The organism is Paenibacillus sp. ALE2, assembly GCF_054113385.1.
Genome location: NZ_CM134213.1, coordinates 2,868,186 through 2,925,512, shown reverse-complemented (window position 1 = coordinate 2,925,512; position 57,327 = coordinate 2,868,186). Strand labels below are relative to the sequence as shown.

Below are 57,327 nucleotides of genomic sequence, written 5' to 3'. Positions count from 1 at the left end.
ATCATTGCCTTCATGATGAAAGATCGTATTTTTAGGAGAAGAGTATACCTGAAAATCCCCGGTTGCCTTCTCGGTTGCCGTTTTTCCTTTATTCCATTTGGGCGTCGCTACTCCGTTATAGCTTTGAATCATATTATCGGCAATCGGAAAATACAGTGCCTTGCTGTCAAAACGATCTGGGTCAGTCAGCTTTTCAGCCATTTGACTATAAGCCTTCGGCACTTGTACCGGCTTGTAGTACCCCTCAATGAACTGGGTACGCAAGGGAGCAAAATATACGCCCAGGCACAAAACGACGATAACAACCGCCAGCTTTTTATACACACGCTGTAGCGGCGATGATCCAAACCATTCCATACATTGAATGACGCCAAAGGTCAGCAACACACCGAAATTAAGGGAAAGCAGTCCAATAAATTTGTTAGGATCACGGAAAACCGAACCAATTACAGGGGTTTTCGTAACCAAAATAACAAACCACTTGGCAATGGACGGAAATGTCGTTCCAGTCGCTGCAACCATAAATAACAGCGTAAGGAGCGAGAAGATCAGAATGATCGGATTTTTATGTGAACGTGTCACCATCGCGTATCCGATCAATAGCAATAAGAATCCCCCACCTACATAAAACATCGCAGGCAGTGAGGAAAAGGAAAACATTGGCCACCAATAGCTCAGTAAATAACCCACATTATATAAACTGCTATTACGGCTGAACAGAGACAACGTATCCACGACGTTGATATTATGCTGAGACGCTTGAGCGTCCATCAACATGCTACCTACATACAGGGACAACCAGTAAAAACTAAGCAGTCCGAAAAACACACCAAAAATCATGCCTTTACGCAAAAAATTACTGTATAAGGGCTGTAAATAGGCGCGCCCGGCTTTACGATGAGTCCAGGTCAGTTTGAGCAGGAGCAACATGGTGAACAATCCCAAATAAATCATCCCGAAGAAAAAATAATGAATGGCCGCAGCACTAACAGTGAATACTGCAGCCAGCAGGAACAGGTCAATCCAGTTCCGCTGATACAACTTATGGGGATGATAGTTTTTAATTTGTTGAATTTGAAACTTGGGGTCCACCGCACTGAAAAAGAATCGCAGCATTAACGGAAACAAACTATACCCACAGAGCAAATAAATATGCTGGATGCGAAAAATAACCCACGGATTCAGTGCGTAAAACAACGAACCAACCATGATGGCAAAAATACGGGTTTTCGTAAAACTTGGTGAATAATACACGCTGACCAGTCGCTTGGCAAAGGCATACATCGAAAATGCCGAGACAAATAACAAGCCTGTGATAAACGACTTGAGCAAGACCGGGCCGCTTTCGTCAAATAATAGTGAAAGTCCATAGAAGGGCAAGATGTACAGGATACGTGGAGCATTGAACAAGGTCGAGGTAGACCATCGTTCGTTCCATACCCCGGTTATTTCCTCCAAATACCGATGAGAGGTGGCTCCAAAGGCAATGTCACTGAATACGATTTGTCCTAATCCATAGATGGGGGCAAGATATGCGACAATCGCAGCCAGCATCAATAGGATTGCCGCCATATCGTAGCGGTAGCGAAATATCCACTTTTTCATACTTGTCCCCCTCTCTTGAACCTCTTGTATCTGTTGGTTATCTTGGGCCTATCTATCTTCTCAAATGAACGATGGCCTGCAATCCCTGATCGGTGTTACGCAGCTTTAAGCGACCACCTATAGTCTTCAGATATGCATCCATGTGATACAGGCTGAACGTATGCTCCTGTGCGTTTTGGGAATAGTCCGGCTGGAAATAGCTCCAACGCATCTTGTCATCAATCCCGCCGCCTGTGTCTTCAATGATAATCATAATTTCAGCTTCTTCCAGCCGTGAGCTAACCTTAAGCATATGAGATTGCCGCTTGGACCGCAGACCCGTTCGGCTCCGTTCCTGATCCTCCAGTTGCTCTCCATCTTGGTTCATGGCCTGCACTGCATTTTCCAGCAGCCCCTGTATCGTTTTGTACAGCATGGGTGCTTGTGCTGCAATGGATGGAACTGGCTCTTGCCGCAAGATCACTTGAATGTGCTTCATATTCAGCGAACGGTTCGCCCATTTCAGCGATTCGGACAATACCTCATTCATATCGGTGAAGCTAATTCCACTATTATCATGCATTTTCTCTTCCAGCTCATCACGCAAACTACGGACGCCTGTCAGTAACTCTCCTAGTGAGGATTCCTGTCTGAGACGACCCTGAATGAAATTTTCATTCAGCTCGCGGAAATACTCCAGTTCCTCATGAGATGCTCCTTTTCCCTGACTGGACGACACTTCAAAGCGGTTGGCTAGATCTTGATAAAATCCCAACAGCTTTAAATCATCGCCGCCTGTGAGACGGCTAGTCTGTTCTTGCAGCTCTTGCAGTTGCTGCTCAATCGTCTGCATTAATGGCAAATAATACGTGTCCTGCTGCTGTCGCATATCTTCATCCCGCCGCTGGTCACGCACTTGATTGTTCACGATGGCATCTTTCACAATCCGTTTGCGGAACTGGATGAGCATGGCCCACAAAATAATGAGTATTAGAGCCATCACCATCCACAACTGTTTGCGAAAGGAGCTAATTCGCTGGGCAGTATCCTGACTGATATCCTTAACCGATATGTAAAGGGCCTCTTCCCCAATGCGGCTGAATCCTATTCCGTATTTCTCTCCACGATCTTCAACGATACCCGTATTGCCCTCCAGCAGCCTACGGGTTACACTCGTGATGTCCGTCCGGTTGATATCCGAAGTACTTCGGGAAGCTACGATCTTGAATTGACCGTTATAAAATAAAGTCTCATGCTGATTCACCGGCTTACTTTTAACAATTCCACTAAGCATTTCAGCGTCAACTGTACGCACCATAAAACCGCCCGTCTGCGCCCCTTGAATCCTGCACGCTATGTACTGGGCAGGCTGATGATCCTCAGTCACAAAAGAGCTGACCGCACAACCATTTTGCAGCCATTTAATCTGCTGGACCGCATTCCTCATCTCACGATTGTCACGTCCGACCATCACATGATACTGTTCATCCAGCACATAAAAAGACCCGCTCTCACGCTTAAACCCCTCAGTATATTGACGTGTTCCCTGATTCAGCATCTCTCTGCCCAGACTGGACGACAGCTCTTTTAGCTCAGCTTGCCATGCGGCATAATGCTCCGTTATGCTGCCAGACAGTTCCTGTACCTCATTCTGGAGCTGCTCGTTCTGAATTTCCGCCAAGTGACCGCTGAATTGCCGCATGACGAACCATTGTAGCACAGCGGCCAAGAACACTGTCACACACAAAACCATCAGGTACAGGATCAGCTTTTGCCAACTTGGTTTCAACAAAGCCCACTGCTTCATGCCCTGACCCCTCCATTTTGCTCAAGACGGCTCAAAATCGCTTGCATCAGGCATTCCAGCTCGTAGCTGACCAGCGGTAGCCGTGCGCACAGCAACCGGGGAGTGCGGCGCTGGAGTGCGGCAAACCTCGCAGCGGTTTCCGTTGCCCCGTCCGTTAGCAGGATCAACTCGCATGTTTTGGCGATATATAGACGATCCAAATCTTCTTCGCTGTATGCTCGCAGATCAACAACGTAAATATCATGACGATCGTCCATATGCTGAAGTGCACTGGAGACGGCCAGAGTCACCCCTGTATGTCGCGCAGCATGATACTGGTGAAGCAGACGCATTCCTTTTTCCCAGAGCGCGTGTTCAACCGAATCAAATCGTTCACAAAAAAGACGCAACGCCCGTTCTGTACTGACATCTTTTAAAAATGCCAAAACGCTGATATTATACATGTAGTTCCTCATTTCTTACTTCCTGATTGGAGTTGCGCAGTTCTTATGACACCCCAAAACATTCTATTTGTTGACGACAGCCCCATGGTGCTGTCCCTGCTAGAACGGACATTGACGCAAGAAACATTCACCTTACATACCGCTCACACGCCTAAAGAAGCCCTGCAAGTGCTGGAAAAGCACCCGATTGATGTGGTCGTCTCCGATCTGCTTATGCCTGGTTTGGACGGGATTACATTCCTTCGTATGATTAAGAAAGATTATCCACATATCGTACGCATCATTTTGTCTGGTCACCTGCATACGCAGTCCATTTTATCGGCCATTAATCAAGTCGGCGTGTTCCGTTTTTTGACGAAACCGCTGGAGCTGGATGATGATACGCTTAAAAAGATACTGTATGAGGCGCTTGATCAGGCTAGGCTCAATCGAAACAGCCTGTATGCAGACCAGAACGTCGCATCTGACCTATCGGAATTTATAAACAGCATTTTGAATGCTCCGTACCGACCGTATGTACTGCTGAATGATCAAGATATCGTAACCGCCGTACACATTGCACTTGCTGAGCTGTATCCTGTCGGCTGCTCACTGCGTCATCCTGCTGGCGAAGGTATTCAGTTAACTCCGCATTCATTATATATACCGTATGAGGAGCCGGAATCTTCCGATCCCGACCTGTACTCGCTGGATACGCTGACCCTCGGTCATTCATCGTTACGCCTTATCCGCCTTAGCGAAATCGCCTGAGTGACGGGTGCCGCCCTTTAACACGGCGGCTACCCCAATCACAGTCAGGCAGGTGTACATCCACAACATCCCCCCCGTTAGCAGCGGATGGCGGATGTAGTTTTTCACATTCCCCCATGTATACAACACCGGACGGAAGAAGTACCAACGTTCCAGTGCCTTTCGCAATCCGCCCTCCTCAGATGACATCGTACGATCCATCACCGAGAAGTAGTAGGCTTTTTTACGTAATACATCCTGCAAATATACCTGTTTTTCATCATGATATACCCGTGTAAAAACCGCCCGGCGAATGACTCCGCCAGACTCTATATAGCGTAAGGTTGGCTGTATTTCTTCAAAAGCAATTTGCTCCGCATTAAATCCGCCTGTCGATTCGTAAGCGCTCATTCGCCAGAAGCGTGCAGCTTCAATGGAGCGTTTTCCCAAGGTCTCTCCTGCGTTGTTAATTACATTCCGCTCGAAAACCTTTACTTTGGAGAAAAAATTATTTGCTTCCGAATATGCCTCCTCTGGAATAACCAAGGCGCCAATATCTTGATGATCGTCAAAAAAGTCGATGCTTTGCTGAATTAGATGTTCGGCTAAAATCATATCGGAATCCAATACAAATATGTATTCGGCACCCAAGCGCTTCGCTTCCTCAACCGCTTTGACTCTAGCAACTCCCCGCTCTCCATGAGGAAGCTCCAATACGGTAACGGGTACTGAGCTCCCTGCGGACAGCATACGAATCGTCTCAACCGTCCGATCACTGGAGCCATCATCGGCAATTACAATATGCAGATCCCTGTAATTTTGCCCCATACAGCTTCGCAAACAAGGCTCTATTGTACGTTCATTGTTGTACGTGGAGAAGAGAATGACCACTTTGTCCACTCTGTTCCGCCTCCTCTGTCCAATTCTCCATCAACTGCTCAAATGCGGCAGCTGTATGATCAAAATGAAATCTTAGCGCATATTGGTACGCTCGCTCACGGATGGCCATGTAATCTTCGCCACCCTCTGCCGCTCTTTCCATTTGTTCAGACAATCCTCGAATATCGCCGTGAAAGCATAAATATCCGCTTTTTCCGAAATCCGTCGCATCCACCAGACCGGGAGAATTGCTCACAATGCTGGGAGTTCCAACCGCAGCCGCTTCGGTAATCGTCAATCCCCAGCCTTCACGCAGGGAAGGGAATACGAGCGCATGGGCACGGCTCATCAGCTCCAGCTTATACTCTGCTGAAACAAATCCATAAAAGGTAATATCGGCTTGTGATTGTCCCTGTTCATCCGGTTCTCCGTATGTCAATCCATACCGTTCTATAATCGGCAATAATTGTTCTGTCACATAGGTTTTATCGGTTTTTCCGGCAATCCATAACATAGCCTTGGGGAACTTTTCCTTGAGCCGCCCAAAGGCTTCAACGACCAGATCAATGCCCTTATATTTAACAAAGCGTCCGGCATACATGAAGGTTGGGTTAGACTCCTTCGTCAAAAATTGTTCACGCGGCCAATGATCAAACTCAATGCCTTCCGGTAAAAGATGAACGCGATCTGGATGAAAGCCCAGCTTAAGCAGATCATACCGGGTAGACGGGGATACGGTGAGCGTTCGATCCTTCCGTGCCAGCTTAAGCATGAGGGGCTCCATATGAAATCCAATCATATTTAGCGGGAACCTGGCATTTTCATACCATATTTCCCTTGTTAGCTGATGTATGAAAAAAATTCGCTTGGATGCCTCCACCCAAAATCGGGTAAAGAACTGATGCGTATTCGCTTGATTAATTACATAGTCAATCTGCTGCCGATGACGACGGTAATAGCGCATCGCATAATAAATAACACTGTATATGTTTCCTTTTCGAATATAGGTAACACCGTCAATGACTTCATGCTCAGGCATCCCCTCAAATTGAGGTGAGAAATGAATGAACTGAAACCGACCTTGCTGTGAGCGTTTCAGCATTTCATGGGTGAAAATTTCTGCTCCCCCGCTTTTCGGAGAACGAATGTCACGCCAGGAAAGCAATAGAACTACGGTTTTATCGTCCTGCTCTAGTATGGTATTCATGGGGTGATTCCTCCCCTTATCTTTATTTTGAACAAATACATATAGGCATCTATCACAAAGTAGAGAGACATAGCTCCGTACACAATGAACTCTGACAACAAAAAATCGATCGGGTCTGTGTGAGCCATATGAAAGGCTACTAATAAAGCTGCGGCTCCCGCCATCAGACTGAACATAAAGGTGCGTCTGCCCACTAATACGTGCACATGCACAAAAAATAGCACGATGGAAAAAAGCCAATACACCCAGCCTCCCCATGGAATATAGGCCTCAGCCGCCTGGTAAGAGGCTCCAAATAATATGGGAATAGAGGGTGGGAATATATAAGTTGTGCCCACATATACACACAGCGCGGCTACAGCCATTAATCCAGCATAGATTACAATTAACTTGCCCAAAGCCTGGCGGTCATGCCCCTGCGCACCGATCTTTGGAATAAAGGCAGCAATCAAGCTGTACGAAACGTAATAGACCAACTGGCTGTACTTCAGCGCAATGGCATAGCTGCTGGCCTGCTCAGGAAAATAATGCTGTACATACAACATGTCGATGGATATACAAAACAGAATGAATAAATTCGTCATAAGGCTGTCGGTGAAATCCTGACCTAGTGACTTCCATAACCCAGCAGGGATATGTTCTCCTCTATATGTCAATAGGGACAAGCCTCGGGCCGAAACGATCCAGCCGTGAAGCAACGACAGCAGCATTCCCCCACAGCTCGCTAATAGTAAGGCTTCCAGCCTTAATCCCAGGGCTGCCAGGATAAAAAACAGGCATAGCTTCCCTAATACCTCAATGTAATAGTTCACATTGAGCGCCAGCATGCGTTCCCTCCCCTGTAAATCTCCACGGCACGAACTCACCAGAATATGCAATCCGATCAAGGCATACAGCATGAACAGCGGGCCGGACTCAACGCCCAATAGCGAACCCAGCAACGGATGAAAGGACAGTGAAATGATCATGGCAAGCAAAGTTAGCACTAGAGGTGCTTTTAGTAATAGAGAACCGAGCGGTAAGCTGCGTAGCGGAAGCTTCTGGTCAGCCTTGGATACCAGCTTGGCGGTTAACAGCTGGATGGATAAGCCCAATACGGACAACAGTGCAAAGAGGGCCAACAGCGCGTTCGCCTGACCATAGGCTTGTCCGGTAAGATACCAGCTCGCTGCAATGTGGAAGAAAAAATTGAATCCGTTAAGCAGCACATTAAAGAGGGGGAACATCAACGAACGCAATCGGTTGTTCACGTGGTTATCTCACCCGCCGATCCAGTCGCCAAATCTCAATGATAGAGCGCAAAAAACGAATGGAATCCTTCCAGACATGAATGTGCGAGCCATCTCGGTCAATGCATTTGACGGGTAGTTGCAGCACACGGAGCTGAAGTCGCTTGGCAATGAACATCATCTCCAGATCCAGCGCTAGTCCGAGTTGTTCCTTCAAATGTGGAAACATCCGCTTCACGGCAACCGAGCTCATCACTTTAAGACCCGTCTGGGAATCTACTACACCGGTTGGTAAAAAGGGGCGAGAGACGACCCGTTTGCCAAAGCTGACGATAGATCGCAATAGAGAACGATTCTCGGCGGTTATATCTTTGGTTCCAATCACAACATCATAGTAGCCCTGTTGAACAACATTGATCATTCTGGCAATATCCTCAATAAAAAAGGAATCGTCCGCGTCCACAAATACGTAGTAATCCGCACCGATGGTCCGCATTCCTTCCAGATACGTCCCTGCCTTGCGCGTATTGCGTCCCAATTCCCTTGTTTGAAGCAGTGGACTCAAGTTCTGGTTAATCCGGTTTACGAACAAGTCCGTTGCTGCCTCCAGCGCTTTAATCAAGGCATTCGTGCCATCGTGGCTACCATCATCAATGAGATAAATCGAACCCTCTATAATATGGCTGCGGATAAAGGCTTGCAGTCGCTCAGCAAAGGTTTTGACATGAACAAAACGTTTCTCTTCGTTATACACAGACAAGATGAATGCAACATGTTGGCTTTTAGTCGAATACTCGGGATAGAGCAAGCTTTGTATTTCAGAAAGTATTTCTTCGGTATCATTGGCTTGCCAAAATAGCAGACGCAATCGGCCTACTCCGATAATCTGCACCATATGCTGATCACTGAACGGAAAGGTTACATCCGTCACCAATAGCAATGGCATTTGCGGAAATTGGCTACGGATCTGATTAGCTTTCCGCACGGCTTGCCCCGGCTCCCTATAATCTATCAGGCAACAACTTGCGCCCTCGTAGACTGAAGCTTCCTCCGTGTCCTCGCACTGTATATATTGGTAAAAACAAATCACATTGGGATAATCAATAGCCCTGTTGTTATCGCTAAAAATGGCTATAGGTCCCTGCACACAAACCTCTCCTTTTCCTCCGAATAATTCTATTTTGTTGAAAAAGAATTAAAAATGTTTGCTTAGTAAGATTAAATTAATGTCCAAATACTTCATATTTTCTTAACAAAATAGCTCACATCCCTTGATATATAAGCATTCAAGAGAAGAAAAACTAATTTTCATATTTGATAAAAACAGAGCATTTAGACCCGATTCATTAGGACTATTACTATACGAATTACAAGGTGAATCCGAAAACAAAATTAGTTCTATAGGATTAATAAAAAGATACACATATGGTCATTTTGTCATAGATTGATAGGCGAATAAAACCAATTTGTACGTCCATACTATGGACAACATGTCATTTTCATCATGAATAATTATCAAAATATAGGGAAAGAAGGTATTTTTATGAAAGCATTTCATGTCAATCGTGATGGGTCATTATCTACTCCCTTACGAGGAAAGGACGTCCTAGCAAACCCTCTTTTGAACAAAGGGGTGGCATTTACAGAAGAAGAACGCAAAGAACTGGGCTTGGAAGGAATTCTTCCTCCCACTGTCCTTTCATTGGAAAAACAGAGCGTTCGGGCTTATCAGCAATTCCTGGCACAACCCACCATGCTGCGTAAAAATGCTTCACTTAACGACCTTCATAACCGGAATGTCGTGCTTTACTATCGGCTGCTAACCGACCATTTGAGTGAAATGCTGCCCGTAGTCTACACACCGACTGTAGGAACCGCCATTCAAGAATACAGCCATGAGTACAACCGTCCCGGGGGCGTATATTTATCGATAGATCATCCGAACGGTATCGGACAGGCGTTCTATAATTCCGGATTGCGTAGTGAGGATGTTGACCTTGTCGTCGTGACGGATTCAGAAAGTATTTTGGGAATTGGTGACTGGGGTGTCGGGGGAATTAACATTGCTATTGGCAAACTTGCTGTATATACAGCTGCGGCAGGCATTCATCCCGGGAGGGTGCTGCCCATTGTACTGGATGTCGGCACGAATAACGAGAAGCTGCTGAATGATCCGCTATACATCGGAAACCGCCATAAACGAGTTCGCGGAGAAGCCTATCATCAATTTATTGATACCTTTATTAGCAAAACGTTAACACAATTCCCGAAGGCGCTTTTGCATTGGGAGGATGTGGGGAGCGTGAACGCACGCCACATAATAGGGAAATACGGTCAAAACATTCTCACCTTCAATGATGACATCCAGGGCACAGGAGCAGTCACATTAGCTGCGATTGTTTCGGCGGTAGGTGTCACCAAAATTCCGCTACGTGAACAAAAAATACTTGTCTTTGGTCCAGGGGCAGCAGGAATCGGTAACGCCGACCAAATACGGAGCGCTATGATCGAGGACGGGCTTCCTGCAGAAGATTCTTTCAGGTCGTTTTGGGCCTTTGATTATCGTGGGCTATTAACGGACGATATGGAAGATGTACTCGATTATCAGAAACCATATGTGCGTAAAAAGGAAGAAATCAGCTCATGGGCCCGATCGGAAGACGGCAAAATACCGTTGTTGGAGGTCATCCGTCAGGTAAAACCTACAATCTTAATTGGGACTTCCGGTGTAGCGGGTGCCTTTTCTGAAGAGATTATCAAGGAAATGGCAAAGCATGTGGAACGCCCGATCATTATGCCCATGTCCAATCCTACCAATCTGGCTGAAGCGGTACCCGAGGATTTGATACGATGGACTGATGGCAAAGCATTGATTGCTACGGGAAGTCCCTTTGAGCCCGTCACCTATAACGGTACGAAATTTGAAATTGGTCAGGCGAACAATGCCTTTGTTTTCCCGGGACTGGGTCTAGGCGCAATTGTGGTCAAGGCCAAACGAATCACTCCTTCCATGTTTACCGCAGCAGCTGATGCCGTTGCCAACGCCGTAGATTCGAATGAACTTGGCGGCGCACTGCTGCCCCATATTCGAAAATTACGTGATGTTTCGTTTGCGGTTGCGGTTGCGGTAGCGAAGGCCGCAATTCAGGATCAGGTAGCTCAGGCACACCTTCCAGATATTGAGCAAGCCATTCGGGATGCAATGTGGAAACCGGAATATGTGAGGGTCAAAGCCGTGGAAAGTGTAATCCATCACCCTCACTAATCCTTCACTAGGCATAAGCAATTTGACATAACATAGGAACGAATGTACAGTATTAGTCAAAAGAATAGGAAAGTCCACTAGGGGAGCCATTATGGCTGAGACAAGAATGAATCTTGGACCCTTTGAACCTGATCTAGTTCGTACTAGCGTAGGAAAGTGGAGCCTTCTATATAGGGTTTCAGGCGTTTTTGCGCATTGAACCTATGTTGAAGCCGCTCCAGTTTTCGGGGCGGCTTTTTGGCATTGTTCCGAGAATTGTATCTTACGGGACTTCTTATTCTCCATTTTTGTTGGAGGTGGGGAAATGAGTTTTTCGCAAGAGCTCCGTCAGCAGGCGGATGGCATTTTTCAAGCCATTTATGAGCATCCCTTTGTGAGAGGTATTGCTGAAGGAAATTTAACAAGGGAACAGCTGATTCACTATGTAAAACAAGACTTTGAATATTTGAACGCCTACATGCGGATTTACGGCATCGCAATCTCCAAAAGCACGAGCCGGGAGGATATGGCTGTATTTAACGAACAGATCTCTTTTATTCTCAACAGCGAGGTTCATCCGCATCAAAATTTTTGTGCTATCGCAGGTGTCACCTATGAAGAGATGCAGGGATATCCACTCGCTCCGTCCGCTCATCATTATATCCGCCATATGCTGACCGTCGCACATGAGGGTAGTCTTGGGGAAATCATGGCCGTGCTGCTACCATGTCCATGGACATATCTTGAAATTGGACGCAGGCTAATGGATGAGGTAAGACCAGACGAGTCTCATCCGTTCTATGAGTGGATTTGCTTCTATGGCAACCAAATTGAAGATGTAACCTTCAAATATCGAGAGCGTGTGGATGCTTGGGCGAAAGTCGCCACGGCTGCCGAGCGAGAGCGGATGATTGAGCATTTTATGCTAAGCTGCCAGCTGGAATATATGTTCTGGGATATGGCTTATAAGCAGGAACAATGGCCCGTCCAGATGCGCGCTACGGTCTTGGAATAATCAGTATAGATGAGAGAGGATAAACATGATGAATATATGGGAACAAAGTTATTCGGCGCTCCTGACAAAGGTACAAAACAGCAACCCCCTCGTTCATAATATAACCAATGTGGTGGTCACCAACTTTACAGCCAACGGCCTATATGCACTAGGGGCCTCCCCGGTGATGGCTTATGCACCCGAGGAAGTAGCAGATATGGCCAAAATAGCGGGCGCCGTCGTGTTAAATATCGGTACGCTAAACCGTGAGCTGGTGGATGCCATGATCCTTGCTGGACAATCGGCGAATGCTCACGGTGTTCCAGTTCTGTTAGATCCGGTCGGTGCAGGAGCGACTAGCTTTAGAACCGAGTCAGCACTACGAATTCTAAACGAGGTTAACATCTCACTAGTACGAGGCAATGCAGCCGAAGTCGCTCATCTGATCGGAGAAGCCCGAGAAATTAAAGGGGTAGATGCAGGCGACAGTGCTGACAGCAGTAATGTCGATCTGGCAGTTCGGGCTGCGCAAACGCTCCATACCATGGTTGTCATCACTGGAAAAGAGGACGTCATCACCGATGGGGTTGAAGTACGATTGATTAGTGGCGGAGACGCGCTGCTTACGAAGGTAACCGGAACAGGCTGCCTGCTGACCTCTGTGTTGGGCGCCTTTGCAGCAGTTGAACCCAACCTGCTGCTCGCAGGCACAGCAGGTTTGGCATTTTACGGTGCAGCAGCTTCTCGAGCCGCAGCGCATACCGCAAAGCTGGGGCCAGGCAGCTTCCAGATTGCCTTTCTCGACGAGCTTGCCAAACTACATACTGGTTCGCTAGAGGGGCATGTCACGATCCGTGAAGCTGGAACAACTACAACAGGTGGTGCGCGATGAGAAACGTGCATGTACCGAGAGCGCTGACGATTGCCGGTTCAGACAGTGGCGGCGGGGCTGGAATTCAAGCCGATCTCAAAACCTTTCAGGAGCTTGGCGTATACGGTATGTCAGCTATTACGGCCATAACGGTACAAAATACTTTGGGAGTTCACGGTGTATATCCGCTGCCACAGGAAGCAACAGCGCAACAGATCGAAGCTGTAGGATCAGATCTTGGAGTCGACGCCCTAAAGACTGGCATGCTATTTGATGCAGGCATCATCCGTCTTGTGGCCGAGCAGATCCGAAAGTTCGGCTGGGAAAAGGTTGTCGTCGATCCTGTAATGATTGCCAAAGGGGGCGCAAAGCTGCTGCAACCAGAAGCGGTGCAGGCATTGAACGACGACCTGCTCCCCTTGGCACTGGTCGTCACACCAAATATCCCGGAAGCGGAGGCCTTAACCGGGATAAGCATTCGTACGATGGAAGGACGCCGGGAAGCTGCGAGACATATTAGTAGCCGGGGTCCCAAATTCGTTGTGATCAAGGGCGGCCACGATGAGGAGAGCGAAAACAGCGGTCAGGTCATTGACCTGCTCTTTGACGGAACAGCCTTCACAGAGCTGGGCGGCAAGCGGGTGCGAACTGTCCACACACACGGAACAGGATGTACGTTCTCAGCAGCGATTACCGCTGAATTAGGGAAAGGCGTGTCTGTACCGGAAGCTATTTGGAATGGAAGAGCCTTCATTCAGGCGGCGATTGAGGATACATTGTATTTGGGCCAGGGACACGGTCCAACCAACCATTGGGCCTATCGCCGTAGTCAGGAGACACTCCAATGAGCGGTCGAATATTACCTGAGACCATGCGCCGGCATTTACAGATGTATCTGGTTGTTGGAAGCGTGAACTGCCTCGCGGAACCAAATCGGGTCGTGCAGGAGGCTCTTGCTGGCGGCACAACCATGATCCAGTTCCGGGAAAAGGGCCGTAGCGCGTTAACAGGGGTGCCTATGTTCAAACTTGCGCGTCAGCTACAAGATCTGTGCCACCACGCTGGTATCCCCTTTATCGTCAATGACGATGTGGAGCTGGCTCTTGAGCTCAACGCCGACGGTGTTCACATCGGTCAGGACGATGAATCGGCTGATTCTGTGCGTACGCGGATCGGAAACCGAATCCTTGGCGTCTCCGCCCATACGATTGAGGAAGCTCGTCGAGCCATTCTGCAAGGTGCGGACTACCTCGGCGTCGGACCCATCTATCCCACCATCTCGAAGGACGATGCTCAAGCCGTGCAGGGTCCAGCCATTTTGCATGAGATGCGCAAAGCGGGAATTGACCTTCCGATCGTCGGGATCGGTGGCATTACGGTAGACCGTGTGGAGGAAGTGGTAGGTGTGGGTGCCGATGGTGTAGCGGTGATTTCGGCTGTGACGCAGGCAAAACAGATTCGAGCTGCTGCAGAGGAATTAAAGAAAAAGGTAGTGCTAAGCATCAAACATCCGGGGATGTCCCAAAAGCTATAAAATGCTATGTCCCTTCCTTCACCCCATTATGTCACTTTTATTGTTTACGCAAGAGCCTCATTTCCACTAATAAAGTAGAAATGAGGCTCTGTGTTGTCATAAAATTAATCTTTTACAGCTTGATTTCTTGTGTTCTTTTTCTCAGCAATAAGTAATCCTAGCAAAATGTACCCCCTGTACAATATCCCCATGAACAGAACAATACCAACGATTGAAACAAGAATAAGTAGAATATTCGCTACAAATAAAATAATTGCCATAGTCAAAATATCACATCCCCCAAATGATACTGATTTTTAAGCGTTCCTATCCCCAGTGCACTTGAGCTCGTTGAATACCTGATTAACTATAAATATATGTCAATCGTCTTTTCTAATATTCGTATAGCATTCGAGAACAATTAGAAAACGATATTTAATTATATTGGTTTTTGGTTCCCCACTCACATAACCCTTCCAAAACAGGCAATAGTGTTTCCGCTTTTTCTGTGAGACTGTACTCGACTTTAGGCGGAACTTGAGGATACTCTTTCCGGTTCACCAATCCATCCGCTTCCAATTCCTTTAGCTGTGAACTCAATGTTTTGTATGTAATAGCTCCGATTTGTCTTTTCAGATCATTAAAGCGAACCACTTGGTTTTCAGCCAGAAGATAAATAATAACCATTTTCCATTTACCACCAATGACTGACACTGTATAACCAAAAGGTGTATCTTCAATATTTTTAACTTTACCTTTAAATTCAGCCATACTCATATTCACACTATCCTTTCGGGTAGTACCTATCAAATTAGTGCGTACTACGTTTTTATTTGCGTTCAGTTTATACTAACCGTAATTTGAAGTAAAGGAGAGAAAATATGACTAAAACAATACGCCTGTTAATGCCGCAATGGCAAGGAGGAAACAATCCTAACTACTCTTTTGGAGCTGAACTGCTGGCTTGGCTAGCCCCAGACAATGATCAACCCCTTATTCATGTTCCAGTTCAAGCTTATGATGGAACTCCGCTTGATAACGAGAACGGTATGTATGGGAGAAAACAGCTACTTGAACAATTAGAGGCTGCTCAACATATCATTGACGCTCATAAGCCAGATCGCATAGTAATGTTTGGTGGTGACTGTTTAGTCGAGCAAGCCCCGTTTGCCTATTTGAACGAACGATACGGCGGAGAATTAGGGCTAATTTGGATCGATGCTCACAGTGATTTAGTTAGATATGTGGGCTATGATAACGGACATACATTACCACTTGGGAATCTGTTGGGAGAAGGAGATGAGGAGTTTGCAAAACATGTGAAAGTTCCTCTTAAGCCTGAAAATGTCTTTATCGCTGGATTAGCAGCTCCTACAGAAGAAGAAACAAAAGCATTTTCAGAGACATTTCAAAGGTTAGGTGTTACCACTACAGAAACAGATACTGAAGTAATTCAAAGATTAGGGATTCGAACTGCTGGGACCCAAGAGTTAACGACCAGTACCGAATCAATAAAAGAGTGGATTAAAGAAAGCGGCATCAAGCACCTGGCGATTCACCTTGATTTAGATGTACTTGATCCAAAAGCATTTCGTTCTTTATTATTCGCCAACCCTGAAGCTCCCTATAATCTTTCTCCTGCGGGAACAATGCAAATACCTCAACTACTTCATCTGATTAAAGAACTATCTGAAGAAACCGATGTAGTTGGGTTAGGTATAACCGAACATATGCCGTGGGATTCCATTAACTTAAAGAATCTGCTTGGGGAAATACCTATTTTGAATCATTAATTCTACTTACGATCTATACATGTTTTTTTGACTTAATTTTCGAAATGGAATTATTAGAAATTCGTTTGAATTAGAGTATTGTGTAAAGAAAGGACTTCTGGGGATTTATGCTGTTATGGAGTCCTTTTTTATTTTTTACTTTTTATTTTCATTTATTAATTTTAGTACTGGATTAAGGAACTCTTCAAAAAAGAAGTCGCCTCCCTCACCCGGAGTTAGTGCTTTATTATGATCAAAAGATTCGAAATCTTCTGGTACCGAAATATGATAGAGCGTGCCAAAGTGAGTATCAGTTAACCTATATTGCATAAAATAACACCTCAATTATGTGACTTGAATAGCTCAGCACCGGATAAAAAGGAATACTCAGGAGATCAAGTAGTCGCTCGCTCTACTAATTTGAATTCCAAGGGATGTAATTCTTCATGTAGCCCCTCTAGGGCATTTCGAATCATAATGAATGCATTTTCCGCTTGCTTGTCAATCGGGTAATGAATGGTGGTTAAATCAAGCAAATGCGAAATTTCGGTGTTATCAAAGCCCACCACTGCAACATTACTCGGGACCGAAACACCGAGCCTACGTGCTTCGGTCAAAAGTCCTGCAGCCAAATAATCGGTAGAACAAGCGAAGGCATCCGGCTTGTTGGATTGTTCGCCCCACCAGTGAGCAATTTGTTCACCCGCTTCTATTGAATTTAAGCCATAAAAATGCGAGAAAGCATCAGCGTTCAAATCATATTTTTTGCAAAAATCATGATAAGCCCGGATGCGCTCTTTTGTATTCAGCCCCCTCATATTCCCATATACATTCACAATGCTGCGATAGCCTCTGGCATACAGATGCTCCAGCGCAAGCATGTACCCCTGATACTGGTCCATAAATACAGACGGGATTGCCTCAATGTTTACACGCTGCCATGTCACAATTGGACCATATTTGGTGTAGTGCTCAATCACACTCCACTCATTGACGCGAATCATACAGACCAAGGCGTCCAGTTGCTTTCTCCGCAACATTTCCAGTGCTTCAAGCTCCCGCTCCTTCTCTCCATTCGTAATAAATAGTGACATATTAAAACCATGCTCCTGGGCATAGGTTGTAAATCCACGCACAAATGAACCCAATGAATCATTAAAAGAAATTGAAATAATTCCTATGAGCTTGGTCATGCCCTTTTTTAATGAAACCGCATTCAAATTAGGTACATAATCCAGTCGGTCTATGACCTCCTGTACACGCTGCCTTGTCGGTTCACTTACGTACGGATGGTTATTAATGACACGGGACACCGTTGCCGAGGATACACCCGCCAGCTTTGCAATTTCATGAATATTTGCCACATTTCTCACCTCGTTCTTTCTATTTTAGCATGTTCGTGTTTAGCATGTTTCGTGGCCCCGCCCTATAATTGTCACCTTCCCCAAATAAGTTTTTTAAAAGCGCTTGACCTGTAATGCATTACAGGGATTACAGTGAATTTGAGCTTAAGAAAGAGGTTTTAAAAAACATACTCAGGAGGCACTAACCATGAAAAAAGGCATAAAGATCGCAACTATTGGCGGAGGCTCCAGCTATACACCAGAATTAGTAGAAGGTTTTATCAAACGTTATGCAGAGCTTCCCATCCGGGAATTATGGCTGGTAGATATTGAAGCAGGACGCGAGAAACTGGAGAACGTAGGGGCCATGGCCCAACGGATGGTGAAAGCCGCCGGCATTGATTGTGAAGTACATTTGACACTGGATCGTCGGGAAGCCTTGAAGGATGCCGATTTTGTAACGACCCAATTTCGGGTAGGCTTATTGGAAGCCCGGATTAAAGATGAAAGTATTCCGTTAAAACACGGTATGATCGGTCAGGAAACCAATGGGGCTGGTGGGATGTTCAAAGCTTTTCGTACCATACCCGTTATCCTCAGTATCGTAGAAGATATGAAAGAACTGTGTCCGAATGCATGGTTGATTAACTTCACCAACCCTGCGGGCATGGTCACCGAAGCTGTGCTTCGTTATGGTCAGTGGGATAAAGTCATCGGATTATGTAATGTTCCAATCGGCGCGATCAAGAGTGCATCGGCTGTGCTGGACAAACCGGAAGAAGAGCTGTTCTTTAAATTTGCAGGAATTAACCACCTTCATTGGCACAAAGTTTATGATAAAACTGGAGAAGAATTAACAGAACAAGTTATCGAAGGACTGTATGCTCCTGGCGCAAAACCGGAGAAGGTCGTTGAAAATATTAAGAACATGCGCTTCCTGTATGATCAGGTTCGTCAATTGAAAATGCTACCTTGTCCTTACCATCGGTATTACTATATGACCGATAACATGCTCAAGGAAGAATTAGAGGAGGCCAAAAACGAAGGAACTCGGGGCCAAGTCGTCAAACGTCTGGAAGAAAGTCTGTTTGAATTGTACAAAGATCCGAATCTGGATTACAAACCAGAGGAATTATCCAAACGCGGCGGTGCGCATTACAGCGATGCTGCCTGTGAAATCATCAACTCTATTTATAACAACAAAGGCACATTGATGGTAGTTAGTACGCGTAACAACGGTGCGATTGATGATGTCCCTTATGATAGCGCCATCGAAGTAACTAGTGTTATTCGCGCGCATGGTGCGGAGCCTGTCAACTTTGGCAAATTCCCTCCAGCACAACGGGGACTGCTGCAAGTCATGAAGGCGATGGAAGAGCTGACCATTGAAGCGGCGGTCACTGGTGACTATGCGACAGCACTGCAAGCCTTCACCTTGAATCCGCTCGTTCCAAGCGGCGATATCGCCCAAACTGTGCTGGATGAATTGCTGGAAGCACACAAAGAGCATCTGCCGCAATTTTTTGCTCATAAAGAGAAGGCGACAGTATAAAGCCAGAATCAATGATACTGCCGGAACACAAAAAAACTTCCTAATATTGAATTAGGAAGTTTTTGCTACGTCCCAGGAGGGATACTCTCCCTACGGTCGAGACTGCGAAGTTTATGCTAACGATGCTTAGCTCCGACGTCCCCCCAAGGGGTTCTCATCCCACTGGAACACAAAAAAAACTTCCCAATATTGAATTAGGAAGTTTTTGCTATACGTCCCAGGAGGGATTCGAACCCCCGACCGACGGCTTAGAAGGCCGTTGCTCTATCCAGCTGAGCTACTGGGACAAAATGATAATCCATAAAACCTTATGTATTCAGTGCATTAATGATTATATCACATTTTGGGCAACTGTCAAAAGCATTTTTTCATTATACAGGAAAGCAGGCTGCAAAAGGAATCATTTGGACGCTAACGGGGTATTATGTACAAAGAACGATGCCAAAAAGGAGGGGTTAATCCGTGAGAGGCCTTTTGTCTTCACTTTGTTATTTTAGCATTTTTTTCGCACCTTTTCTGGTGCCGGTCATTGTGTGGATTGCAGTCCGGGACGAATATGTTCAGGGACACGCGAAAAAAGCCATTTTATCGCACATTTTCCCCATTATTGCGGCGATTCCGCTAGTTTATTTTATTATCACTGCCAATCATGCAGGCTCGGTTATCGGGTTTGTAATGCTATTCGTAGTGGTCTATCTCGGCGTTTTTGTCTATAACATCTACAAAGGGATCATGACGCTGCGTGAAGCGGCCTAATTCAAAAGAAGCCTCTCGCATTCGCAATTTTGACGAATACAGAGGCTTCTTCAGGGTCATTTATAAATGAGCGTTTCTCAGTTTATGACTGTTTATTTATTACCGAAGCGTCTAGGACTTCTTCGCACCTCATGTCTTACATTTTTCTCCATCACTTCTTCCGCGAACTCATTGTTATGAATATAACTGCTGCCTTTGTTTTTCTTATACTTCGATTTGCCGTCTATGATTTCCCCCTCCTTTCACGCTGATCTGGCGATGGCGCCGGTGTCCAAATTAACAAAAGCCGAGGTATAGCACACCATATCCTCATGCCCCGAACTCCTTGGCAAACTCTGTACTAAGCTGCCCATAGGAGAGCAATTCCCTTTTGAACTTTTCCCGTTCCTCACCAGCGGTAATGTGCGTAGAGTCCGTAAAAGCCTTGTCGGTCACTTCTTCAAATGCCGAATGCAGATTATTGTCATACCAATCCAGCTCCAGATCGGCATCATTGCGGATGATCCGTACCATGTCATAATCAGGCTGACCATCCTTCTGATTCGTAGCTGTGATATAAACCAGCAGCTCCGGGTCATCTGCGGCACCGGGACGCACTTCTACCTCAGCACAGCGCACTCCGTCAAGTTCAGTGAAGCGGCGTATTTTGGCATCCTTGATGTAGTACATTGTCTCCCTCCTTCCTCACGTGTAGGCGGGTTGCCCCATCTGTAGTTTTCGGAACGGACAGACATTTTATGCTTCTTTTCGGCATATATACTGATGAACTGGGGATTTAGTTTTTGATTCATTCCAACACTGGATGAACACGACAAAGAGAGGATGAATAGACATGTGCGGAATTACAGGTTTCATACAGTGGAACGGAGATTTAATGCATCAATCTGAGCTGCTGCTAAATATGACGCAAACGCTCTCCGATCGCGGACCGGATGCTGCGGGTACCTGGATATCCAATCCGTGTGCCTTCGGACACCGAAGACTAAGCGTAATGGACCCGGAAAACGGCGCTCAGCCCATGATCCGGCAGCTTGAGGATATCACTTATACGATTGTATATAACGGGGAAATATATAACGCGCCTGAGCTGAAAAAAGAGCTGCAACAACGTGGGCATTTTTTCCGTACACAATGTGACACAGAGGTACTGCTCGAATCTTATATCGAATGGGGCCCGGATTGTGTAGATCGGTTGAACGGCATTTTTGCGTTTGCGGTCTGGGATAGTGAGCGGGAGCAGGTATTTCTGGCACGAGATCGACTGGGAGTGAAGCCGCTATTTTATAGCCAAACTGAAGATGTATTTGTATTTGGCTCCGAACCCAAAGCCCTACTCCAGCATCCAGCGGTAGAGGCGGCAGTAGACGCCGAGGGATTGGCAGAAATTTTTATCATTGGGCCTGCACGCACCCCCGGACACGGCGTCTATTCGTCGATGAAGGAGCTGCGTCCCGGGCATACCCTCACCTACAGTCGCGACGGCGTACGCATTCAAGCCTATTGGAAGCTGGAAAGCATTGCGCATGAGGATAACACCGAAGAAACGGCACTCAAGGTACGAGAACTGTTAATGGATACCGTGGAACGGCAGCTTATTTCGGATGTACCGGTATGTACCTTATTGTCTGGCGGGCTGGATTCAAGTGCTCTGTCCGCATTAGCAGTTGATTATTACAAACGTACCGGGCAGGGACAAGTTCATACGTATTCGGTCGATTATGTGGACAACGACAAGCATTTTAAAGCCCATGCGTTCCAGCCCGGAGCCGATGCTCCCTGGATACAGCGGATGGTCGATGAATTAGGGACAAATCATCACTGGATTGAATTCGATACACCAGAAGTTGTAGCCGCTCTGAGCAACTCCACGCTAACGCGGGATTTACCCGGCATGGCGGACGTGGATTCGTCACTGTATCTCTTTTGCCGGGAGATTAAAAAGGGCGCTACTGTTGCCATTTCTGGTGAAGCAGCAGATGAAGTGTTTGGCGGATATCCGTGGTTCCATCGGGAGGATATGCTGAACTCAGGCACATTCCCGTGGGCGGTTGCTCCCGATATGAGAGCGAGTCTGCTATCCCCCGAAGTGCGGGACTGGATCAAGCCGCTGGAGTATTTGAACGACCGTTACTCAGAAGCAGTCGGAGAAGTACCAAAGCTACCGGGGGAAACAGGAAAAGCTGCGCAAATGCGCGTCATGTCCTATTTGAACATCACCCGCTTTATGCCTACCCTGCTGGATCGCAAGGATCGGATGAGTATGGGGGTCGGACTCGAAGTACGGGTGCCGTATTGCGATCATCGGTTGGTGCAATATGTATGGAACATTCCGTGGAGCATTAAGATGACAGGCGGACGTGAAAAAGGTATTTTGCGCAAGGCGCTGGAGGGCGTATTGCCGGATGATGTGCTGTATCGTAAAAAAAGCCCGTATCCTAAAACGCATAATCCCTCCTATCTTGCCGCTGTGAAAAAGCAGGCGCTGCAACTGCTGGATGATTCCTCTTCCCCACTGCTCAAGCTGATCGATACGAAAAAGATACGGGATATTGCCGCCTCACCGGAGGCATCCACCAATCTGCCTTGGTTTGGCCAGCTAATGTCGGGTCCGCAGTTGTTTGCTTACTTGACCCAAGTGGATAACTGGCTACGCACTTACAAGGTGGCTATTCGATAAAATGTGCTAACTGCTTAAGCCGTAAACTACGAGATGGTAACCGCCTGTTTTTCTCAATGCATGCTATACGTGGAACAGAAAATACCAAAAAGGCTATCCGCGCCTATGACTGACGGATAGCCTTTTTTTCGTATATGACAGGTATATATTCAACCTGCTGCCAAACTATGCCTGTGGATTTCCCAGCTTTGTTGCCAAATTACGCAGGGCTATGCCTCGATGACTGATAGCCTGCTTTTGTTCCAACGTCAGCTCCGCCATTGTCTTTTCAAACTCTGGCAAATAGAACAGCGGATCATACCCAAACCCACCGCTGCCTGCGGTTTCAGTCGTAATCCAGCCTTCCACGGAGCCCGTCGATTCCAACGTCTCCCCAGTCTGTGGATTATACAGAATCAAGGTACAGACGAATTGAGCCGGGCTTAGCAAAGGCTGTCCGGTATCATCACCAAGCTGCTTTGATTCCAGAACATCAAGCAGCTTGATATTGTTTTCGTGATCGCTGGCGCCTTCTCCCGCATAACGGGCCGAATATACGCCTGGCGCACCATCCAGCAAATCCACGCACAGGCCGGAATCATCGGCCAGCACAGGCAATCCGAGCACATCTCCCACCGCTTTGGCTTTTTTCAGCGCATTTTCGGCAAAGGTTGTGCCATCCTCAACGACATCAGGAATGTCTGGATAATCGTACATACTTCTGACTTCCTTGCCAAACGGCGCAAAAGCATGTGCAAATTCCCGCACTTTCCCTTTATTCTTCGTAGCGACAATGACAACCGGACCATCCAGTCGCATTAGGCCCCAGCTCCTGTACGTCCAGCACCGATCTTATCGGCAATCGGTCCGAGCACTTCTTTTTGGCGCTCGATCATTTGCAAAATCCCTTGTTCACCCAAGCTAAGCAGCTGATCCAATTCATGACGGTCAAATGGGCTTTCTTCCCCCGTACCTTGCAGCTCGACGTATTTTCCACTGCCAGTCATGACGAGATTCATGTCCACCTTGGCCTTGGAATCCTCTTCATAATTCAGATCCAGCAGCGCCTTGTCACCAACAACCCCTACGCTGACGGAAGCCAGAAAATCCGTAATAGGGAAAATAGGCAACTTGTGCTGGATCGCAATTTTATTTACTGCAATCGCCAACGCTACGAAAGAACCGGTAATGGAGGTTGTACGCGTCCCGCCGTCCGCCTGAATGACGTCACAGTCCAACGTAATCGTCCGTTCACCAAGCGCCTGCAAATTGACAACCGAACGCAACGCTCTTCCGATCAGACGCTGAATTTCCATAGTACGGCCTGTCAGCTTGCCGCGCGCAGCTTCACGCTGATTGCGGCTATGTGTCGCCCGCGGAAGCATGGAATATTCGGCGGTCACCCAGCCTTTTCCTTGGCCCTTCATAAAGGGAGGAACGCGCTCTTCCACTGTAGCCGTACAGATGACTTTCGTCTCGCCAACCTCTATAAAAACAGAGCCCTCCGCGTATTTATTTACTCCTGCTGTCAATTTCATCGGGCGCAGCTCATCACCGTTTCGTCCGTTAGATCTACTCATGCTTTTTCCTCCTACGTCGTATGCAACCTGTTCTTATATGTTTATTTTACCAAAGTGTGCAGGCAAAAGCACCCCAATGACGATTCCCTGTCCTTAAAGAGGAATTTCGTTAATGTGCTGCGGCTTGGCTACAGGCTCTCCATAATTTTGATTATTTTGTCCAATCACGCTTTTCTCACCATTCAGTTCAATGCGAATCTTCGTTTTGACCGCATCATCCGAATTGTCCGCTGCTGTCAGTACGACCGATTCCAAAAATTCAGCAGGTACGGCCTCCCCTTTGGCAAACATATCATCCGAGAGTGATACCGTAATGACGTTATCTTTGGAGCGTTCTACCGATTTCAGCGCCGTCTCCCCTGTCATCACTTCCTGCAATCCATCCTTGGTCTGTGGACCTTGAATTAATTGATGTAGAGCGGACTGGACACGATCTTTTTCCGGACTGACCAGTCGTGTTACAGGTACATAATATTGTACTCCAGCAGGCGAAGATGAAGAGAAATATACGGTGACTGGACTGGAATCCAGAGGGGTCACACCATGACCGACCTCCAAATTAATCCCTACTGCGCGCGTGAGCGGATGGTCCAGTGGTGTGCCGCCAACAGGCATTTCGTTCAGCTTTTTACCATCCACCCAAATCTGCACGCTTTTAATATCGGGACGGTCGGTCAAGGTCCAAGCCAAGCTTTCCATTAATTTGCGTTCTTCCTGTGGCTTATAGTTGGCGAAAGATTTGTTAAATTCGACAACAGCCAGCTTGTTATCCTTGTCCACTGTCACACTTTTCACTTCTGTACCCTGAGGCAATACACCTTTAAATCCTTCTGGTAATAAGCCGGCATAAGGCCCGCCCTCAACCAGTGTTTCCAGCGCCGACTTGGCATCTGCCTGTACATCGCCTGAAGCAATCGGTAAAGATACAGGGGCCAGCAAGCCGTTATGATCTTGCAAAAAAACAGCCCTCAACTGCCCGGTAGTGGCAGGTGCTTTTCCGGTTACAGCCTTAATCATGGACTGCTCTGTCGTGGACGGCGGAGGGTCAATGGACGCGGCTTCGTTGCCGAAAAGGCTGCATCCGGACAACAACAGAGGCAGGGATAGCAGCCCGGCTACAGAGGTCATACGCCATGGGTGTTTTATGTTCATAAATGAAGTTCCTCCCTAACAATTTTGTACAGATTGTACTAATATGTATACGAGCCCCGCGTAAAAAATAACTACTTTTTTAGCAGACTGGACACACTGGTCATAATTGCAGTAGAAAATTAGGATCTACACGAGGAGGGTAACTTCAACTTTATGGACAAGAAAAAAGTACCTTACAGCCTGAATAGTAAAAAGGTAGCCGATGCCACCCGTGAGTGGCTGCACAAGCGTGGTGTAAGTATGACTGAAATCGCAGAACTGGTTATGCTTCTACAGAAAAAATATTACCCGAACCTAACGATGGAAGAATGTATGGACAATGTGGACAAGGTGTTAATGAAGCGCGAGGTTCAAAATGCCGTGCTTACGGGCATCCAGCTAGATATTCTCGCGGAACAGGGGGCTCTTCTTCCCCCATTGCAGGATATGATTGAGAATGATGAGGGATTATACGGAGTGGATGAAATTCTAGCCTTTTCCATCGTCAATGTGTACGGCAGTATTGGATTTACCAATTACGGTTATGTCGATAAGCTCAAACCGGGTGTGCTGGAACGCCTGAACGATAAAAGCCTTGGGCCGATTCATACGTTTCTGGACGACATTGTGGGTGCGATTGCAGCCTCGGCCAGCAGTCGTATCGCCCATCGCAAGCAGGCAGAGCGCGAGCAGGAGCTTGGAGAAGAAAGCGCACCGAATACAACACGGTAACAATGACATGTCAGTTGCAAACAATGCGTTGGATTACAATAGATATATACAGGGTAAGAGGAGAACTAGACATGACAGACGTAATTGCCGGATATACATTCCGTACGATGCAGGCTGATGATTACGATCAGGCCATTGAGCTGTGGAATGGCTTAGACGGATTGGGATTAAGTGAGGCCGATTCACCGGAGCGGATTGCACGATTTTTGCAGCGGAATGAAGGACTTAGCTTTGTCTGTGAGTACGCTGGAAACATCATAGGCACGATTTTAGCAGGCCATGATAGTCGCAGAGGGTTTCTGTATCATCTGGGTGTAGCCACAGAACAACGTGGTCATGGGATTGCGCCCAGACTGGTGGATAAAGCGTTATCTGCTTTGCTTAAAGAAGGTATTGATAAATGCCATCTGTTTGTGATGGAGCATAACATAGGAGGTCAACGCTTCTGGTCAGCTAACGGCTGGGAGAAGCGAGATGGGATTTTATTATATTCGCGAGATCTAGGATAGCATCTGAACGCTTGATCTATATAAATTAGGAACGCCGGGGCTGCTGATTCTATTGAATTAGAAGCAATCAGACCCGGCATATAAGAAATCTCAGCTTATTGAGCGGTAATCCTGATTAAAGTATAGGCTATCTTGATTCATAAATTGCAATCAATTTTGAGGTCGTAGTGTACGTTCCACAATGTTAAGTGTGGATTGACGAGAGAAAAATCGGGATACTTGGGCTACCCAATAGTTTTGTCGACCCGATATCATATGACTGCGCCCTTTTTCAAATGCTTTCAAGGCATTATTGACGACAGTCTGGGGTGTTTCTCTGGAACCTACAGAGGCTTCACTGGAGCCTACCACATCAAAAAATGAGGTTTCGGTTGCACCTGGACAGAGGGCGAGCACTTTGAGTCCTCGTTTTCGATTTTCGGCCCACAGCGCCTCGCTAAACGAAAGTACGAATGCTTTGGTTGCTCCATATACGGCCATATAGGGATCAGGCTGAAATGCAGCGGTGGATGAAACATTGATGAGTCCCCCATCCCGGTTACGCAACAAATCAGGCATAAATGCATGTGTGATATCGACTAAAGCAGCCACATTGAGCATCACTTCCTCATGCTGTCTTTCTCCTGAAACCTGCTCAAAGTACCCGTAGGTGGCAAAACCGGCGTTGTTGATAAGAAGATCTACCTTGAGTTGTTGATTTTGAACCTCCTGATGCAATGTTTGGGGAGCTTCTGACGAAGATAAATCCAGCGCAATCACCGTAGCTTTTACGTTATATTTAGCGGAGAGTTCTTTCGCCAGTGCTTTTAGTTTTTTTTCATTGCGCGCTACCAAAATGAGATTACATTGCTTAGCCGCGAGCGAATAGGCAAATGCCTCACCAATCCCGGATGAAGCCCCTGTGATGAGTGCTGTTTTGTTTGCATACCTAAACATGATGATGACCTCCATAGTATCGTCGTTTTATTTAAGAAACACTGTTACCACTACTCTATAATGAACTGAAGCCATCACGATGACGACCTCAGTACACTTCATATTTACGCTGGAGATGAAGAGGGTTTACATACATCGAGCGTATTCTTCAGTGTAAATGCATACACCTCTTGGGCCATGTCCACAGTCAAAAAATGACCTGCAAATTGTAGATGTATCACCCCGTGTAAAGCTGACCACAGCATTCGGACAACCAGCAGTGGGTCCTGTTCTTTCAGTGCTCCCTGCTCCATAGCATGTATGACGGTTTGTAAGATTCGCGATAATGCCGTTGTGGTACCCTCCAAGCTCTGTTCATCCGGCTTAAAATCAGATAATGCCCCGCCAAACATCATTTTGTAATAGGCTGAATGAAGCCGCGCAAATTCCCAATATGCCCAGCATAAAGCTTCCAGATCAGCGAGTACGTTTTTCGTAACAGGTACTTGTTCAAAGGTTTCAGCCAATAGCCGGCATCCATCCAGATACATCTCATTGGCAAGACCGTCCTTACTGCCAAAAATACTGTAAATGATCTTGGTGGAACAGCTTAATTTCTGTGCAACTCGCCGTACAGTCACTGCCTCAGGCCCTTCTTCTGCAAGAAGGATGCATGCGGCATCAATCACATTTTTACGGAGCAATTGCTGCTGCTGTAGCTTCACCTCAGAATAGGTTTTATAAGGTTGCGATGACTCAGACATCGTTCAATGCACTTCCTTTATTCATCTCAGAAACACTGTTTCCTTATAGAATCATAGTATTCCATCCCTAAATGTTTGTCAAATAAAAAAGAGCGCAACATAAGTAGATACACTTACTGCGCTCAGGTTTGGATGTTAAAAATGAAGCTATGTTTTGCGTCCACGATCAATAGGCAATGCCCACCCTTGTGCGGATAAAATCGCAACTTGTCCATTGACGATAGGTAAAATCAGCTGTATCCGCAGTGGTAATTTGTGAGCCGTCTTCGGGCAGAAAATCTTTTTCCACGCGATATACACCTGTACGTCCGCCATCTGGCAAATAGGTTGGACATACGATTGTCCAATCTAGTGCTGATTCACGCAGCAATTCGTACACTCGCCGATGCTCCTCGGCCGCGCGGGTGCTGCGTCGCCGGGTATCGGAGGACTCGTACCGATACAGGCTCGGTTCGGTCCGGCTTTGCAAAATCCCTGCCGTTCCTACTGTTATGAGCCGGTGAATGGACTGCTCCTGCATCAGCCGGATCAGCAGACCTGCACTAACGGATAAGGTGGTGGTTCCATCTGTATTCAGCGCACTGATCACAACTGTTGGCCCGCCTTTCAACGCTTGTGCTACGTCCTCCGCGTTGGTGGCATTACCTTGTACAATTTGCAGCTGTGTCCCGTATTGGGATGCGAAATCCTCCAACTTGTCCGGTGAACGAACTAGGACAGTTACGGTATGACCATCCGCTAACGCATATTCTAATATAAAACGGCCCACACGTCCGGTAGCTCCCAGCAGCAGCAAATTCATAAAAGCCTCTTCCCCGGCATGCATGCCGTTCATGTTGTTCTGTCATGTTGCATTGTCATATCACTATACTCGCTCGTTAACTCCACGCCATTATTGATAGCAAAGAGGATAAAAGCGCGTGATAGGACTCTCCTCACTCATAGAGGCTCGTTCACGGCGCACCAGCTCCACCAGGTGGGCCAGCGTCTCAGACATGGCAAACCTTAGCTGGTGAATTCCCAGCTTGTCGCCAAACACGGCAATGCACAGCTCATAAGCTGTGCTGCCTTCCGGTTGGACGAGCTGCAAGAATTTGTCCAGCCGTTCTTCATGATGCGCCAGCAATGCTTGCGTCCGTTCGCAAAAATATCCAAACGGATTGCGATGCCCGGGATATGCCCATGCCACCTCTAGCCCACCTAGGCACTGCAAGCCGTCTATATAAGACTTCAGCGGCTGGGCATCACTACCGGGCAGCAGACTGATATTAGGGGAAATCTGCGGCAGCACTGCGTCACCGCACAGAATAACGCCGCTATTCGGCTCATATAAGGACACGTGTCCAGGCGCATGCCCTCCAGTCTCTACGGGCATCCAGCTGCGTCCGCCTAATTCCAGACGAGCGTCTATTCCGGTAGGAATGAAGGTAATCTCAGGCTGCGGATTCACTTGCAAATAAGCCTGCTGCATATGTAATTCCAAGGCTGATACCTGTTCCAAAGGAAAGCCATGCTGGACAAAAAAGCTGGGCAGCCTCTTCTCCATAGCGGTCGTCAATTCTGGAGCGTCCCACATCATCATCGCTTCCTGATGGCTGCGAGCTGACATATGTACGCGAGCCTGACCTTGCTGCTGCATCCACCCCGCCAGTCCATAATGATCGGGGTGATGATGAGTCACCACAATGTCTGAAATATCCTCAAAGGACATTCCCAGCTGTTGGAACACATATGCCCATTCCGCCTCTGTATCCAGATTGCGCGGACCTGGGTCTACAATTGTAAAACCGTGCTGTCCCTTGAGCACATAGCTATTCACCCAGCGCAGCGGAAAGGACATGGATATTTTGACCTGAAAGCCTCCATCTATTCGCTCACACGGCGTAAGCTCTGGCAATTTCATGGCTTCCCCTCCGGCCTTCTGTTTCAAGCCCGCACACCGACAAAAATCATTCGGGGCGAAGCATCTTCTATATATTGATCTTCATCATAACTTCCGTGCACCTGCTCTACGGATAGCCCGGCTTGTTCTAGCAATCCACGGAACTTTTCATACGGATATAGCTTTACTCGCTCATAGTACACACGCGCAGGTTGTGCGTCAGCATGAGTGGCATCCAGCTCAGAGGCTGCTTCTGTGGTCGTCACAGATGCGGCTGATCGGATGGCAATTTGCTTTTTCACAAATCCATCTTCAATGACCCGATGCTCCTCAATCCAATTTCCCTCATCCTCCCGGGACGAATGCGGTACCAAATGTGCAGCTACGTAGGAAGGGTTCAAATAATCTATAATAAAACGACCTCCCGGTTTCAACAGCCGATAAATTTCCTTTAATACCTTAAGCTGCTCCTCATCCTTCTCAAAATAACCAAAGGAGGTAAACAAATTGACCACCGCATCAAAGCTTTCATCCAGCGGCACCGCTCTCATATCCCCTTGATGCCAGCTTACCCGCCCTTCGGAATCCGCCGCATGCGCCTCTCTCAGCAGTACATTGGACAGGTCCACACCCGTCACCTTATACCCTGCATCGGCGAGCGCAAGCGAATGACGTCCCATCCCGCAGCATAAATCCAATACGCTGGAACCTTGCGGTAATTTGAGCCAGGAGATCATTTTTTGCACTTCCTGATAGGCTCCCTGAAAGTCGCGATGCTTGTATACCAATAAATAATCTTCCCCAAAGCTTTGCTCGTACCATTCTGCCATATCGTTTCTCCTCCATGAACTCATTTCGCTCTATTACATACTATATTAGCTTTTTCAAACTGGAAACTCAAAAACATTACGAATAAGCATTTTGCAAAAGCACCAAGCTTCCTGACATGAGAGCATGTTACAATAACCGTATTTGAGCTTAAATAATCATAGGAACTTCATACCCACTTCATGTGATTGATCCCATTTTATCATTAAAATGAATCATGGGAATGCCTTTAGAGAGGTTTCATGCAGGAAAGGAGCGGTAAAGTTATGATTCAAATTGGACTGACGGGTTGGGGCGATCACGATGACTTGTATCCAACGGGCACTAAAGCTAACCAAAAACTAAGTGTCTATGGAAGCCATTTTCCCGTAGTAGAGATGGATAGTTCTTTTTATGCGGTACAGCCTACGGATCGTATGGCACGCTGGGCGACGGAAACTCCAGACTCCTTTTCATTTCTCGTCAAGGCCTATCAAGGCATGACCGGCCATACCCGCGGCAAACAGCCTTACTTCAAAACCATTGATGCGATGTATGAAGCGTTGCACGCATCCATACTGCCTCTTCGCGAAGCGGGCAAGCTTAAAGCCGTGCTGTTTCAATACCCGCCCTGGTTCGACTGTACACGTGAGAATGTCGCCATATTGCGAGACACGAAAAATAGGATGGGAGAGGTCCCATCCGTACTTGAATTCAGACATCAAAGCTGGTTCACACCAGAATTTCGGAAGCAAACGCTGGCATTTATGCGTGAAGAAGGCTGGATACATAGCGTATGCGACGAGCCGCAGGCAGGCCCCGGGTCAGTTCCCATTGTACCGCTGGCTACAGACAGCAACCTGACCATTGTACGTCTCCACGGACGGAACATATCAGGCTGGAATCAAAGCTCGGCACCTAATTGGCGGGAGGTTCGTTATCTGTATCGGTACAATGAACAAGAATTGACCGAATGGAAAGACAGATTGCTGGAACTGGAGCAGCAAAGCCGTGAGGTATGCGTTATATTCAACAACAACTCAGGTGGAGACGCCGCTGTCAACGCCAAGCAACTCATGACCATCCTGGGCATGGAGCCTAGACCTTTTCCACCTCGCAAGCCACCTGAAGCGGATCAAGGGCCGGAACAGCTTGAGCTATTTTGACGACCGGGCTGTGGGTGAAAGTTTGGGCATAGCCTCTCTGAGCTTGCGTTCGTTATCCAGCAAATGCGGGTCATCTGGCAAATAACGTAAAGCGACTTGGTTGTGCTCATATGAAGCTTCCAGCTTACCTACATGGGCGTAGCAATGACTGAGTCGTACATGAGGTAACCAAGAGTAGCATGGCAGTGGGACAGGTCTCATACCAGGAAGGTGATGCTGTTGCTCCGATGCTCTTTCATACCAGTATGCGGCAGTACTCCATTCATTTCTTGTGAAAAACCAGTCCCCGATCATGCAGCACAGGTCTGCTTGCGGTACCCCGTATCGAAAAGAGCGTAACAAACGATCCAGCTGTTGTTCGGGCTTTCCGAGATGGAGATAGCATTCAGCCGCTCGCGCACAAGCAGTAATGCGATCCTCCCGGTAGCCGCTCGGCTCCTCCAGCAGATGGTCGAAGCCCTCTGCGGCCTCGGCATATTCCTTACGGTCAAAGCATTCATTGGCGTGAAAATACAGCAGACGCCCTTCCAGCTTGCCGCTTTCGCTGATCCACCGGGCGAGAATACGCTGGTTACGGATCGTATGGTCTTGCATTCGGCGATGTGTCACTGCCACATCCCAATGCACGATTTGCCCCTGAGGTATCACCAGATCCTCATGCAGACGCCCTTCCCAGCGGTATTGTCGCTCCCGCTTCACAAGGCGAATACGGCGTGAGCTGAACAACGGTTCACCCCGCTCACCCTCTGCCAAGTGAAGTGGCATCACCACCGCGTCGATATTTTCGGACAAACGCTGTTTTAAGGAACGAAGACGTTCACGATCGGGTTCCAGCAGCACATCATCCGCATCCAGCCACATGATATAGGAACACGTTGCCTTGTCAAACGATTCATTACGAGCGGCGGCAAAATCGTCCTTCCATTCAAACGTATATATCCGATCCGTATAGCGGGCTGCTATCGTCTTCGTCTCATCCGTTGATCCTGTGTCCACAATGATGATTTCATTCATCAGGTCTGCGACCGAATCCAGACACCGGGACAGTGTTAACGCCTCATTTTTTACGATCATGCACAAGCTGAGGGTCATTGGATGCTCAGTCATCACTTCACGTCATCCCCTTTACCGTTGGCTGACTCTTCCGTTGTTTTTCCGGTAGGACTTGCCATCAGTATATGCACCTCTCCTCTCAGCCTGCGCCTTGTCTATCTGTTCGACATGCGTAACCCTTTCCAACGGCAAAAGTTGTTCCTCCAGTTGCCGGATTCGCTGTACCGCCTTGTCGAGTGCGGCCTTTCGCTGATTCATTTTGCGAACATGCTGCTGCTCCACCAGGCAAAACTGCTCCTCATCCAGTTTCATCCACTCATTCAGTTGCTCTGCCCCTGGCTTGGCCTCACGCAGCTCTTTCGGCTTCTTGCGACCTGCAAAGCACAAATATTTATGATGCACCTCCAGCGTTTGTTCTATAAAGTAAGGGTACAGCACACGGGAGAGACTTCCGGCATAGTAAGTCCGTTTGTGATCGTGAAACGGATGATATCCATAAGGTACAGACAGGACGAGCGTCCCCTTTTTATTCAACAGGCGGTAAGCATGAGCCAGCAGAGTGTCGGGATGCGCAAAATGTTCCAAAATCTCTCCTAAAATAATAGTGTCAAATCCGCCGGGAGGACGTTCAAATTGTGAAATGTCCTTTAACTGAAAGTGGACTCGTCTCCTGACGGGTGCAGATTCCTGTCGAAGCTCTTTTTTTGCATACGAAATGCTGCCCTCTTCCAAATCAATGGCCGTTACCTCAAAGCCTTCCCGCGCGAGCAAAATGGACGTTATCCCCTGACTGCATCCAACATCTAGCACGGTACGTCCCTGTACATGGCGGCAAATCCAATGAATTCGATTGCGGGTGGCTTCATGGGATTCCTCCGAATTGATCTGCCCGTAATAACGTTCGTTTACCTGATCACGGTTAGCCAACAGCGGCGCCCCCTCCGTCACCGGGTTGCCCCAAGATCACGACATGTCCACCTGTGCAGTGTGCAGTCGCATTACGTGTGTCGAAGACCAGCGGAGCATGGTCAACCAACTGTTGGTAGTTCACCACAGAATGGTCTGTCGTGATGACTACGATATCTGCACTTTCCCACAGCTGGGCATTTGCCGTCCGAGATGGAATTTCTTCACCTTTCAGCTTAAAACCCGATACATACGGGTCGGTGAAGCTAACCGAAGCGCCCATTTTAGTTAGATGCTCGAACAAGACAAGCGCTGGGGATTCGCGAACATCATCAATGTCCTTTTTGTAGGCCACACCTGCCAGAATAATATTGGCCTTGTTTATGGCTTTCCCTTCCTGAGCGAGCATGGATTCGATTCGCTCCGCGATATACAGCGGCATACGCCGATTCATGCGGTCTGCCAGATCTACGAATTCCAGCGGAAAACCGTGCTGTTCCGATTTCCACGACAGATATAGCGGATCAACCGGGATACAGTGTCCCCCAATGCCTGGTCCTGGATAGAAAGGCATGTAGCCGAACGGCTTGGTTGCCGCTGCATCCAGTACCTCCCATATATTGATGCCAATTTTCTCACACGCCGCTGTCAGCTCATTGACCATTCCAATGTTGACACTGCGAAACGTATTCTCAAACAGCTTGGCGGCTTCAGCCACAGTTGTCGAGCTAACCGGAACAATCTGATCCAAAAAGGATCCGTAAAAACCTGCTCCTGCTGCCAGACAATCCGGTGTGCAACCGCCGATCACCTTAGGGGTGTTGCGAATGTTAAAATGGACGCTGCCCGGATCGACACGTTCCGGTGAAAAGCACACATAAAAATCCTTACCCACTGTCCATTCCCTGCGCTGCTCTATCACGGGCCGAATCAGTTCTTCGGTCGTTCCCGGATAGGTGGTACTTTCCAGAATCAACAGCGTTTGTCTACGCAAATGAGGTATGGCCTGATCAATGGCTGTCTCAATATAGGACGTATCTGGTTGATGTCCGTCCGTTAGCGGCGTAGGCACACAAATCACGACGATATCCGCATGCTCCAGCACCTTGATATCCGTAACTGGATGCAATTGCTGCCCGATCAGACCTTTCAATGCATCATCGCCAATGTCTATGATGTACGACTTTCCTTGAAGTAGCTTGGCTACTTTGACGGGATCGGAATCCACGCCATATACATCATAACCGGCCTTTGCCATTTCCACTGCCATGGGCAGCCCTACATAACCGAGGCCGATCACTGCCACCTTTACCGTTCCTTTTGTGATTTTTTCCATAAGCTGCAAAATACCCACCTCTTTCATCGTTACTCCATACCTTGCAGTAACTCAGCAATTCCAGCGCGATCCATTAACTCATCGTCCGAGCGATATTGTTCGAAGCTCACCCGCTTCAATCCACCATATTGGCTCAGTAAGCGCTCGTCTGCTTGCTGGGGAAGAATAACAAAATAACGATCGTCATAGCGATACGTGTGCGGCACCTCATAGGGTGAAATCAGCACCTCATGCAGCTTTTCCCCACCACGTATACCAATTTCCTTCACTTTTAACTTAGGCTGCCCCGCCTGTTCCTTCATCACTTCTGCCAAATCCGAAATATTGCAACCCTTCATTTTCATAACTAGCGTCTCTCCACCAATCGCCGTAACAGAAGCCTTTAGCAGCAAGCCAATCGCCTCTCCGAGCGTGAGGAAGAAACGTGTCATATCTGGGCTCGTCAACGTTAAATCCTGTCCTTCCGCGATCTGGCGTTTGAACAGAGGCACGACACTTCCACTCGTTCCGAGCACGTTGCCGCCGCGAATACACACAAAGCGAGTACGCTCACTTAAGGCGTTGGCGCGGATCATCAATCTTTCGCCAATCGCCTTCGTCATGCCATATACATTCACCGGGTCTACCGCCTTGTCTGTAGAGACATCAATGACCTTGGCGACTCCCTGCTCTATGCTCGCCCGAATCACATTTTCCGTACCATGTACATTCGTCTTGAAAGCCTCTTCCGGCTGCTTCTCACACACAGGAACATGCTTTAATGCCGCCAAATGGAACACATAATCTATCCCGCGACAAGCCTCCTGCAATGCCTGAAGGTCCCGAATATCTCCAATCATGAAATTCAGCCGGGGATCAGACTGGAATTGCCGCTGCATGGCAATCTGTGCAAATTCACCGCGTGAAAAAATACGAATTTCCGCTGGTCCCTCCTTCAGCAATTCAGCCGTCAGGCGTTGCCCCCAAGATCCCGTTCCTCCGGTCACCAGCAGTTTTTTTCCTTTGAACAATATAATCTCCTCCTGACCGTTACGAATTGGCAATGCCTGTGCCCAAAAATTCAGCCAGCACCGCGTTCATTTCATTTTCTGAGAGTCGATCCTTTGCCGGCACCTTTTTCACCGATGTATTGGCGGCATGAATGACATTCACATAGTTGCGAAGCGGAATCACCTCATGCGGCAGCTCCGTTACATATCCGTGTGTGCCTTTCCCAGGAATAACGACACGGTAATCATTCAGAAATTCCCCTACTTGATAGCGGAACACATAAAAGGAAGGCGAGTGGTGAAACACAGGTGCCATCTGCCCCTCAACCGCATCCCACAAGTAACCCATTTGATTTACCAGCGCAACCGTATCCGGTTGAAACTTGTAATCATGCAACTGTTGTACAAAGGATTGGTGATACAAATCGTCGGAATCTATTCGAGCAATAAGCAGTTCGTCCGCTCCTTCGATGTACGCATTGATACGACGTTTACTTTCGATGCTCGTACCAAAACGGATGTGCTCAGGAATGGGCTCCCGTTGGGCCAGTTCCTCTTCCACAATGTCGCTGCATCCACCCGCCAGCTTGACGACAGATAAAAAATCCGTATTTGTCTGATTGAGCAGACTACGCAGCGTAAAGGTTCTGAATATATCCAGTCGCTCGCTGATCCACTCACGTGTCAGGCGGTTTGGATTCATCCCATAGTTATTAAAATTAATTTCAATCACAATCTTGCGATTCATTGATCTTCCTCCCTTTCATCCGTCTTCTCTCAAGTTATGAAGACGCTTCTGAAACGGCACGTACAGATGCAACAACTCTCGCAAAAATAGGTAGAATCGAAAAAGAATAGCCGTTCATACAAAAACCTTTTAACTTTCGACATATGATAGAATACGAAGTTTTTTGCTCTATTTGAAAAGTTGAACAAGCAGGACTGACAGGAGGAAACAAGATATGACGGATTCAAAGTATCTGGAGATTGACGAGGTATTGAAACGTTTGAAGCTGGCACTCGATCAGCACCAGCCCTTCTCGCTCATACGTATTGGAGATGGCGAAAATTTGGTATTGGCTCAAGACACCGTCTGGCCGATGGAAAAGGTGTTACAGGAACGCTGGGCGGTCAAAGCCAATCTCGGCCAAAAGGGGCTGTTTCTGCCTAATACGGACCTACGAGACGCAGTGGCACTGGCAGTGAGCAAAGCCAGCGTCGCAGGCATTTTGCCATATGATGACGAATCTATTAAAGCACCCTCTTATATGAAGCGGGAGCTGACCGATCAGGTCTTTGCTCACTATGCTCTTTCCCCTGCGCTGACTTGCCATGCCTGCCTGAATCGATATTTGGCGGAGACACCCGCATTCTGGGACATCCTAAAAAATCGACGCATTCTGCTGGTGACCCGGACGGCCGCTGAAGTAAAGCCTGTTCTTGAAGCCAAGCCGTACGGGCTGCATATCGCTCACACGCTCGCATTTCATCAATATGAACAGATGCCGGAAACACTCGAATGGATCGCAGCACACAAAGATGACTTTGATATTGCGCTGTTCTCTTGTGGTGTCAATGCAGTGGTATTGGCGCAAAAAACAGCAGAATTAACTGGCAAAGTAGGTATAGACTTCGGCAAAGCGGTTAACATTGTCATGTTCGGCAAAGCGAATTAAAGAATAAAGGTAATAGTCTGAAAAGAATCAACTTCGTTATTGGGGCTCCGTATATCAAAAAAAGCATCAGCAAAATGAAACCTGCTGGTGCTTTTTGCTATCCATTGCTGTTCTAAACTTACTTAAAAATAGATTTGAGATTCCCTGTCACTTCTTTTACAATATTACAGAAACTAGCATTCATTCGAGATTATGAGGAGGATGTTTGAATATGTCGCATAACAAGAGATTGAAGACATTTCCACTTGCAAAAGCAAAGCATGTAAAGATTCATGGCCGAACTACGCCAACACTTACACCTCTTACTCTATTTTGGACAGGCAGCGGCATTGAATTAAATATGAAAGGCTCAGAGCTATGGATTGAAATAGAAGCCGATTATCAGGTGTATGAGCCCTGGATCAGTATTGTCATCAATGGTGTCCCGATGAGTCGCCTGATGGTGACCGCTGGTCGGCATTGGATCTGTCTTTTGAGAGGGTTGAACTCTGACACGGTCAAAAATGTCCGTATCGTCAAGGATGTCCAGCCTATGAGCTCGGACCCGCGCTGCTTGTTGCAAATTCATGCGCTGAAGGTTGACGGAGAATTGCTGCCGGTCCCTAATAAGCCCCTCAAAGTAGAGTTTATCGGGGACAGTATTACTTCGGGAGAAGGAACGATTGGAGCGAAGGAGGAGACAGACTGGGTTCCTATGCTATTCACAGCCCTAAGCAATTATACAGCTATAACAGCCGAGGCACTGAATGCGGATTACCGAGTGTTCTCACAAAGCGGATGGGGTGTGCTAACCAGCTGGGATAACAATCCACATGGGAACATACCGGCATATTATGAGCAGATATGTAGTGTGCTCACCGGAGAGAGAAATGAAGCATTAGGGGCATTTGCCGATCATGATTTTACCTCTTGGCAACCAGACGTGGTCGTAGTGAACTTAGGGACTAATGACGGTGGGGCATTCTATTCTCCAGCATGGACAGACCCAGTAAGTGGAAAAGTGTACAAGCAACGTTTGAACGAGGACGGCACATTCAATGAAGAAGACGTACAAGCTTTTGAAAACGCTACCGAACGCTTTCTTGTCAAGCTTCGGAATTGCAATCCTACTGCCCATATTGTGTGGGCCTATGGGATGCTTGGTACTCCGATGATGTCAGCGATCTATCGGGCGGTCGATGCGTACAAGAATAAAACGAGGGATCGCAGTGTGTCCGTATTCCAACTGCCTAACACGACAGAAGCAACGATAGGATCCCGCAGCCATCCCGGACTCCTCGCCCATACCAAAGCGGCAGATGAGCTGACTCAGTATTTGCGAGAAATTTTAAAAAATTAGCAGCCGGAAAAATGAAAATCAACTCTGTTGTACACACCATGAAGTAATCCAACAACCAGATCATTTATGTTCTCGGTGTTGTTAAGGAGCACAGCCACAAACCTGCGGCAAATGTCTGCCTCAGGCTGTGGCTGCTAGGCTTGGAGCGTGGCCGCCTAATCATAGGAAAACCATGAACAGGCGCGAGCTCTGAACCGGAGAATACTTGTATGATATATTTTACAAAAACGGAGTTGAAGCGATGCCCGTGAATACCTCAGGACCATTGCGAACAGTGGTCGATACACCCGAAATATAAGAAGAATATACCGTTTGTATGGCCCAGGGAGCGGACAGATCCTGTGCATTAAAAGCTTGCGTTTCATTAGATCCTGTCACGCCTAATACCCCCTCGGCGCGGTAGACTACCTCGTTCGGATCATAGTCGGCTCCACGTACGATTTCCACCGTATACGTATCACCAAGCTCACCGATCAGACCAATCGAACCACTAAAAGTCACAATCGGACTCGGCACAAGAAAGGTTCGCAGCGTAATCATACCGAATCGCTCTGGTACTGGACCCAATTGAATATCGGGACCCTCCCCTGTTTTTGATGAACTGGTGGAGCTTCTCATATCCAGAAAAAAACCCATACCTAATCCCTCCAAGTTGCATGATACTCCATGCTATGCAAGCAATTCTTTGGCGTATTGGACAAATTAGTAATAAATCTATCAATTCAGCTCGAAAAAACCGATAGTAAATACATATGGTATAAGCTTTAGAATGAATATATAGATAGAAAGCAGGGGTTTGATGAAACAACTGAAACGACTGAAAACATTAACACTACGCAAGAAATTGACAGCGGCATTCCTGCTGGTCATGCTTGTTCCTAGTATCATTGTGGGCTCTTTCTCTTATCAGGCAGCATATAACCAGACAGATCGCCAATTACAGGACAGTGCGACATCTAGCGTTACTGCATCTGATCGCGCAGTTACTCAAACGATTCAAGCCAAACTCGCCGATCTCGAATATTACTCCACAACATTGACAGCTAGTGATAACAGTGCTGAAGCAGATGATGCCATTCTAAAAAGATTACAAGTGTATTTGAAAATGCATGCGGAAGTTGTTGATATGTTTGTAGGAACTCCCGAAGGTAAACTCATTATCGGCAAAGCCGTAGGCTCCACTAACGATCCACGGGAGCGTCCGTGGTATAAACAGGCCATGGAGAAACCCGGTCAAACCGTAATCAGCCCTGTCGGGCTCAATACGGCCAAGGTCCCCGTTGTGTATATTTCACGTACACTTCCCGACAACAGCGGTGTTCTCGGTCTTTCTCTGAATTTGAATAATTTAAAAGAAATCACAAAGCTAAGAATCGGACAAAATGGCTATATTGTGATATTTGATAGTACCAAACGTATCGTTACTCACCCGACAGAAGTCAGCGGGAGTACCGAAATGGGAGAAAAAACGCCTCAATTGTTTGCCTCCAAGGAGGGTAGCTTCGATTACAATGCTGCTGGTGTAGCTAAACATCTGATTTTCAAAACCAATGAGTTGACAGGCTGGAAAATTGCCGGAACGATGGACAAATCAGAAACCCGTGCCTCCGCCCAACCTATTCTTCTCACGACAATCGTAGTGTTGGTCATTGCAGCCATCATCATTGGTGTGCTCGCAATGTGGCTGATCAACAGTATCCTTAAACCCATCCATAGATTGCGTAATTCTATGGATGCTATCAGCCAAGGTAATCTATCGATTAATGTGGCTACGAACAGCACAGATGAAATTGGCGAGTTATCAAGATATTTCCAACAAATGGTGGATAACCTGCGTAACATGATTAGAGAAATTCAAGCAATGACAGGTAATTTGTCAGCATCCTCGCAAGAACTTGCCGCAGGTGCAGAACAAACGACCCGTGCCATCGAGCATGTGACCATAGCCATTCAAGATGTCGCTGCCGGCAGCGAACGTCAGGTGGACAGTGCTAAAGATAATCAGAAACGAGTTAGCGGCATGTCTGCTGACATTACAGCTATGACCGACACCATGGCAGAAATGACCACTTATTCCGCCCAAGCTATTCAGGCGTCGGATGCAGGCAGTGAGCATATCGGCAACAGTGTCATCTCCATCGATGGAATTCGCACTACCGTGGAAGAGCTCGATACGATTGTCAGCGCTTTGAGTGACCGTTCCGGACGAATCGGAACGATTGTCACCGTCATTACGGAAATTGCTAGCCAGACGAATCTGCTCGCACTGAACGCTTCTATAGAAGCAGCACGAGCTGGGGAGCATGGCAAAGGTTTTGCTGTCGTAGCAACAGAGGTCCGCAAGCTGGCTGAAAACTCAGCTTATTCCGCACAGCAAATTCGTGAACAGATTCAAGGGATACAGAGCGGTGTATCTGAAGCCCTGGTCGCTATGGAATCTGCCAAGGAACGCGTAACGGAAGGTATCAATTCCATTGATCTATCCGGTCGCTCCTTCTCGCGCATCCGTAGAGCAGTAGCCAAATCAGCGAAGCAGCTCGATAACGTGGCCGCTTCTACCGCGGGAGTTGCCAATGGAACGAATGCAGTCGTTAGCAGCATGGAGGAAATTACACGCATCGCTGAAGAAGCAGCATCTCATACAGAGACCGTGTCCGCAGCCGCAGAGGAACAGCTCGCCTCCATGGAAGAGATCGGTTCGTCTGCCGCAGATTTGACCCGTCTGGCAGAGCAGCTTCAAGATTTACTGACACAATTCCAATTGGATGAAACAAAATAACCATTCCTACCGATAAATACAGAGAAAGCGAATTTTCAAAATGAAGGAGGATGGAACATGGATATCGCAGCATTATCCACAGGTATGAGTCAGGCCAGCTTGGCTCAAGCCGTAAGTGTGAAGGTATTGGGTATGGCTAAGGATCAGGCCAGTGAACAAGGACAGGCTTTGGTACAGATGATGGAAAAAAGCGTACAACCGCATCTTGGGGGTCATCTGGACATCCGGGCATAAGTACATCCTATTCATGATGAAAGGCGATTCTACTCAGGTCTGTACAGACCCGGGCAGAATCGTTTTTTTTCTCCCTATTTTTCGTTCAGCATAAAACGTAGTAAACTAGACATATCGTCCACAACCTCGGTTCGGAGGATAGCGCAATATAAACACGATTTACATTTAAAAGGAGGATACATAGTTTATGAGTTATACTGAATATTTTGAAAAAGCCAGAGAACAACAAGTGGGCGAACTACAGGAATGGCTGTCCATTCCGAGTATCTCCGCATTATCGGAGCACAAAAAAGACATTAACCAAGCAGCCGAATGGCTGGCGGCCAAACTGACTGCTGCAGGCTTGGAAAACGTTGAAATTATCCCGACCAAAGGCCACCCGCTTGTGTACGCAGACCATTTGCATGCACCTGGCAAACCAACCATCCTTGTGTATGGACACTATGATGTGCAACCTGTGGACCCGCTTCACCTGTGGGAAACGCCACCGTTTGAGCCATCCATTCGCGATGGAAAATTGTATGCGCGCGGAGCGACAGACGATAAGGGGCAAGTTTTCTTGCACATTAAGGCGGTTGAGGCCATTTTGAAGCAGGAAGGCAAATTGCCGATGAACATCAAGTTTTGCATTGAAGGCGAGGAAGAAGTGTCCAGTCCGAACCTGCTTGAGTTTTTGCACACCGGCGCTGAACGCCTAGCAGCTGATGCTGTACTGGTGTCTGACACCTCTCTGATCGAAAAAGGGAAGCCTGCGATTTGCACAGGTTTGCGCGGACTGTGCTCACTGGAAGTCGCCATTCACACGGCGAACACGGATCTGCATTCCGGCTCCTTCGGTGGCGGCGTGCCGAATGCCCTGCATGCTTTGGTGTCCCTGTTGGCAACCCTGCATGATGACAAAGGCCGCGTTAGCGTCGAAGGATTTTACAACGATGTTGCTCCATTATCGGCAGAGATGAGAGAAGAATTTGCGAAGCAAGGCTTCAATGAGAGCAAGCTGCAAGAAGATCTTGCACTTGATTCGCTCTATGGCGAAGAAGAGTTTAGCTTCGTCGAGCGTGTTGGGGCTCGTCCTACACTGGAACTGAACGGCGTATATGGCGGCTTCCAGGGTGAAGGTACGAAAACGGTCATTCCGAAGGAAGCTCACGCTAAGATCACATGCCGCTTGGTGGCTAATCAGAATCCGCAAGATATTCTGGACAAAATCGAGCGCCATTTACGCGCACACGTTCAAGCAGGAGCTACCCTGGATATTCAACAAGGTGAAAAAGCAAACGCCTTTAACATCGACCCGTCACATGCGTTTTTACAAGCAGCAGCGGATGCCTTTGAGAAAGTATACGGTGTACGTGCCCTATTTACCAAGGATGGAGGCTCCATTCCGATCGTGGAAACCTTCTCCCGTGTGCTGAGTGCTCCAGTTGTATTGATGGGCTTCGGCTTGCCAGATGAAAACCTGCATGCACCAAACGAGCATTTTAATTTGGAGAATTTCGACAAGGGTCTGCTGACGATTGTGGAGTTTTTGAAATCTGTGTAAGCATATGACAACTTCTAATGGCTAAGTTACAATAGAGAGGGCGAAAGCCCTTTCTATTTTTTTAGAGGAGCGCTGCACAATATGATTATTCAGTTCATTCGTTTACGGTAATGTGAGGTACAGTTCATGAAAACTCAATCATTTTTTCGAAAAATGGGTTGGGTTTTATTTGGCTGTGCCTTTTTTCATTCACCCAATACGAATGAACGAGGTGCTTTTCTATGTCCAAATGGAATAAACACGAGATGAAGGCTAGCCTGATCAGGAAGCATCAACATCTTTTTAGTTGTCCTGTATGTTCTCAACCCATGCGTATGGTGGAAGGTAAAAGCCTCCCATGTATGAATCAGCATTGCTATGATCTTTCAAAACACGGGTATTTACATTTAGCCGCCCGATCCCATAAAACCAAATATGATAAACAACTATTTAACTCCAGAAGAATGATGTGCAATAGTGGATTTTTTGATCCTTTAAATGAAGCCATAAGCAGCACCATGATGAAGTTTATGAAGCCACAGTTCGATCAAAAATCACATCTGTACTTGCTGGATGCAGGTTGCGGGGAAGGTTCCCCTTCGAGCCACATTCAGGATAAGCTTACCTGGAAGGGAATCACCGAGCTTACAAGCGTAGGTATGGACCTGTCTAAAGAAGGTATTGTGGCCGCAGCCAAAGCATATCCTCATGCCCTCTGGTGTGTTGCCGATTTGGCTCATTGCCCATTTGCAAATCAACAATTTGACGGTATACTCAATATTTTATCCCCTTCCAATTATGCTGAATTTAAAAGGATTCTTTCGGAGGATGGCTGCATTCTAAAGGTCATTCCCGAACCATATTATCTTCAGGAATTGAGATGCTTGTATGAACAGAAAAAGCCAACTTATTCAAATGACAATATATTAAGCCGGTTTAAAGATAGCTTTAATCTTCTATCCGCCGAACGAGTAACCTATCGCTTTATGCTAAATGCCGACCTTGTGGAGCCTTTGCTCCATATGACTCCCTTATCGTGGGGAGCTACGGAAGCAGACTGGCAGCGAATGCAGGAAATAGATTTACCGTATGTCACCGTAGATTTACTCATCTTATGTGGTAAAAAATAACATACCAAAAAGCATTCACAGCATGTGATTACTCATGCTCGTGAATGCTTTTTTTCGTTAATGCCGTCGCTTAAGGAAAACGAGTGTAGCGCAACAGGTGAACCAGCCGATTCAGCCGTTCTATCTCCCGATCCAGCTCATGCAGTGTCTGCCCCGCCAAAGCAGCGTTCGCTCTCCGATCACGTAGCGGATTTATTTTTCGGCCAATGAGTTTCAGTACGGTGGCCTTCCCCATGTTATTCACCACCACATATTGCGTTAGCGGATCAAGCTCAATCCACAATACATGGTGCTGTTGAAAAAACAACAGTAATTGCTTTTTTAACTCATCCAGCTCATGAGGCTCACCTGCAATTTGCGGCTGATGATGAAAAGCCACATAGCCCATCACACGCAGGTCACTTATGATTTGTTCCAAATGAAGCGTTTCGTTTATGTACACATTGTTCGTGCTCATGCGATTTCTTGCACCATTCGTACGATTTTCCCGGATGACGTTCACCCCCTGACTATCGTTTATTTTAAGGTTTATCTTTCCCCTTTTTCACTGTAGCGCAATCGGTTTTAAAAAATCAGAACGTATACAAACCTTACGAACAAAAAAACAACCGGCTTATACGCCAGTTGTTTCCCGTTCCACAAAATACTTATTGGTCATATAATGAGCCTTGCCTCTGGAAGTATCAACCATTCCCTTTTTGTTGTCGAGAAAAACAATCTCCCGGCATTTGGTGCAGTACCACTTGGTCCGCTTGAAAGGGGATTCTGTTACATACGATGTACCACATTTGCAATCTACTTTAATTAAGGTTTCTGTTGATTTGTAAGCTTGAGACAGCTCTCTTAAGCCAGTATCCGGCTGTTGAATCGGGATAATGACCTCCTGATAGCTTGAATACTGATTGTGCACTTTAAAGTCAGCCACCAGTTCCGCATGCAGTCCAAAGTACTCTTTGCCAATCTCGGTTACAAATTTCTTGCCGATTCTGTAACACTCAAGCCATTCCTGTATCTGTTGATTAGACAAAGGCACCGTGCCCTTGATACCACTATTTAATGTGTAAGTCATGATGTATAAAGTATCATCTTGTCTATGTCCGTACATGAGAAGCCTCCTTATAATACACTTGATAATGTACTACAAAGCGTACAAAACATCAATTTTATTATTTGGCAAAAGATATAGTAGCATTTCCAAGTATGGATTTAATATATGGTTAAAAGCATATAAAGACGCATGCGAGTCTGTTAGAAAAGCAACTGACAATCTGTCAGTTGCTTTGTCTTTCTACATAGTATTTGTTGGTCATGTACCAGGCCTTGCCTGTATTCGTATCCACCATGCCCTTTTTACGATCCAGGAACACAATATTGTTGCATTCCTTGCATGACCACTTGGTTCTCTTATGAGGTGATTCTTCTATGTAGGAAGCACCACATTTACATTCTACCTGAATTAATGTTTTATACTGACTATACGCTTCTACCAGTGGGTCCAGATCTACAGCTTTACGTTCCATTACAGGCTGTATCATGGATATGTGTTCTCTCTGCTCCGAGTATTCATTATGTACCTTGAAATCTGCTACCAACTCAGGGTTTAAACCAAAATATTGTTTGCCCACAACTGTTACAAATTTGCTGCCGATTCGATATGCTTTAATCCATTCCTGCACCTGTTTACTGGATAGGTCGACTGTTCCCTTTATACCGCTGTTCAGCGTGTAAGTCATTGAGTGTTGGTTGGGTGTCATATGTCTTATCGTTCACCTCCGATCAAGAATATACCACAGGTAGTCCTAAGCAAAAACCCGATTCAACTTCCATCCTGTCGTCATGCTAATTTGTATTTCATTCTTAGACTATCACCAGATGCATTTCTATCTAAATACAACTTTGTGGTACAGCTTCCACCTCAATTATTCATATAACTAATTGGAAAACGCATGGTATTTTCTTCCTTATCTATATAGTACACCACTTATACACAAATTCCCACATATTTCAGCGGTTTAATCGTTTTTTTCGTCATATCCTCAGCATGATCAAAACAAAAGCCTTCCCGACCACCCTTCATTGTTGAAGGATCATCGAGAAGACTTTGTACCCCGCAAGGAACGAGAGGTCAGATTTTTAATTCGCCAAGCCTGATTAATTCTACGACCGCCTGTGAACGACCTTTTACGTTCAGTTTCTGCATTACGTTGGAAATATGGTTACGCACCGTCTTCTCACTAATAAATAGTTGTCCGGCGATGTCACGCGTTGTTTTGTCCTGCACGAGCAGTTCAAATACTTCACGTTCACGGTGAGTTAACAAAAACTTGTTTTTCTGGTCGTTACCCTTCGTCAATTTCACCCCTCCTTGCTCGGGTTTTGTGTGGTGTAACAAGGTTAAGGGATACAGTCAACACATTTTATGTCATGTGCTCAGGTATGGTTCAATGTGCGGATAAAAATGGGCATAGGCACCTTACTTGTAGCTTTAATGACGAGTTGAACTTTGTGTCTAAAATATGTATTGACAGGCATATAGGCCAGCCTTATGATAAGAAAAAATGCGACTGATAATCATTATCAAAAATGATAATTCGTTATAGAGATCGCGCTACAGACTATGGTTCAGGGCCAGTTTGGCCAGAAAGGGTGTTCATTGATTATGAAACTACGTTATGCCGTACCGGCCGGAGTGCTGGTCTCTTCTATTCTGTTTGCAGGTTGCGGACAAGCCGGAACTGCGGATCAGCAGCCTGCTGCAACATCCAAAGATACAGGAGCAACAACACAGACCACGACTCCTGCGGCGACTGCTCCCAATTTTGATCAAGCGGTTGCGGCTTACCGTACCTATGCAACCGAGCAATGCGATACGTTTGTGAAAAAGACAGAAGAATTCACGAACGCAGTCAAAGCTGGCGAGCTGGATAAAGCCAAGGCTTTGTATGCTCCAGCACGTATGTACTATGAACGGATTGAACCGATTGCGGAAGCACTGGGCGATCTGGACCCGAATATTGACGCTCGTGACGGTGATGTGGATGCAGCAGATTGGCGCGGATTTCACCGTATTGAGAAAACATTATGGGAAGAAAACACCACCAAAGGACTGGACGAGTTTTCCGACCGCCTGCTGAGTGATGCCAAGCTGCTGCGTGCCAAAGTAGAAACAGTTAACATTGATGCCAGCTTGATGGTAACAGGTGCAGTCGAGTTGCTGAATGAAGTATCTACCTCGAAGGTAACGGGTGAAGAAGAGCGTTATTCTCACACAGACTTGTACGACTTTGCGGCCAATGTAGAAGGTGCTCAAAAGATTTATGACATTTTGAAAACAGATCTGAACCAAAAAGACGCGGCGTTGGAAAAACAAATTGGTGAGCGCTTTACAGCCTTACAGCAGGAGCTGGCTCCTTTCAAAGACGGCGAAGGCTATGTATCGTATACCAAACTGAAACCGGAAGAAATTAAAAAGCTAAGCCAGAACCTTGATGCTTTGGCAGAACCGTTGTCCCAAATGGGGAAATTGTTAGGAGTGTAATGATATGAAAGGCTTTAAGCGGCAAAAAGGACAAGAAAAGTCGCAGTATGCGGAATCCCGTAATGAACAGTCTGATCTGACAGAAAAGGATGCTCAGCCAGCGGATGATGAGCGATCAGGAAAAGGCAAATCTGTATCACGCCGTGATCTATTGAAGCTGGCCGGGGTAGGCGGATTAGGTCTACTGCTTGGCGGCGGTGGCGTGGGCGCTGTGCTGTCAGCCAGTCAACGCCTCGAAAGCATGATGACGGAGGCAGATACCAAAGATGTAGTTCCTTTTTACGGCAAACATCAGGCGGGAATTGTAACTCCGGCACAAGATTTTATCTGTTTCGCCGCTTTCGATCTAACAACCCCCGACAAAGAACAGGTGCGGAATCTCTTCAAGGCCTGGACGGAAGCAAGTGCTACAATGACTTCTGGTGTGCTGCTTGGCACCGATAATGAAAATATCAACCTACCTCCTTCCGATACGGGCGAGGCAGCGGGATTATCTCCGTCCCGGACGACGATCACTTTTGGGGTGGGCCCCTCCTTTTTTGATGGACGGTATGGCCTGGCAGGGCTCAAGCCTGCCGGGTTCCGTGAGTTGCCTCGTTTTCAGGGAGACGCCCTGGATGAGCAATGGTGCGGCGGTGATATCGGAGTGCAGGTATGTGCCAATGACTTGCAGGTAGCTTTCCATGCCCTGCGTAATTTGGCGCGTATCGCCAGAGGAACGGCAGTACTCCGTTGGACGCAGGAAGGTTTCCAGCGGACGGCACAAGCTGATCCTGCGGGCAGCACACCGCGCAATTTGCTCGGCTTCAAAGATGGCACGGGAAACCCGGACACGTCCAAGGCAGACGAGATGAATCGGCTGGTGTGGACACAGACCAATGACGGACCAGCATGGATGGGCGACGGCAGCTATATGGCTGTACGCCGTATTCGTATGCGAGTAGAGGTGTGGGATCGTTCAACATTAGGTGACCAGGAAGATACCTTTGGACGCCATCGCAGCAGCGGTGCCCCACTGGGCAAAAGCAAAGAGTTTGACAAGCTGGATCTGGCGGCTACAAGCCCTGAAGGCAAGCCGCTTACGCCCCCTACCTCTCATGTGGCATTGGCTCATGGGAACGGGAGCATTAATATTTTGCGGAGATCTTATTCCTATTCAAGCGGATTAGACAAACAAACAGGACAGCTCGATGCCGGACTGCTGTTCATCAGCTACCAGCGTGATCTGTTCAAGCAGTTCGTTCACATTCAGGAGAAGCTTGCACGCAATGACAAGTTGAACGAATACATTGTACACAAAGGCAGCGCGGTGTTCGCCTGCTTCCCAGGTGTGTCACAAGGCGGCTACATCGGGGATACGTTATTTTAGCAGCAGGCAAGGAAGGGGATTTATATGAATCGGCGCAATAAAAGCTTAGGGTGGGTGTTTGTGCTGGTGGCGGCTCTGCTGCTGACAGTAACTCCCTTCATATCCGGCTATGGGTCGGCCGTTTTCGCACAATCAAATGCTAAAGCTGTCTCTAATGATCAGCTGATGCCTGTGGTCGGCGGAGCACTGGTGGAGGCGGGACAAGACCAATGGACGGAAGCCTCCAAGGACCTAAAGGAATTCCGTGGTTTGTGGGAAGCCGCCAAAGCAAATGGCGGGGAATCAGCCCATATCGCGGCCGTAGATCAAGCTCTGACCGATGCAGAAGAGGCGCTTGCCCATGGCGGCGGGGATTCAGCGAAAGCTGCGTTATCCGTGCTGGCGCGCTCGGTCAATGAGTTCGTGACGGCTGCCGAAGGAGATCAACCGGCTCCCGCCGGAGCTAAAGCAGCGGAAAAACTGCTTCCTATGGCGAAGGGCAGTCTGGCTGCCATGCAAAAAGGCGATTGGGCTGCTGCGCGGGTGGATTACGACCGAATCGTTAAAGCCTGGTATCAGGTGGAGACACCGATTCGTCTGGACCATTTTTCGGTATACAGTTCGCTTGAAACGAAAATCAGCCTCATTCGCATCTCTATGCAAGCAGAGCCCATACGTCAAGCACAGGCTCTCAAGGAAATGCAGGAGTTAACGACGCTGCTGTCTGATTATAGTCAGGGCAAACTTGTGAACACAGATCAAGGGGCAGATGCAGGCAATGCCGCTGCCGGAGCAGCGAATGGTTCAACAGCTTCCCTCGGCGATGCAGTCACCCTGCTCGAATCCGCACGCCAAGATGTTGTAACTAATCAGCCAGAGCAGGCCGCAGACAAGGTAGGTCAGTTTATCGCTATATGGCCTTCTGTCGAAGGACATGTACAAATTTCCGATCCGGCGTCTTACACTGCGATTGAAAATCAAATGACCGAGACTTCTGGATATCTGCTGTCTTCCCCACCGAATATGGATAAAGCCTTGCAGACTCTTGATCAGATGCTGGACAGGCTCCGTCCGTTGACCGAGGAACGTTCTTATACTGCATGGGATGCCGCACTGATTTTGCTGCGCGAGGGTCTGGAGGCCATTCTCGTGCTCGCAGCTCTGCTCGCGTATGCCAAAAAAAGCGGCGAAGCTGTGGCTGGACGATGGATATGGGCAGGAGCTGGTACAGGACTGGTGCTAAGCGGAATACTGGCGGTGCTGTTCACCTCGCTGGTGGCAGCTGCTGCATCGGGCAGTATGCGTGAGCTGCTGGAAGGTGTCACCGGGCTGGTGGCTGTTGTGCTGATGCTAACGGTCGGTAACTGGCTGCATAGCAAATCCAATGCTGCTGCGTGGAACCGCTTTGTGGAAAACAGCGTGGGCAATGCGCTAGCACGGGGCAGCCTATGGTCGCTCTTTGCGGTTTCTGCGCTCGCGATTCTACGTGAAGGGGCCGAGACAGCTATTTTTTATATCGGTATGGCTCCGGCCATTGAAACCTCGCAATTGCTGATCGGTATTGGCTCGGCAACGGTTATACTGGTCGTCCTTGCTTTAGCGATCATCAAGTTCAGTGTAAGGTTGCCAATTCGCGCCTTTTTCCTGACCGCCACTATACTGATCTACTATCTCGTATTCCGATTTCTGGGCGAAAGTATTCATTCCCTTCAGGTGGCAGGCAAGCTGCCGGGACACACTGCGTCCTCGCTTCCTTCTATTAGCTGGTTGGGAATGTATCCAACTTGGGAAACATTTGTCCCACAAGCCCTTGTGCTGATCTTTATGGTATGGCAGCTTGTCCGTCAGGAAATACGCAGCTCCCAATCACGTTAAGTCAATACTACAATGCTGAAAATGTAAAAAACGCCAAATCACAGGTCCGATGGATATCGGCTCCTATGACTTTGGCGTTTTTACATACTTACATCACATCCTCAGGCAACGCAATCATACGCTGATGGTGCAGCAGGTCCGTGCGATCACCGTGTTCACGAATGACATGCACTTCCCCGCGATAATCGAGCAGTTCCGCTGGAGTAGCATGTCCCAAAAAATATAATGGGCTGTAGCTTAATCCATAGGCTCCTGCGTTCGGAAAAGCAATATAATCGCCTTCGCGAATCGGGGGCAGCTCCGCTTTTTTCACAATACAATCCTCGGGTGTACAAAGCGGACCGACAATGCTTACCGTCTCCAGCGCCGTGGAAACCTCTTCTCCCACTTGTCTGCGCATAATTCGCACCGGGTAATTGTCCCTTAAGCGGCGTCCCCGAAAGGTAGCTGAGACGTAGTGATTCATGCCGCCATCAGCCACGACAAACTTCTCTCCCTTGGATTCCTTGGTATACAACGCCCGGCAGACATACATGCCTGATTGAGCGACCAAATACCTGCCGCTTTCAATGATCAGCCTAACCCCGGGCATACTGGATCGAGTCTGTTCCGCGAGTGCATTGAGTCCGTCAATGACGTGATCCATATCGAGCGGCTGTTCATGAGCAAAATAAGGTACACCAAACCCACCGCCCAAATTGACCGTATGCATCGCCACACCATACTGAGCCTGCACCCGTTCTGCCAACTGCAAGGTATTCGCAAATGAAGCTAAAATCTGATCCGCTTTCAGCATTTGCGTACCTGTATATACTTGAATGCCTTGAAAATATACGTGCGGGCAATCTTCCAGCACCTTAAAAAAGTGATCCAGCTGCCCTTCATCGACTCCAAAAGGGCGCGGAACACCGCCCATTTTAATCGTTGCTCCCGACAGGTCATTATCGGGATTGATTCGAACCGCAGCTCTGACAAACACGCCTGTTTGGGCAGCAATGTCCTCCAGTAGACGTAGCTCTCTCACCGATTCAACATGGATGCAGCCGATCCCACAGGCTATCGCCTCGCGCAGCTCGGCTACCGTTTTCCCCGGCCCAGCGTACAGCACATCCTCCGCAGCATACCCGGCCTCCATGGCGACGAACATTTCTCCAGCCGAGGCAATCTCCACTCCGCAACCTAACGAGCGCAGCAACCCAGCCAAGGCTACGTTACCATTAGCCTTGAGCGCGTAATGTACACGCACGGCCGGATGTAACCGAGCCAGCAACGAGCTGACGTGAGCATGCAGCGCGTCCCCATCATAATAATAAAAGGGTGTCGGATGCTCGCCGAATCGCTCCAGTAAGACTTGATCCTTTTGATCCATCTGTCGAATCCCTCCTTTCTTTGCTTGGATACTCTGTATTTGGTATTACTCGAATTTCACCGATTGAAAACCACAATCATACTCATATGGCATAGATCGCCTCGCCTGAGCGTGCTGCTTGATGAATAGCTGCCAGCAGTCTGACGCGTTCATCAGCCTCATGAAATGGAATGGGCTCCGTTTCACCCCGGATGATGCTGCAGAAGGCATCCAACTGATTGACATAATAGTTCATGGGCTCAAAAACCGTTTTGCTATGCGAGGATGTCTGTGATAACAAGGACTGTGCTGCCGTATCTGTTATATTCACCGCGATATCCTTCTTTATTTCCGTCTTGAGTGTCATTTTATAAAAGCCTAAATTCGCCCGAAAGCAATCCTTTAAGGTGACTACTGCCGAATCAAAGGTCAGTACATGAGCACAGCGATAAGGTCGCTCAAATGAGAAGAGGGCAGATGCCTCTAGTCCACTTGGGTAACGGGCTTGTGCACGAAATGTCCAGTCACAGCCATGGGGCCCATCGAAATCCGATTGACTGTGGAATTCCGCCTGCTCCAATCCAACGACGGCCTGAAGCAATTGGAGCCAGTACACACCCAGATCCCAAAAGCAGCCCCCGCCTTGCTCCGATCGAGATCGGTAATTGTCCGCATGACCTTCTTTTGCCGGAATACACAGACTCGTCTCTATGGAGCATAAGCGACCATAACGACCCGATTCTACAATTCTGCGCAGTTCACGCTGCCAAGGATGATGCTGTACCATGACTCCCTCCAGCAGGTAAGCGTTGCTCTGTTCGACGATAGCTGCCAAAGGAGCCAGATCAGCCGTATTCAGGCATAACGGTTTTTCCACCAGCACGTGCTTATGAGCTTGTAAGGCTCTGCCAATCCACTCAGCATGTAAATCGTTGCTGAGCGCAATATATACAGCGTCGATGTCTGGGTCTTTTAACATATCCTCAGCATGTTGATAAACGACATTGACTCCATAACGCTCTGCCATTTCTTCCGCCTTGGCAACCGTACGGTTCGCAAGCGCGGTCACGCGTGCTCCTGCAACATGTCGGATCGGTTCCAGCAACGCACGAGGGGCAATGGCAGAACAGCCAATGATCCCAAAGCGAATATCTGGCATCGCAGGTTCTTGCGCAGCCGCGGCCGCGTTCATGATCCCTGCTCCATTCCTGATGGCACTTGAATGCTCTTCACATAGGACTCTATATAACGCGACGTCCGACTGCGCAGCTCTACGATCCTCCGATGCATTTCCTCCAGAATCTGAGCACTGGCGCCATAGGTTCCAATCCACGTCTCGTAGCGCATGCCTAACCCCAGACGTTCCCATAGATCCGCATTATGCTTCTCATGCACACCAAACGGCTCCAGCATAATCAACGGAGTAGCTGTAGCGAACGAATCGGTCAGGCTGCCGCCACCGGGCTTGCTGACAATGGCCTGGGCGTGACATGCTCGGTCCAGCATGCAATGGTAATCCGGTCCGACCTGATACACCGTTTCCTCACCCATTTTCACCTCTCCGAAAGGTGGAAATGTATGCTCCCCGGCTTCATTTCGTTGCCATGTTCTCCACTGCGGGTCCATCCGAAAATAGCGTATACTGTCCCGCTGTTCATCTGGCTGATCCTGATCATACAGCAGCAGATCCAGTTCCCAGCCCGCTTCTTCCAACCGTCCAACCTTCTCACGGTAGGTGCCCATCCCCCAACCGCCGCCATGTACGAATAAGCGGGATTGCCGTGCTTCAAAAGGGATATGCTCCACTGCCGGGATGTCAATATAGTGGCTGACTCTATTTTTATCGTTTTCAAACAGGGTCGTTTCTCCACAGCCATCAGCAAAATGCGGATGATGCTTGGCTAGATTTTTCCAAGAAGGAGAAGGTGTCGAATCCATATACACGATGTCCACATACACCGACTCCGGCTCTCTGCGCTTGCGATACTCCTCCAGTACATACATCCAATGACCGGATAAGCATATAAAATACCGCCGATCCTCTTCTATCCATTGGTTCAGCAGTACTTCCATCGCTGCGGGGTCCAGTGAATGACGCATATCCTGCGGAACCTTTTGCGACATTAAGGCCACTGCAAAATTGTCATGGTAAGCTTTCCGACTTTTGTCGACCTTGAGACGGGCCGATTCTGGCAGTACATTTTCAAATACATGGATCGCCGTATCCATGCCCAGCCTGCGAAGACCTGCTTGCAGCAGCAAGCCAGGGGTATAAAAGCCCAATCCGAAACCGGAACACAAAATCGTTACCTTCATAAGCTTCTCCGTACTCTTACGCATGCTTATACGCCTCCCGTTTAATTCAGCACTGTAAAATGTCGCTCTGCCAAAAAACGCTCCAGCTTGGTAGTCAATCGTATTTTTTCCTCATCGCTCGCAGCAACCAGTTCCAAATAAAGCCGGCCTTTGCCTCGTGCCCGTTCATTTCCGTCAGCTTCTTGTTTACCATTCAAATCAGGCTGACTCATGCCGTTCCCTTCTGGTCCGCCATCGCTGGCTCCAATCCCACTTACGCGAACCTGCTTGGCAGATGATCTGCCTCCGCGCCCGGTTGTGTTTCTGCTTGGCGTGGTTGTATGACCTACAGTCTTGTTTTCACCGTCTCGTCCACCTGTGTTTACATATAACGTATTGGCTCCCAGAGGCATAACACCTTCCTCACGCTCACCTGTGAATAGCAATCCTTCATCTTTCAGCCCTTCCAGCAATTCCTCATAGGATAGACTGCCATCATGAGACAGTGAATAATTCGTCAGCGTGCCATGCATATTTTTCCCGGCCAGATAGGTATCGAGCTGATGCTTGATCAAACTCATCGACTTTCTGGCATTAATTTCGATAATGGGCTCCAGCTTCCCGCCGCGAAGTGTCATGGAGTCAATACAAACATCGCCATAATATCCATCCCGATACAATTGCTGCCCCACGTCCTGCATCAAGCTAAAATAGCCGTCGCGTTCCAAACGTTCCATAAAAGCCTTGTCTGGCGATAGGGATTCTCGATAGGCGAATTGAGTATTAGCCAGCCATTGCACAGATATAATGTCGACACGTCCATCATCGCCAATCGTGAATTGGCATGAAAAATCCTGCTCTTTCTCCAGGAAAGGCTCCAGCAGGAACAGTACCCGTTTGCCTTTACGCTCCTGTCCACGCAAATACGATACGACCCGGTCCAGCATTTGTGTCGAGGTAATGTGTAGATTGCCTTTGCCCGATACGCCAAAATCATCCTTGATTAAAAAGCTTCCATCCCGCAGCAGTTTACGTCCTGCTTCAGCGACATCCGCAAACGAAGTCACAATATGGCCTGGATTGGGCAGACCTAGATTGCGTTTTAGCTCAGAGGAATAGGTTTTGGCATTTACCTTGCGAATGGTTTCCAGCGGTGGCTGATGCAATGTAATTCCCCAAGCACGTGCGGCCTCCTCCACATGCGGCAACCCCGCAAATGGACTAAGCACACAGCCCTCCAGCTGAGGAAAACCTTCACCGGCATCCGTCTTGCGACTGCTCAGTAGCTCAAAAACGGATGCGGCCGACACATTGCCCGCCAGTTCCATTCCGTCAGTCAAATCCCGTTCGTTTACAGCCGGATGAAAGCCTAGCTGCGCGATATACTGACGGTGCACAGGTGAAATGGCATAACGTGTCAATAAGGCGTCTCCCGGCTGGCAAAAGCTAAAAAGCAATTCATCCATAGCTGCTACTATGGCCGAAGAAGCCCGGTCAGACAGGGCGGGTAGGGAAGCTAGCTCGGTATCTCGCCAGTAAGCCTCCGCTTCGAACGTTCCCATATATAAATGACGCTGGTTCGGTATCGCATTCATATGATTCGCTTCCTTTCCTGCTTCATTATGAACCTACTACACGGTAGCCCTACTGGCTCGCGCTCGTATAATCACGTAGAGCAAACTGCCATATCAAGCGGATAATCGCCAGCAGCCAGAGAGGTGCGAGAAATGCCCATAGCATCAAACCGGGTTCCATTTTGCCGAGAATGAACATGGGCGGAAAATTACAGATGACAAACACCGGAAGCACAAACAAGCCAATACGCTGAATCAGGTTACTATATACGGCCATCGGCACGTAGTTTGTCTCGAAAATGCTGTTGGACAGCTCTGTA

General features: G+C 47.7%; 55 protein-coding genes, 1 tRNA gene, 1 pseudogene and 1 riboswitch (2 of these 58 running past the window's edge). Of the genes and pseudogenes, 23 read left to right on the top strand and 34 right to left on the bottom strand.

What is annotated here, in order from left to right; all coding sequences use genetic code 11:
• The 3 genes in view from ACXHJ1_RS12820 to ACXHJ1_RS12810 are tightly spaced (at most 52 nt apart) and all read right to left on the bottom strand, a layout consistent with a single transcriptional unit that may run on beyond the window.
• Positions 1-1,605 carry the beginning of a hypothetical protein gene (locus ACXHJ1_RS12820; protein ID WP_457904729.1) on the bottom strand. The gene continues 2,823 nt to the left of window position 1, outside the view, so 1,605 of the gene's 4,428 nt are visible here — the first part of the coding sequence; it begins with the start codon at positions 1,603-1,605; the stop codon falls past the left edge of the window.
• 52 nt (positions 1,606-1,657) lie between these two features.
• Positions 1,658-3,391: a sensor histidine kinase gene (locus ACXHJ1_RS12815; protein ID WP_457904728.1), complete on the bottom strand. Its 1,734-nt coding sequence runs from the start codon at positions 3,389-3,391 to the stop codon at positions 1,658-1,660.
• On the bottom strand, positions 3,388-3,834 hold the full coding sequence (locus ACXHJ1_RS12810) for a hypothetical protein (protein ID WP_457904727.1): 447 nt from the start codon (positions 3,832-3,834) through the stop codon (positions 3,388-3,390). Before ACXHJ1_RS12810 ends, ACXHJ1_RS12815 begins: the two co-directional genes overlap by 4 nt.
• 45 nt (positions 3,835-3,879) lie before the next feature.
• On the opposite strand from ACXHJ1_RS12810, the gene ACXHJ1_RS12805 reads away from it, so the two are divergent.
• Positions 3,880-4,584 carry a response regulator gene (locus ACXHJ1_RS12805; protein WP_044787387.1) on the top strand — a complete coding sequence of 235 codons (705 nt, stop codon included), beginning with the start codon at positions 3,880-3,882 and terminating at the stop codon, positions 4,582-4,584.
• On the opposite strand, the gene ACXHJ1_RS12800 is transcribed toward ACXHJ1_RS12805, so the two are convergent.
• The 4 genes from ACXHJ1_RS12800 to ACXHJ1_RS12785 are packed head-to-tail and all read right to left on the bottom strand — an operon-like array spanning position 4,552 to position 9,025.
• Positions 4,552-5,463 carry a glycosyltransferase family 2 protein gene (locus ACXHJ1_RS12800; RefSeq protein ID WP_290404178.1) on the bottom strand — a complete coding sequence of 304 codons (912 nt, stop codon included), beginning with the start codon at positions 5,461-5,463 and terminating at the stop codon, positions 4,552-4,554. The two genes, ACXHJ1_RS12805 and ACXHJ1_RS12800, sit on opposite strands and share 33 nt — an antisense overlap.
• Entirely contained in the window at positions 5,423-6,649 is a 1,227-nt protein-coding gene (locus ACXHJ1_RS12795; RefSeq protein WP_457904726.1) for a glycosyltransferase family 4 protein, read from the bottom strand. Before ACXHJ1_RS12795 ends, ACXHJ1_RS12800 begins: the two co-directional genes overlap by 41 nt.
• Positions 6,646-7,899 carry a transporter gene (locus tag ACXHJ1_RS12790; protein WP_457904725.1) on the bottom strand — a complete coding sequence of 418 codons (1,254 nt, stop codon included), beginning with the start codon at positions 7,897-7,899 and terminating at the stop codon, positions 6,646-6,648. The genes ACXHJ1_RS12795 and ACXHJ1_RS12790 overlap by 4 nt, the downstream gene beginning before the upstream one ends.
• A 4-nt stretch (positions 7,900-7,903) precedes the next feature.
• The gene (locus ACXHJ1_RS12785; protein ID WP_457904724.1) at positions 7,904-9,025 is read right to left on the bottom strand and encodes a glycosyltransferase; all 1,122 of its coding nucleotides are present in this window, start codon (positions 9,023-9,025) and stop codon (positions 7,904-7,906) included.
• Positions 9,026-9,421: 396 nt separating this feature from the next.
• Between ACXHJ1_RS12785 and ACXHJ1_RS12780 the strand changes: the two genes are divergently transcribed.
• The 5 genes from ACXHJ1_RS12780 (at position 9,422) to thiE (ending at position 14,521) form a co-directional block, all read left to right on the top strand.
• Complete coding sequence (locus tag ACXHJ1_RS12780) at positions 9,422-11,143, top strand: NAD-dependent malic enzyme (RefSeq protein WP_457904723.1); 1,722 nt, start codon at positions 9,422-9,424, stop codon at positions 11,141-11,143.
• Between the two features lie 69 nt (positions 11,144-11,212).
• Positions 11,213-11,315: riboswitch (TPP riboswitch) on the top strand.
• Between the two features lie 132 nt (positions 11,316-11,447).
• The gene (tenA, locus tag ACXHJ1_RS12775; RefSeq protein WP_025365674.1) at positions 11,448-12,137 is read left to right on the top strand and encodes a thiaminase II; all 690 of its coding nucleotides are present in this window, start codon (positions 11,448-11,450) and stop codon (positions 12,135-12,137) included.
• A gap of 25 nt (positions 12,138-12,162) precedes the next feature.
• Positions 12,163-13,008 carry a hydroxyethylthiazole kinase gene (gene thiM / locus ACXHJ1_RS12770; RefSeq protein WP_049828210.1) on the top strand — a complete coding sequence of 282 codons (846 nt, stop codon included), beginning with the start codon at positions 12,163-12,165 and terminating at the stop codon, positions 13,006-13,008.
• The gene (thiD, locus tag ACXHJ1_RS12765) at positions 13,005-13,835 is read left to right on the top strand and encodes a bifunctional hydroxymethylpyrimidine kinase/phosphomethylpyrimidine kinase (protein WP_457904722.1); all 831 of its coding nucleotides are present in this window, start codon (positions 13,005-13,007) and stop codon (positions 13,833-13,835) included. The genes thiM and thiD overlap by 4 nt, the downstream gene beginning before the upstream one ends.
• Positions 13,832-14,521 (top strand): thiamine phosphate synthase, encoded by a 690-nt coding sequence (thiE, locus tag ACXHJ1_RS12760; RefSeq protein WP_457904721.1) that lies wholly within the window; start codon positions 13,832-13,834, stop codon positions 14,519-14,521. Before thiD ends, thiE begins: the two co-directional genes overlap by 4 nt.
• A gap of 414 nt (positions 14,522-14,935) precedes the next feature.
• On the opposite strand, the gene ACXHJ1_RS12755 is transcribed toward thiE, so the two are convergent.
• The gene (locus tag ACXHJ1_RS12755; RefSeq protein ID WP_013372737.1) at positions 14,936-15,277 is read right to left on the bottom strand and encodes a winged helix-turn-helix transcriptional regulator; all 342 of its coding nucleotides are present in this window, start codon (positions 15,275-15,277) and stop codon (positions 14,936-14,938) included.
• Between the two features lie 104 nt (positions 15,278-15,381).
• Between ACXHJ1_RS12755 and ACXHJ1_RS12750 the strand changes: the two genes are divergently transcribed.
• On the top strand, positions 15,382-16,293 hold the full coding sequence (locus ACXHJ1_RS12750) for an arginase family protein (RefSeq protein ID WP_045244852.1): 912 nt from the start codon (positions 15,382-15,384) through the stop codon (positions 16,291-16,293).
• Between the two features lie 374 nt (positions 16,294-16,667).
• Here the strand turns inward: ACXHJ1_RS12750 and ACXHJ1_RS12745 are convergent, their stop codons facing one another.
• Positions 16,668-17,636, bottom strand: a complete 969-nt coding sequence (locus ACXHJ1_RS12745; RefSeq protein WP_457904720.1) for a LacI family DNA-binding transcriptional regulator — start codon at positions 17,634-17,636, stop codon at positions 16,668-16,670.
• 187 nt (positions 17,637-17,823) lie between these two features.
• On the opposite strand from ACXHJ1_RS12745, the gene ACXHJ1_RS12740 reads away from it, so the two are divergent.
• Positions 17,824-19,167 carry a 6-phospho-beta-glucosidase gene (locus ACXHJ1_RS12740; protein ID WP_457904719.1) on the top strand — a complete coding sequence of 448 codons (1,344 nt, stop codon included), beginning with the start codon at positions 17,824-17,826 and terminating at the stop codon, positions 19,165-19,167.
• A 213-nt stretch (positions 19,168-19,380) separates the two neighbouring features.
• Here the strand turns inward: ACXHJ1_RS12740 and ACXHJ1_RS12735 are convergent.
• Positions 19,381-19,454 (bottom strand) — tRNA-Arg (locus ACXHJ1_RS12735).
• A 175-nt stretch (positions 19,455-19,629) separates the two neighbouring features.
• Here ACXHJ1_RS12735 and ACXHJ1_RS12730 point away from each other — a divergent pair.
• Positions 19,630-19,923, top strand: a complete 294-nt coding sequence (locus ACXHJ1_RS12730; protein WP_031462107.1) for a DUF4870 domain-containing protein — start codon at positions 19,630-19,632, stop codon at positions 19,921-19,923.
• Between the two features lie 309 nt (positions 19,924-20,232).
• On the opposite strand, the gene ACXHJ1_RS12725 is transcribed toward ACXHJ1_RS12730, so the two are convergent.
• Complete coding sequence (locus ACXHJ1_RS12725; RefSeq protein WP_031462108.1) at positions 20,233-20,592, bottom strand: hypothetical protein; 360 nt, start codon at positions 20,590-20,592, stop codon at positions 20,233-20,235.
• 163 nt (positions 20,593-20,755) lie between these two features.
• Between ACXHJ1_RS12725 and asnB the strand changes: the two genes are divergently transcribed.
• Entirely contained in the window at positions 20,756-22,600 is a 1,845-nt protein-coding gene (gene asnB / locus ACXHJ1_RS12720) for an asparagine synthase (glutamine-hydrolyzing) (RefSeq protein ID WP_457904718.1), read from the top strand.
• A gap of 165 nt (positions 22,601-22,765) precedes the next feature.
• Here asnB and ACXHJ1_RS12715 read toward each other — a convergent pair whose 3' ends face one another.
• The 3 genes from ACXHJ1_RS12715 to ACXHJ1_RS12705 form a co-directional block, all read right to left on the bottom strand.
• On the bottom strand, positions 22,766-23,398 hold the full coding sequence (locus tag ACXHJ1_RS12715; RefSeq protein ID WP_013372746.1) for an XTP/dITP diphosphatase: 633 nt from the start codon (positions 23,396-23,398) through the stop codon (positions 22,766-22,768).
• The gene (gene rph, locus ACXHJ1_RS12710) at positions 23,398-24,159 is read right to left on the bottom strand and encodes a ribonuclease PH (protein ID WP_457904717.1); all 762 of its coding nucleotides are present in this window, start codon (positions 24,157-24,159) and stop codon (positions 23,398-23,400) included. The genes ACXHJ1_RS12715 and rph overlap by 1 nt, the downstream gene beginning before the upstream one ends.
• 93 nt (positions 24,160-24,252) lie before the next feature.
• On the bottom strand, positions 24,253-25,311 hold the full coding sequence (locus ACXHJ1_RS12705; RefSeq protein WP_457904716.1) for a GerMN domain-containing protein: 1,059 nt from the start codon (positions 25,309-25,311) through the stop codon (positions 24,253-24,255).
• A gap of 153 nt (positions 25,312-25,464) precedes the next feature.
• On the opposite strand from ACXHJ1_RS12705, the gene ACXHJ1_RS12700 reads away from it, so the two are divergent.
• Together ACXHJ1_RS12700 and ACXHJ1_RS12695 are read left to right on the top strand one after the other, a co-directional pair.
• Positions 25,465-26,022 carry a phosphatidylglycerophosphatase A family protein gene (locus ACXHJ1_RS12700; protein WP_016818531.1) on the top strand — a complete coding sequence of 186 codons (558 nt, stop codon included), beginning with the start codon at positions 25,465-25,467 and terminating at the stop codon, positions 26,020-26,022.
• A gap of 71 nt (positions 26,023-26,093) precedes the next feature.
• The gene (locus tag ACXHJ1_RS12695; RefSeq protein ID WP_457904715.1) at positions 26,094-26,531 is read left to right on the top strand and encodes a GNAT family N-acetyltransferase; all 438 of its coding nucleotides are present in this window, start codon (positions 26,094-26,096) and stop codon (positions 26,529-26,531) included.
• Positions 26,532-26,681: 150 nt separating this feature from the next.
• Here the strand turns inward: ACXHJ1_RS12695 and ACXHJ1_RS12690 are convergent, their stop codons facing one another.
• The 5 genes from ACXHJ1_RS12690 to ACXHJ1_RS12670 all read right to left on the bottom strand — a co-directional run bounded on the left by ACXHJ1_RS12690 (position 26,682) and on the right by ACXHJ1_RS12670 (position 30,922).
• On the bottom strand, positions 26,682-27,467 hold the full coding sequence (locus ACXHJ1_RS12690; RefSeq protein ID WP_126666262.1) for an SDR family NAD(P)-dependent oxidoreductase: 786 nt from the start codon (positions 27,465-27,467) through the stop codon (positions 26,682-26,684).
• A 104-nt stretch (positions 27,468-27,571) separates the two neighbouring features.
• Positions 27,572-28,210: a TetR/AcrR family transcriptional regulator gene (locus tag ACXHJ1_RS12685; protein WP_457904714.1), complete on the bottom strand. Its 639-nt coding sequence runs from the start codon at positions 28,208-28,210 to the stop codon at positions 27,572-27,574.
• 166 nt (positions 28,211-28,376) lie between these two features.
• Positions 28,377-29,012, bottom strand: coding sequence for an NAD(P)-dependent oxidoreductase (locus ACXHJ1_RS12680; protein WP_240753229.1), 636 nt, complete (start codon positions 29,010-29,012; stop codon positions 28,377-28,379).
• Positions 29,013-29,102: 90 nt separating this feature from the next.
• A complete protein-coding gene (locus ACXHJ1_RS12675) occupies positions 29,103-30,113 on the bottom strand; it encodes an MBL fold metallo-hydrolase (protein ID WP_457904713.1) in 1,011 nt (336 codons plus the stop codon).
• A 23-nt stretch (positions 30,114-30,136) separates the two neighbouring features.
• On the bottom strand, positions 30,137-30,922 hold the full coding sequence (locus ACXHJ1_RS12670; RefSeq protein ID WP_457904712.1) for a class I SAM-dependent methyltransferase: 786 nt from the start codon (positions 30,920-30,922) through the stop codon (positions 30,137-30,139).
• A 264-nt stretch (positions 30,923-31,186) separates the two neighbouring features.
• Here ACXHJ1_RS12670 and ACXHJ1_RS12665 point away from each other — a divergent pair, with 264 nt between their 5' ends.
• On the top strand, positions 31,187-32,065 hold the full coding sequence (locus ACXHJ1_RS12665) for a DUF72 domain-containing protein (protein ID WP_017427372.1): 879 nt from the start codon (positions 31,187-31,189) through the stop codon (positions 32,063-32,065).
• Here ACXHJ1_RS12665 and ACXHJ1_RS12660 read toward each other — a convergent pair.
• The 5 genes from ACXHJ1_RS12660 to ACXHJ1_RS12640 are packed head-to-tail and all read right to left on the bottom strand — an operon-like array spanning position 32,057 to position 37,097.
• Positions 32,057-33,172, bottom strand: a complete 1,116-nt coding sequence (locus ACXHJ1_RS12660) for a glycosyltransferase (protein ID WP_457904711.1) — start codon at positions 33,170-33,172, stop codon at positions 32,057-32,059. The genes ACXHJ1_RS12665 and ACXHJ1_RS12660 overlap by 9 nt on opposite strands.
• Positions 33,173-33,190: 18 nt before the next feature.
• Positions 33,191-34,045, bottom strand: a complete 855-nt coding sequence (locus ACXHJ1_RS12655; RefSeq protein WP_457904710.1) for a class I SAM-dependent methyltransferase — start codon at positions 34,043-34,045, stop codon at positions 33,191-33,193.
• A complete protein-coding gene (locus ACXHJ1_RS12650) occupies positions 34,038-35,387 on the bottom strand; it encodes a nucleotide sugar dehydrogenase (RefSeq protein ID WP_457904709.1) in 1,350 nt (449 codons plus the stop codon). The genes ACXHJ1_RS12655 and ACXHJ1_RS12650 overlap by 8 nt, the downstream gene beginning before the upstream one ends.
• Positions 35,388-35,389: 2 nt before the next feature.
• Positions 35,390-36,370, bottom strand: a complete 981-nt coding sequence (locus tag ACXHJ1_RS12645; protein ID WP_457904708.1) for a polysaccharide biosynthesis protein — start codon at positions 36,368-36,370, stop codon at positions 35,390-35,392.
• Positions 36,371-36,389: 19 nt separating this feature from the next.
• Complete coding sequence (locus ACXHJ1_RS12640) at positions 36,390-37,097, bottom strand: glycosyltransferase family A protein (RefSeq protein WP_044787357.1); 708 nt, start codon at positions 37,095-37,097, stop codon at positions 36,390-36,392.
• 214 nt (positions 37,098-37,311) lie between these two features.
• On the opposite strand from ACXHJ1_RS12640, the gene ACXHJ1_RS12635 reads away from it, so the two are divergent.
• Positions 37,312-38,025: a GT-D fold domain-containing glycosyltransferase gene (locus tag ACXHJ1_RS12635; protein WP_457904707.1), complete on the top strand. Its 714-nt coding sequence runs from the start codon at positions 37,312-37,314 to the stop codon at positions 38,023-38,025.
• A gap of 211 nt (positions 38,026-38,236) precedes the next feature.
• Positions 38,237-39,364 (top strand): GDSL-type esterase/lipase family protein, encoded by a 1,128-nt coding sequence (locus ACXHJ1_RS12630; protein ID WP_457904706.1) that lies wholly within the window; start codon positions 38,237-38,239, stop codon positions 39,362-39,364.
• 219 nt (positions 39,365-39,583) lie between these two features.
• Here ACXHJ1_RS12630 and ACXHJ1_RS12625 read toward each other — a convergent pair whose 3' ends face one another.
• Positions 39,584-40,000: a hypothetical protein gene (locus ACXHJ1_RS12625; protein ID WP_019688458.1), complete on the bottom strand. Its 417-nt coding sequence runs from the start codon at positions 39,998-40,000 to the stop codon at positions 39,584-39,586.
• A gap of 163 nt (positions 40,001-40,163) precedes the next feature.
• Between ACXHJ1_RS12625 and ACXHJ1_RS12620 the strand changes: the two genes are divergently transcribed.
• The 5 genes and pseudogenes from ACXHJ1_RS12620 to ACXHJ1_RS12600 all read left to right on the top strand — a co-directional run bounded on the left by ACXHJ1_RS12620 (position 40,164) and on the right by ACXHJ1_RS12600 (position 45,029).
• A complete protein-coding gene (locus tag ACXHJ1_RS12620) occupies positions 40,164-42,143 on the top strand; it encodes a methyl-accepting chemotaxis protein (RefSeq protein WP_457904705.1) in 1,980 nt (659 codons plus the stop codon).
• 57 nt (positions 42,144-42,200) lie between these two features.
• A complete protein-coding gene (locus tag ACXHJ1_RS12615; protein WP_016818514.1) occupies positions 42,201-42,377 on the top strand; it encodes a YjfB family protein in 177 nt (58 codons plus the stop codon).
• Positions 42,378-42,564: 187 nt separating this feature from the next.
• Positions 42,565-43,920 (top strand): dipeptidase, encoded by a 1,356-nt coding sequence (locus tag ACXHJ1_RS12610; protein WP_457904704.1) that lies wholly within the window; start codon positions 42,565-42,567, stop codon positions 43,918-43,920.
• A gap of 221 nt (positions 43,921-44,141) precedes the next feature.
• Positions 44,142-44,261 (top strand): annotated as a pseudogene (locus ACXHJ1_RS12605) (rRNA (guanine-N1)-methyltransferase); the annotation flags it as partial.
• A 102-nt stretch (positions 44,262-44,363) separates the two neighbouring features.
• Positions 44,364-45,029: a methyltransferase domain-containing protein gene (locus ACXHJ1_RS12600; RefSeq protein ID WP_457906180.1), complete on the top strand. Its 666-nt coding sequence runs from the start codon at positions 44,364-44,366 to the stop codon at positions 45,027-45,029.
• 70 nt (positions 45,030-45,099) lie between these two features.
• Here ACXHJ1_RS12600 and ACXHJ1_RS12595 read toward each other — a convergent pair whose 3' ends face one another.
• From ACXHJ1_RS12595 to ACXHJ1_RS12580, 4 genes are all read right to left on the bottom strand, one after another.
• Positions 45,100-45,486 (bottom strand): hypothetical protein, encoded by a 387-nt coding sequence (locus ACXHJ1_RS12595; RefSeq protein ID WP_457904703.1) that lies wholly within the window; start codon positions 45,484-45,486, stop codon positions 45,100-45,102.
• 156 nt (positions 45,487-45,642) lie between these two features.
• Positions 45,643-46,134 carry a hypothetical protein gene (locus tag ACXHJ1_RS12590; protein WP_013372771.1) on the bottom strand — a complete coding sequence of 164 codons (492 nt, stop codon included), beginning with the start codon at positions 46,132-46,134 and terminating at the stop codon, positions 45,643-45,645.
• 166 nt (positions 46,135-46,300) lie between these two features.
• Complete coding sequence (locus ACXHJ1_RS12585; protein WP_016818510.1) at positions 46,301-46,783, bottom strand: hypothetical protein; 483 nt, start codon at positions 46,781-46,783, stop codon at positions 46,301-46,303.
• A gap of 371 nt (positions 46,784-47,154) precedes the next feature.
• A complete protein-coding gene (locus tag ACXHJ1_RS12580; protein WP_013372773.1) occupies positions 47,155-47,382 on the bottom strand; it encodes a helix-turn-helix domain-containing protein in 228 nt (75 codons plus the stop codon).
• 306 nt (positions 47,383-47,688) lie between these two features.
• Here ACXHJ1_RS12580 and efeO point away from each other — a divergent pair, with 306 nt between their 5' ends.
• The 3 genes from efeO to ACXHJ1_RS12565 are packed head-to-tail and all read left to right on the top strand — an operon-like array spanning position 47,689 to position 51,790.
• Positions 47,689-48,567 carry an iron uptake system protein EfeO gene (efeO, locus tag ACXHJ1_RS12575; protein WP_016818509.1) on the top strand — a complete coding sequence of 293 codons (879 nt, stop codon included), beginning with the start codon at positions 47,689-47,691 and terminating at the stop codon, positions 48,565-48,567.
• A 4-nt stretch (positions 48,568-48,571) separates the two neighbouring features.
• On the top strand, positions 48,572-49,936 hold the full coding sequence (gene efeB, locus ACXHJ1_RS12570) for an iron uptake transporter deferrochelatase/peroxidase subunit (protein WP_016818508.1): 1,365 nt from the start codon (positions 48,572-48,574) through the stop codon (positions 49,934-49,936).
• A 24-nt stretch (positions 49,937-49,960) separates the two neighbouring features.
• Complete coding sequence (locus tag ACXHJ1_RS12565; RefSeq protein WP_457906146.1) at positions 49,961-51,790, top strand: FTR1 family iron permease; 1,830 nt, start codon at positions 49,961-49,963, stop codon at positions 51,788-51,790.
• Positions 51,791-51,878: 88 nt separating this feature from the next.
• Here ACXHJ1_RS12565 and ACXHJ1_RS12560 read toward each other — a convergent pair whose 3' ends face one another.
• The 5 genes from ACXHJ1_RS12560 to ACXHJ1_RS12540 form a co-directional block, all read right to left on the bottom strand.
• The gene (locus tag ACXHJ1_RS12560; protein ID WP_016818506.1) at positions 51,879-53,159 is read right to left on the bottom strand and encodes a type III PLP-dependent enzyme; all 1,281 of its coding nucleotides are present in this window, start codon (positions 53,157-53,159) and stop codon (positions 51,879-51,881) included.
• Between the two features lie 82 nt (positions 53,160-53,241).
• Positions 53,242-54,330 (bottom strand): Gfo/Idh/MocA family protein, encoded by a 1,089-nt coding sequence (locus ACXHJ1_RS12555; RefSeq protein WP_457906145.1) that lies wholly within the window; start codon positions 54,328-54,330, stop codon positions 53,242-53,244.
• The gene (locus ACXHJ1_RS12550) at positions 54,327-55,478 is read right to left on the bottom strand and encodes a UDP-glucuronosyltransferase (protein WP_457906144.1); all 1,152 of its coding nucleotides are present in this window, start codon (positions 55,476-55,478) and stop codon (positions 54,327-54,329) included. The genes ACXHJ1_RS12555 and ACXHJ1_RS12550 overlap by 4 nt, the downstream gene beginning before the upstream one ends.
• A 17-nt stretch (positions 55,479-55,495) precedes the next feature.
• Positions 55,496-57,028 (bottom strand): hypothetical protein, encoded by a 1,533-nt coding sequence (locus ACXHJ1_RS12545; RefSeq protein ID WP_457906143.1) that lies wholly within the window; start codon positions 57,026-57,028, stop codon positions 55,496-55,498.
• Positions 57,029-57,077: 49 nt separating this feature from the next.
• Positions 57,078-57,327 carry the 3' portion of an ABC transporter permease gene (locus ACXHJ1_RS12540; protein ID WP_457906142.1) on the bottom strand. The gene runs 563 nt beyond the window's last position, so the window shows 250 of its 813 coding nt (coding positions 564-813); the start codon falls outside the window, past its right edge — the gene reads right to left on this strand; its stop codon occupies positions 57,078-57,080.

Excerpts from the sequence above, each read along its gene's own strand:
- ACXHJ1_RS12755 (WP_013372737.1), bottom strand. The coding sequence starts at position 15,277 with ATGAGTATGGCTGAATTTAAAGGTAAAGTTAAAAATATTGAAGATACA.
- ACXHJ1_RS12695 (WP_457904715.1), top strand. The coding sequence starts at position 26,094 with ATGACAGACGTAATTGCCGGATATACATTCCGTACGATGCAGGCTGAT.
- ACXHJ1_RS12715 (WP_013372746.1), bottom strand. The coding sequence starts at position 23,398 with ATGCGACTGGATGGTCCGGTTGTCATTGTCGCTACGAAGAATAAAGGG.
- ACXHJ1_RS12650 (WP_457904709.1), bottom strand. The coding sequence starts at position 35,387 with ATGAAAGAGGTGGGTATTTTGCAGCTTATGGAAAAAATCACAAAAGGA.
- ACXHJ1_RS12640 (WP_044787357.1), bottom strand. The coding sequence starts at position 37,097 with ATGAATCGCAAGATTGTGATTGAAATTAATTTTAATAACTATGGGATG.
- ACXHJ1_RS12780 (WP_457904723.1), top strand. The coding sequence starts at position 9,422 with ATGAAAGCATTTCATGTCAATCGTGATGGGTCATTATCTACTCCCTTA.
- thiD (WP_457904722.1), top strand. The coding sequence starts at position 13,005 with ATGAGAAACGTGCATGTACCGAGAGCGCTGACGATTGCCGGTTCAGAC.
- ACXHJ1_RS12670 (WP_457904712.1), bottom strand. The coding sequence starts at position 30,922 with ATGGCAGAATGGTACGAGCAAAGCTTTGGGGAAGATTATTTATTGGTA.
- tenA (WP_025365674.1), top strand. The coding sequence starts at position 11,448 with ATGAGTTTTTCGCAAGAGCTCCGTCAGCAGGCGGATGGCATTTTTCAA.
- ACXHJ1_RS12630 (WP_457904706.1), top strand. The coding sequence starts at position 38,237 with ATGTCGCATAACAAGAGATTGAAGACATTTCCACTTGCAAAAGCAAAG.
- ACXHJ1_RS12705 (WP_457904716.1), bottom strand. The coding sequence starts at position 25,311 with ATGAACATAAAACACCCATGGCGTATGACCTCTGTAGCCGGGCTGCTA.
- ACXHJ1_RS12635 (WP_457904707.1), top strand. The coding sequence starts at position 37,312 with ATGACGGATTCAAAGTATCTGGAGATTGACGAGGTATTGAAACGTTTG.
- rph (WP_457904717.1), bottom strand. The coding sequence starts at position 24,159 with ATGAGTAGATCTAACGGACGAAACGGTGATGAGCTGCGCCCGATGAAA.
- ACXHJ1_RS12615 (WP_016818514.1), top strand. The coding sequence starts at position 42,201 with ATGGATATCGCAGCATTATCCACAGGTATGAGTCAGGCCAGCTTGGCT.
- ACXHJ1_RS12565 (WP_457906146.1), top strand. The coding sequence starts at position 49,961 with ATGAATCGGCGCAATAAAAGCTTAGGGTGGGTGTTTGTGCTGGTGGCG.
- thiE (WP_457904721.1), top strand. The coding sequence starts at position 13,832 with ATGAGCGGTCGAATATTACCTGAGACCATGCGCCGGCATTTACAGATG.
- ACXHJ1_RS12725 (WP_031462108.1), bottom strand. The coding sequence starts at position 20,592 with ATGTACTACATCAAGGATGCCAAAATACGCCGCTTCACTGAACTTGAC.
- asnB (WP_457904718.1), top strand. The coding sequence starts at position 20,756 with ATGTGCGGAATTACAGGTTTCATACAGTGGAACGGAGATTTAATGCAT.
- ACXHJ1_RS12595 (WP_457904703.1), bottom strand. The coding sequence starts at position 45,486 with ATGAGCACGAACAATGTGTACATAAACGAAACGCTTCATTTGGAACAA.
- ACXHJ1_RS12560 (WP_016818506.1), bottom strand. The coding sequence starts at position 53,159 with ATGGATCAAAAGGATCAAGTCTTACTGGAGCGATTCGGCGAGCATCCG.
- ACXHJ1_RS12805 (WP_044787387.1), top strand. The coding sequence starts at position 3,880 with ATGACACCCCAAAACATTCTATTTGTTGACGACAGCCCCATGGTGCTG.
- ACXHJ1_RS12675 (WP_457904713.1), bottom strand. The coding sequence starts at position 30,113 with ATGAAATTGCCAGAGCTTACGCCGTGTGAGCGAATAGATGGAGGCTTT.
- ACXHJ1_RS12740 (WP_457904719.1), top strand. The coding sequence starts at position 17,824 with ATGAAAAAAGGCATAAAGATCGCAACTATTGGCGGAGGCTCCAGCTAT.
- ACXHJ1_RS12550 (WP_457906144.1), bottom strand. The coding sequence starts at position 55,478 with ATGCGTAAGAGTACGGAGAAGCTTATGAAGGTAACGATTTTGTGTTCC.
- ACXHJ1_RS12600 (WP_457906180.1), top strand. The coding sequence starts at position 44,364 with ATGATGTGCAATAGTGGATTTTTTGATCCTTTAAATGAAGCCATAAGC.
- ACXHJ1_RS12810 (WP_457904727.1), bottom strand. The coding sequence starts at position 3,834 with ATGTATAATATCAGCGTTTTGGCATTTTTAAAAGATGTCAGTACAGAA.
- efeO (WP_016818509.1), top strand. The coding sequence starts at position 47,689 with ATGAAACTACGTTATGCCGTACCGGCCGGAGTGCTGGTCTCTTCTATT.
- ACXHJ1_RS12680 (WP_240753229.1), bottom strand. The coding sequence starts at position 29,012 with ATGAATTTGCTGCTGCTGGGAGCTACCGGACGTGTGGGCCGTTTTATA.
- ACXHJ1_RS12685 (WP_457904714.1), bottom strand. The coding sequence starts at position 28,210 with ATGTCTGAGTCATCGCAACCTTATAAAACCTATTCTGAGGTGAAGCTA.
- ACXHJ1_RS12795 (WP_457904726.1), bottom strand. The coding sequence starts at position 6,649 with ATGAATACCATACTAGAGCAGGACGATAAAACCGTAGTTCTATTGCTT.
- ACXHJ1_RS12750 (WP_045244852.1), top strand. The coding sequence starts at position 15,382 with ATGACTAAAACAATACGCCTGTTAATGCCGCAATGGCAAGGAGGAAAC.
- ACXHJ1_RS12590 (WP_013372771.1), bottom strand. The coding sequence starts at position 46,134 with ATGTACGGACATAGACAAGATGATACTTTATACATCATGACTTACACA.
- ACXHJ1_RS12610 (WP_457904704.1), top strand. The coding sequence starts at position 42,565 with ATGAGTTATACTGAATATTTTGAAAAAGCCAGAGAACAACAAGTGGGC.
- ACXHJ1_RS12665 (WP_017427372.1), top strand. The coding sequence starts at position 31,187 with ATGATTCAAATTGGACTGACGGGTTGGGGCGATCACGATGACTTGTAT.
- ACXHJ1_RS12585 (WP_016818510.1), bottom strand. The coding sequence starts at position 46,783 with ATGACACCCAACCAACACTCAATGACTTACACGCTGAACAGCGGTATA.
- ACXHJ1_RS12545 (WP_457906143.1), bottom strand. The coding sequence starts at position 57,028 with ATGAATGCGATACCGAACCAGCGTCATTTATATATGGGAACGTTCGAA.
- ACXHJ1_RS12620 (WP_457904705.1), top strand. The coding sequence starts at position 40,164 with ATGAAACAACTGAAACGACTGAAAACATTAACACTACGCAAGAAATTG.
- ACXHJ1_RS12815 (WP_457904728.1), bottom strand. The coding sequence starts at position 3,391 with ATGAAGCAGTGGGCTTTGTTGAAACCAAGTTGGCAAAAGCTGATCCTG.
- thiM (WP_049828210.1), top strand. The coding sequence starts at position 12,163 with ATGATGAATATATGGGAACAAAGTTATTCGGCGCTCCTGACAAAGGTA.
- ACXHJ1_RS12690 (WP_126666262.1), bottom strand. The coding sequence starts at position 27,467 with ATGTTTAGGTATGCAAACAAAACAGCACTCATCACAGGGGCTTCATCC.
- ACXHJ1_RS12555 (WP_457906145.1), bottom strand. The coding sequence starts at position 54,330 with ATGAACGCGGCCGCGGCTGCGCAAGAACCTGCGATGCCAGATATTCGC.
- ACXHJ1_RS12625 (WP_019688458.1), bottom strand. The coding sequence starts at position 40,000 with ATGGGTTTTTTTCTGGATATGAGAAGCTCCACCAGTTCATCAAAAACA.
- ACXHJ1_RS12700 (WP_016818531.1), top strand. The coding sequence starts at position 25,465 with ATGGACAAGAAAAAAGTACCTTACAGCCTGAATAGTAAAAAGGTAGCC.
- efeB (WP_016818508.1), top strand. The coding sequence starts at position 48,572 with ATGAAAGGCTTTAAGCGGCAAAAAGGACAAGAAAAGTCGCAGTATGCG.
- ACXHJ1_RS12660 (WP_457904711.1), bottom strand. The coding sequence starts at position 33,172 with ATGACTGAGCATCCAATGACCCTCAGCTTGTGCATGATCGTAAAAAAT.